General features: G+C 34.7%; 61 protein-coding genes, 2 pseudogenes and 1 riboswitch (1 of these 64 cut by a window edge). Of the genes and pseudogenes, 50 read left to right on the top strand and 13 right to left on the bottom strand.

The window, feature by feature from the left end:
• Nucleotides 1–28: 28 nt before the first annotated feature.
• Nucleotides 29–481 (bottom strand): poly-beta-hydroxybutyrate-responsive repressor, encoded by a 453-nt coding sequence (phaQ, locus tag DN408_RS15475; RefSeq protein WP_000903018.1) that lies wholly within the window; start codon nucleotides 479–481, stop codon nucleotides 29–31.
• Between the two features lie 198 nt (nucleotides 482–679).
• Between phaQ and phaR the strand changes: the two genes are divergently transcribed.
• The 5 genes from phaR (at nucleotide 680) to DN408_RS15450 (ending at nucleotide 5889) form a co-directional block, all read left to right on the top strand.
• Nucleotides 680–1162, top strand: a complete 483-nt coding sequence (gene phaR, locus DN408_RS15470; RefSeq protein WP_000566956.1) for a polyhydroxyalkanoic acid synthase subunit PhaR — start codon at nucleotides 680–682, stop codon at nucleotides 1160–1162.
• A gap of 152 nt (nucleotides 1163–1314) precedes the next feature.
• Nucleotides 1315–2058 carry an acetoacetyl-CoA reductase gene (locus DN408_RS15465; protein WP_000250406.1) on the top strand — a complete coding sequence of 248 codons (744 nt, stop codon included), beginning with the start codon at nucleotides 1315–1317 and terminating at the stop codon, nucleotides 2056–2058.
• Nucleotides 2059–2141: 83 nt separating this feature from the next.
• Complete coding sequence (gene phaC / locus DN408_RS15460; protein ID WP_002011573.1) at nucleotides 2142–3227, top strand: class III poly(R)-hydroxyalkanoic acid synthase subunit PhaC; 1086 nt, start codon at nucleotides 2142–2144, stop codon at nucleotides 3225–3227.
• 95 nt (nucleotides 3228–3322) lie between these two features.
• Nucleotides 3323–4516 carry an NAD(P)/FAD-dependent oxidoreductase gene (locus DN408_RS15455; RefSeq protein ID WP_002126152.1) on the top strand — a complete coding sequence of 398 codons (1194 nt, stop codon included), beginning with the start codon at nucleotides 3323–3325 and terminating at the stop codon, nucleotides 4514–4516.
• Nucleotides 4517–4539: 23 nt separating this feature from the next.
• A complete protein-coding gene (locus tag DN408_RS15450) occupies nucleotides 4540–5889 on the top strand; it encodes a TrkH family potassium uptake protein (protein ID WP_098632979.1) in 1350 nt (449 codons plus the stop codon).
• 38 nt (nucleotides 5890–5927) lie between these two features.
• Here the strand turns inward: DN408_RS15450 and DN408_RS15445 are convergent, their stop codons facing one another.
• A complete protein-coding gene (locus DN408_RS15445; RefSeq protein ID WP_002011568.1) occupies nucleotides 5928–6311 on the bottom strand; it encodes a DUF3905 domain-containing protein in 384 nt (127 codons plus the stop codon).
• A gap of 100 nt (nucleotides 6312–6411) precedes the next feature.
• Here DN408_RS15445 and DN408_RS31490 point away from each other — a divergent pair, with 100 nt between their 5' ends.
• The 11 genes from DN408_RS31490 (at nucleotide 6412) to cbpA (ending at nucleotide 18931) form a co-directional block, all read left to right on the top strand.
• Nucleotides 6412–6564, top strand: a complete 153-nt coding sequence (locus DN408_RS31490) for a hypothetical protein (RefSeq protein WP_000240799.1) — start codon at nucleotides 6412–6414, stop codon at nucleotides 6562–6564.
• Between the two features lie 228 nt (nucleotides 6565–6792).
• Entirely contained in the window at nucleotides 6793–7869 is a 1077-nt protein-coding gene (locus DN408_RS15435) for a putative 2-aminoethylphosphonate ABC transporter substrate-binding protein (RefSeq protein WP_002030507.1), read from the top strand.
• Nucleotides 7870–7888: 19 nt separating this feature from the next.
• Nucleotides 7889–8890, top strand: a complete 1002-nt coding sequence (locus tag DN408_RS15430) for a putative 2-aminoethylphosphonate ABC transporter ATP-binding protein (RefSeq protein ID WP_002086828.1) — start codon at nucleotides 7889–7891, stop codon at nucleotides 8888–8890.
• Complete coding sequence (locus DN408_RS15425; RefSeq protein ID WP_002126162.1) at nucleotides 8891–10648, top strand: putative 2-aminoethylphosphonate ABC transporter permease subunit; 1758 nt, start codon at nucleotides 8891–8893, stop codon at nucleotides 10646–10648. It abuts the gene before it with no gap.
• Nucleotides 10649–10669: 21 nt separating this feature from the next.
• The gene (gene phnX, locus DN408_RS15420) at nucleotides 10670–11464 is read left to right on the top strand and encodes a phosphonoacetaldehyde hydrolase (RefSeq protein ID WP_002186358.1); all 795 of its coding nucleotides are present in this window, start codon (nucleotides 10670–10672) and stop codon (nucleotides 11462–11464) included.
• Nucleotides 11465–11480: 16 nt separating this feature from the next.
• Entirely contained in the window at nucleotides 11481–12578 is a 1098-nt protein-coding gene (phnW, locus tag DN408_RS15415) for a 2-aminoethylphosphonate--pyruvate transaminase (RefSeq protein WP_050000103.1), read from the top strand.
• Nucleotides 12575–13759, top strand: coding sequence for a saccharopine dehydrogenase family protein (locus DN408_RS15410; RefSeq protein WP_002126167.1), 1185 nt, complete (start codon nucleotides 12575–12577; stop codon nucleotides 13757–13759). Before phnW ends, DN408_RS15410 begins: the two co-directional genes overlap by 4 nt.
• A gap of 40 nt (nucleotides 13760–13799) precedes the next feature.
• Nucleotides 13800–14582 (top strand): DeoR/GlpR family DNA-binding transcription regulator, encoded by a 783-nt coding sequence (locus tag DN408_RS15405; protein ID WP_002030497.1) that lies wholly within the window; start codon nucleotides 13800–13802, stop codon nucleotides 14580–14582.
• 438 nt (nucleotides 14583–15020) lie between these two features.
• Nucleotides 15021–17303 (top strand): NEAT domain-containing leucine-rich repeat protein, encoded by a 2283-nt coding sequence (locus DN408_RS15400; protein WP_078178263.1) that lies wholly within the window; start codon nucleotides 15021–15023, stop codon nucleotides 17301–17303.
• Nucleotides 17304–17552: 249 nt separating this feature from the next.
• Nucleotides 17553–18182 (top strand): class II aldolase/adducin family protein, encoded by a 630-nt coding sequence (locus DN408_RS15395; RefSeq protein WP_002011549.1) that lies wholly within the window; start codon nucleotides 17553–17555, stop codon nucleotides 18180–18182.
• A 125-nt stretch (nucleotides 18183–18307) separates the two neighbouring features.
• Complete coding sequence (gene cbpA, locus DN408_RS15390) at nucleotides 18308–18931, top strand: cyclic di-AMP binding protein CbpA (RefSeq protein WP_002126172.1); 624 nt, start codon at nucleotides 18308–18310, stop codon at nucleotides 18929–18931.
• A 67-nt stretch (nucleotides 18932–18998) separates the two neighbouring features.
• On the opposite strand, the gene DN408_RS15385 is transcribed toward cbpA, so the two are convergent.
• Entirely contained in the window at nucleotides 18999–19769 is a 771-nt protein-coding gene (locus DN408_RS15385; protein ID WP_002011545.1) for a divergent polysaccharide deacetylase family protein, read from the bottom strand.
• 489 nt (nucleotides 19770–20258) lie between these two features.
• Here DN408_RS15385 and DN408_RS15380 point away from each other — a divergent pair, with 489 nt between their 5' ends.
• Nucleotides 20259–20540, top strand: coding sequence for an aspartyl-phosphate phosphatase Spo0E family protein (locus DN408_RS15380; RefSeq protein WP_002011543.1), 282 nt, complete (start codon nucleotides 20259–20261; stop codon nucleotides 20538–20540).
• A gap of 29 nt (nucleotides 20541–20569) precedes the next feature.
• Here the strand turns inward: DN408_RS15380 and DN408_RS15375 are convergent, their stop codons facing one another.
• Nucleotides 20570–22066 (bottom strand): DUF3149 domain-containing protein, encoded by a 1497-nt coding sequence (locus DN408_RS15375; protein ID WP_002168843.1) that lies wholly within the window; start codon nucleotides 22064–22066, stop codon nucleotides 20570–20572.
• A gap of 193 nt (nucleotides 22067–22259) precedes the next feature.
• Between DN408_RS15375 and DN408_RS15370 the strand changes: the two genes are divergently transcribed.
• The 4 genes from DN408_RS15370 (at nucleotide 22260) to DN408_RS32005 (ending at nucleotide 25456) form a co-directional block, all read left to right on the top strand.
• Nucleotides 22260–22706, top strand: coding sequence for a MarR family winged helix-turn-helix transcriptional regulator (locus DN408_RS15370; protein ID WP_002011538.1), 447 nt, complete (start codon nucleotides 22260–22262; stop codon nucleotides 22704–22706).
• Nucleotides 22707–22866: 160 nt separating this feature from the next.
• Nucleotides 22867–24561, top strand: a complete 1695-nt coding sequence (locus DN408_RS15365; RefSeq protein WP_002011536.1) for a M3 family oligoendopeptidase — start codon at nucleotides 22867–22869, stop codon at nucleotides 24559–24561.
• Between the two features lie 139 nt (nucleotides 24562–24700).
• Nucleotides 24701–25234, top strand: a complete 534-nt coding sequence (locus DN408_RS15360; protein WP_002030551.1) for a DinB family protein — start codon at nucleotides 24701–24703, stop codon at nucleotides 25232–25234.
• Between the two features lie 105 nt (nucleotides 25235–25339).
• A complete protein-coding gene (locus DN408_RS32005) occupies nucleotides 25340–25456 on the top strand; it encodes a DUF6254 family protein (RefSeq protein ID WP_000038354.1) in 117 nt (38 codons plus the stop codon).
• 9 nt (nucleotides 25457–25465) lie between these two features.
• On the opposite strand, the gene DN408_RS15355 is transcribed toward DN408_RS32005, so the two are convergent.
• A complete protein-coding gene (locus DN408_RS15355) occupies nucleotides 25466–26674 on the bottom strand; it encodes an ATP-binding protein (protein ID WP_147740234.1) in 1209 nt (402 codons plus the stop codon).
• Nucleotides 26675–26882: 208 nt separating this feature from the next.
• Nucleotides 26883–26926: riboswitch (PreQ1 riboswitch) on the top strand.
• 93 nt (nucleotides 26927–27019) lie between these two features.
• On the opposite strand from DN408_RS15355, the gene queC reads away from it, so the two are divergent.
• Genes queC through queF form a run of 4 tightly spaced genes read left to right on the top strand, consistent with a single transcriptional unit; the run spans nucleotide 27020 to nucleotide 29398 of the window.
• Complete coding sequence (gene queC, locus DN408_RS15350; RefSeq protein ID WP_002168840.1) at nucleotides 27020–27682, top strand: 7-cyano-7-deazaguanine synthase QueC; 663 nt, start codon at nucleotides 27020–27022, stop codon at nucleotides 27680–27682.
• Nucleotides 27682–28173 (top strand): 6-carboxytetrahydropterin synthase QueD, encoded by a 492-nt coding sequence (queD, locus tag DN408_RS15345; protein WP_002011526.1) that lies wholly within the window; start codon nucleotides 27682–27684, stop codon nucleotides 28171–28173. The genes queC and queD overlap by 1 nt, the downstream gene beginning before the upstream one ends.
• Complete coding sequence (gene queE / locus DN408_RS15340) at nucleotides 28166–28882, top strand: 7-carboxy-7-deazaguanine synthase QueE (protein ID WP_002126181.1); 717 nt, start codon at nucleotides 28166–28168, stop codon at nucleotides 28880–28882. Before queD ends, queE begins: the two co-directional genes overlap by 8 nt.
• 18 nt (nucleotides 28883–28900) lie before the next feature.
• The gene (gene queF, locus DN408_RS15335; RefSeq protein ID WP_002086808.1) at nucleotides 28901–29398 is read left to right on the top strand and encodes a preQ(1) synthase; all 498 of its coding nucleotides are present in this window, start codon (nucleotides 28901–28903) and stop codon (nucleotides 29396–29398) included.
• Nucleotides 29399–29427: 29 nt separating this feature from the next.
• On the opposite strand, the gene DN408_RS15330 is transcribed toward queF, so the two are convergent.
• Complete coding sequence (locus DN408_RS15330) at nucleotides 29428–29613, bottom strand: YkvS family protein (protein ID WP_002064385.1); 186 nt, start codon at nucleotides 29611–29613, stop codon at nucleotides 29428–29430.
• 256 nt (nucleotides 29614–29869) lie between these two features.
• Here DN408_RS15330 and DN408_RS31485 point away from each other — a divergent pair, with 256 nt between their 5' ends.
• Together DN408_RS31485 and DN408_RS15325 are read left to right on the top strand one after the other, a co-directional pair.
• Nucleotides 29870–30025, top strand: a complete 156-nt coding sequence (locus DN408_RS31485) for a hypothetical protein (RefSeq protein ID WP_041868039.1) — start codon at nucleotides 29870–29872, stop codon at nucleotides 30023–30025.
• A gap of 81 nt (nucleotides 30026–30106) precedes the next feature.
• Entirely contained in the window at nucleotides 30107–30709 is a 603-nt protein-coding gene (locus DN408_RS15325) for a histidine phosphatase family protein (RefSeq protein ID WP_002126185.1), read from the top strand.
• A 60-nt stretch (nucleotides 30710–30769) separates the two neighbouring features.
• Here DN408_RS15325 and DN408_RS15320 read toward each other — a convergent pair whose 3' ends face one another.
• Nucleotides 30770–31348 carry a GNAT family N-acetyltransferase gene (locus tag DN408_RS15320; RefSeq protein WP_144512550.1) on the bottom strand — a complete coding sequence of 193 codons (579 nt, stop codon included), beginning with the start codon at nucleotides 31346–31348 and terminating at the stop codon, nucleotides 30770–30772.
• A gap of 261 nt (nucleotides 31349–31609) precedes the next feature.
• Between DN408_RS15320 and DN408_RS15315 the strand changes: the two genes are divergently transcribed.
• From DN408_RS15315 to DN408_RS15220, 19 genes and pseudogenes are all read left to right on the top strand, one after another.
• Nucleotides 31610–31804, top strand: coding sequence for a hypothetical protein (locus DN408_RS15315; RefSeq protein WP_002011514.1), 195 nt, complete (start codon nucleotides 31610–31612; stop codon nucleotides 31802–31804).
• 25 nt (nucleotides 31805–31829) lie between these two features.
• Nucleotides 31830–32147, top strand: a complete 318-nt coding sequence (locus tag DN408_RS15310) for a hypothetical protein (RefSeq protein ID WP_002011512.1) — start codon at nucleotides 31830–31832, stop codon at nucleotides 32145–32147.
• A gap of 477 nt (nucleotides 32148–32624) precedes the next feature.
• Nucleotides 32625–32984, top strand: coding sequence for a class Ib ribonucleoside-diphosphate reductase assembly flavoprotein NrdI (gene nrdI / locus DN408_RS15300; protein ID WP_000959445.1), 360 nt, complete (start codon nucleotides 32625–32627; stop codon nucleotides 32982–32984).
• Nucleotides 32971–33669, top strand: a pseudogene (locus DN408_RS15295) (ribonucleotide reductase N-terminal alpha domain-containing protein); the annotation flags it as partial. The gene nrdI and the pseudogene DN408_RS15295, both read left to right, overlap by 14 nt.
• Before the next feature lie 401 nt (nucleotides 33670–34070).
• Nucleotides 34071–35456: pseudogene (locus DN408_RS15290) on the top strand (ribonucleoside-diphosphate reductase subunit alpha); the annotation flags it as partial.
• Between the two features lie 94 nt (nucleotides 35457–35550).
• On the top strand, nucleotides 35551–36519 hold the full coding sequence (gene nrdF, locus DN408_RS15285; protein ID WP_144512548.1) for a class 1b ribonucleoside-diphosphate reductase subunit beta: 969 nt from the start codon (nucleotides 35551–35553) through the stop codon (nucleotides 36517–36519).
• Between the two features lie 424 nt (nucleotides 36520–36943).
• The gene (locus DN408_RS15280) at nucleotides 36944–38293 is read left to right on the top strand and encodes an APC family permease (protein ID WP_002126196.1); all 1350 of its coding nucleotides are present in this window, start codon (nucleotides 36944–36946) and stop codon (nucleotides 38291–38293) included.
• A gap of 186 nt (nucleotides 38294–38479) precedes the next feature.
• Complete coding sequence (locus tag DN408_RS15275; RefSeq protein ID WP_002126199.1) at nucleotides 38480–39760, top strand: Glu/Leu/Phe/Val family dehydrogenase; 1281 nt, start codon at nucleotides 38480–38482, stop codon at nucleotides 39758–39760.
• An 18-nt stretch (nucleotides 39761–39778) separates the two neighbouring features.
• Entirely contained in the window at nucleotides 39779–40069 is a 291-nt protein-coding gene (locus tag DN408_RS15270) for an SAV0927 family protein (RefSeq protein WP_000762559.1), read from the top strand.
• A 27-nt stretch (nucleotides 40070–40096) separates the two neighbouring features.
• Nucleotides 40097–40345: a biotin/lipoyl attachment domain-containing protein gene (locus DN408_RS15265; RefSeq protein ID WP_002011502.1), complete on the top strand. Its 249-nt coding sequence runs from the start codon at nucleotides 40097–40099 to the stop codon at nucleotides 40343–40345.
• 144 nt (nucleotides 40346–40489) lie between these two features.
• Nucleotides 40490–42619 (top strand): sigma 54-interacting transcriptional regulator, encoded by a 2130-nt coding sequence (locus DN408_RS15260; protein WP_078177954.1) that lies wholly within the window; start codon nucleotides 40490–40492, stop codon nucleotides 42617–42619.
• Between the two features lie 269 nt (nucleotides 42620–42888).
• Nucleotides 42889–44382 carry an aldehyde dehydrogenase family protein gene (locus tag DN408_RS15255; RefSeq protein WP_033730619.1) on the top strand — a complete coding sequence of 498 codons (1494 nt, stop codon included), beginning with the start codon at nucleotides 42889–42891 and terminating at the stop codon, nucleotides 44380–44382.
• Entirely contained in the window at nucleotides 44383–45756 is a 1374-nt protein-coding gene (locus DN408_RS15250) for a putrescine aminotransferase (protein ID WP_002168835.1), read from the top strand.
• Between the two features lie 193 nt (nucleotides 45757–45949).
• The gene (locus DN408_RS15245) at nucleotides 45950–46330 is read left to right on the top strand and encodes a GntR family transcriptional regulator (protein ID WP_002126211.1); all 381 of its coding nucleotides are present in this window, start codon (nucleotides 45950–45952) and stop codon (nucleotides 46328–46330) included.
• Nucleotides 46327–47025 carry an ABC transporter ATP-binding protein gene (locus DN408_RS15240; protein WP_002126214.1) on the top strand — a complete coding sequence of 233 codons (699 nt, stop codon included), beginning with the start codon at nucleotides 46327–46329 and terminating at the stop codon, nucleotides 47023–47025. The genes DN408_RS15245 and DN408_RS15240 overlap by 4 nt, the downstream gene beginning before the upstream one ends.
• Nucleotides 47022–47813 carry a hypothetical protein gene (locus tag DN408_RS15235; protein WP_002126215.1) on the top strand — a complete coding sequence of 264 codons (792 nt, stop codon included), beginning with the start codon at nucleotides 47022–47024 and terminating at the stop codon, nucleotides 47811–47813. Before DN408_RS15240 ends, DN408_RS15235 begins: the two co-directional genes overlap by 4 nt.
• A 14-nt stretch (nucleotides 47814–47827) precedes the next feature.
• Complete coding sequence (locus DN408_RS15230) at nucleotides 47828–48730, top strand: ABC transporter ATP-binding protein (RefSeq protein WP_002030591.1); 903 nt, start codon at nucleotides 47828–47830, stop codon at nucleotides 48728–48730.
• Nucleotides 48730–49506, top strand: a complete 777-nt coding sequence (locus tag DN408_RS15225) for an ABC transporter permease (RefSeq protein ID WP_002126217.1) — start codon at nucleotides 48730–48732, stop codon at nucleotides 49504–49506. Before DN408_RS15230 ends, DN408_RS15225 begins: the two co-directional genes overlap by 1 nt.
• Nucleotides 49507–49818: 312 nt before the next feature.
• A complete protein-coding gene (locus tag DN408_RS15220) occupies nucleotides 49819–50832 on the top strand; it encodes a CPBP family intramembrane glutamic endopeptidase (protein ID WP_078177950.1) in 1014 nt (337 codons plus the stop codon).
• Nucleotides 50833–50861: 29 nt separating this feature from the next.
• On the opposite strand, the gene DN408_RS15215 is transcribed toward DN408_RS15220, so the two are convergent.
• The gene (locus DN408_RS15215) at nucleotides 50862–51044 is read right to left on the bottom strand and encodes a DUF3913 family protein (protein WP_000707108.1); all 183 of its coding nucleotides are present in this window, start codon (nucleotides 51042–51044) and stop codon (nucleotides 50862–50864) included.
• Nucleotides 51045–51144: 100 nt separating this feature from the next.
• On the bottom strand, nucleotides 51145–51597 hold the full coding sequence (locus DN408_RS15210; protein WP_002030598.1) for an Lrp/AsnC family transcriptional regulator: 453 nt from the start codon (nucleotides 51595–51597) through the stop codon (nucleotides 51145–51147).
• 123 nt (nucleotides 51598–51720) lie between these two features.
• On the opposite strand from DN408_RS15210, the gene DN408_RS15205 reads away from it, so the two are divergent.
• From DN408_RS15205 to DN408_RS15195, 3 genes are all read left to right on the top strand, one after another.
• Nucleotides 51721–52134: a carboxymuconolactone decarboxylase family protein gene (locus tag DN408_RS15205; protein WP_179957898.1), complete on the top strand. Its 414-nt coding sequence runs from the start codon at nucleotides 51721–51723 to the stop codon at nucleotides 52132–52134.
• Between the two features lie 13 nt (nucleotides 52135–52147).
• On the top strand, nucleotides 52148–52702 hold the full coding sequence (locus DN408_RS15200; RefSeq protein WP_002126225.1) for a cysteine hydrolase family protein: 555 nt from the start codon (nucleotides 52148–52150) through the stop codon (nucleotides 52700–52702).
• Between the two features lie 87 nt (nucleotides 52703–52789).
• The gene (locus DN408_RS15195; RefSeq protein ID WP_002126226.1) at nucleotides 52790–53188 is read left to right on the top strand and encodes an SseB family protein; all 399 of its coding nucleotides are present in this window, start codon (nucleotides 52790–52792) and stop codon (nucleotides 53186–53188) included.
• A gap of 27 nt (nucleotides 53189–53215) precedes the next feature.
• Here the strand turns inward: DN408_RS15195 and DN408_RS15190 are convergent, their stop codons facing one another.
• Nucleotides 53216–54136 carry a S66 peptidase family protein gene (locus tag DN408_RS15190; protein ID WP_002126227.1) on the bottom strand — a complete coding sequence of 307 codons (921 nt, stop codon included), beginning with the start codon at nucleotides 54134–54136 and terminating at the stop codon, nucleotides 53216–53218.
• 73 nt (nucleotides 54137–54209) lie between these two features.
• On the opposite strand from DN408_RS15190, the gene DN408_RS15185 reads away from it, so the two are divergent.
• Entirely contained in the window at nucleotides 54210–55346 is a 1137-nt protein-coding gene (locus DN408_RS15185; RefSeq protein WP_002140949.1) for an NAD(P)H-dependent flavin oxidoreductase, read from the top strand.
• 17 nt (nucleotides 55347–55363) lie between these two features.
• On the opposite strand, the gene dltD is transcribed toward DN408_RS15185, so the two are convergent.
• The 3 genes from dltD to dltB form a co-directional block, all read right to left on the bottom strand.
• The gene (gene dltD / locus DN408_RS15180; protein WP_002126231.1) at nucleotides 55364–56539 is read right to left on the bottom strand and encodes a D-alanyl-lipoteichoic acid biosynthesis protein DltD; all 1176 of its coding nucleotides are present in this window, start codon (nucleotides 56537–56539) and stop codon (nucleotides 55364–55366) included.
• On the bottom strand, nucleotides 56536–56775 hold the full coding sequence (gene dltC / locus DN408_RS15175) for a D-alanine--poly(phosphoribitol) ligase subunit DltC (protein ID WP_002011622.1): 240 nt from the start codon (nucleotides 56773–56775) through the stop codon (nucleotides 56536–56538). The genes dltD and dltC overlap by 4 nt, the downstream gene beginning before the upstream one ends.
• A 70-nt stretch (nucleotides 56776–56845) precedes the next feature.
• Nucleotides 56846–57671: the 3' portion of a D-alanyl-lipoteichoic acid biosynthesis protein DltB gene (gene dltB / locus DN408_RS15170; protein ID WP_002186338.1), read on the bottom strand. It continues 341 nt past the right edge of the window; 826 of the gene's 1167 nt are visible here — the last part of the coding sequence; the start codon falls outside the window, past its right edge; the stop codon is at nucleotides 56846–56848.

Here is a 57671-nt window from a genome sequence, read left to right as displayed (position 1 = left end):
ATGTTTTTTTGCATATTGTGAACGCAGATTACTCTGCTGTACCACCAGGTGAAGATGAAGAATCCTTTTCATCCTTTTCTGGAGAAGTAGAAAATGGAAAGAATGCATTGGTGTATAACGTGAAAAACGTCCGCAACATATTTTGATAATGTTCAAAAGAAGTCGCACATGTTGTTAAATATTGCTCTCCATATTCTGTTAAAGAATAAATTCGTTTCGCTGGCCCACCTTCGCTTGTATCCCAAGTAGAAGAAATAAGATTTTCTTTTTCTAATTTGCGTAGTGTCCTATACACATTACCTTGGTCAACAGAAGAAAAGCCGATGTCCATTAGCATTTGAATAAGTTTGTAACCATGAAGACTCCAGTCTTTTAGACAGAGAAGTAAGAAAGGAACTAAGAAGTTTTTTGGCATGGAGTTTGGTTGTTTCGCTTGGTTTTTTTCCAAACTTTCTGGGTGTTCTGGTTCATTATGTAGCATGATTGTGCATCACCTCATGAATCAGTTAGATGGAATTTTTTGCTTATAAGTGCAATTTACACCTATCTGTTTTTAATGTCAATACATTTGTTAGAAAATAAAGAAAAATAAAATATATACTTGAAGTTTTATTCGGAATATTAGAAAATAGTGAATAGGTTGAATTGTTTCAAAAACGAAAAAGGGAGTGTAGTCGAAGTGATTGATCAAAAATTCGATCCATTGCAAGCATGGAAAAATGCTTATGAACAAACCGAAACATTTTGGGGAAAAGCGCTCAATGAAACAATTAAAACAGAAGAATATTCTGCTTGGATGGGCAGCGTTCTAGATTTGAATTTGTTTTATCAAAAAGCATTAAATGATACGACAAAAAATTATTTAGAACAGGTGAATGTGCCGACGAGAGAGGATATCGCTAGAGTAGCTACGCTTGTTATTAACTTAGAAAATAAAGTTGATAACATCGAGGAAATTCTAGAAGAGAAAGTGGATTCATTAGGACAAGCTCCTACATTAAAGCGTGATGTTACGAAAGTAAAACAAGATATGCGCACGTTAGAAACGAAAGTTGATCAAATTTTAGAATTGCTAGAAAAGCAAAATGCAGTACTAGCTAAACTACAAGTACCTGTAAAAGAAGAAGTAAAGCCTGTAAATAAGCCAGAAAATAAAAAATGATAATCGCGTTTGTTTATAACTTGTAAAAGAGAGAGGGAGAATCTCTTTTCATGTATAAACAACGAAACATAATTAATATATGGACTCAATTAGTATGAGTACCAAAATGATTCATAACAATCGTTCACAAATTCATTTAAGGGGGAAAAGAAATGGTTCAATTAAATGGCAAAGTAGCAATCGTAACAGGTGGGGCAAAAGGAATTGGAAAAGCAATTACAGTAGCATTAGCAGAAGAGGGAGCAAAAGTAGTTATTAACTATAACAGCAGTAAAGAAGCAGCTGAAAACTTAGTAAATGAATTAGGAAAAGAAGGACATGACGTTTATGCAGTTCAAGCGGATGTTTCTAAAGTAGAAGATGCAAACAGACTTGTAGAAGAAGCTGTGAATCATTTTGGTAAAGTTGATATTCTTGTTAATAATGCTGGTATTACAAGAGATCGTACATTCAAGAAGTTAAATCGTGAAGATTGGGAGCGCGTAATTGACGTGAACTTAAGCAGTGTATTTAATACGACAAGTGCGGTACTTCCATACATATCGGAAGCAGAAGAAGGAAGAATCATTAGTATTTCTTCTATTATTGGCCAAGCTGGTGGATTTGGACAAACAAACTACTCAGCAGCAAAAGCAGGTATGCTAGGATTTACAAAATCATTAGCGTTAGAACTTGCAAGAACAAATGTAACTGTAAACGCAATTTGCCCAGGATTTATTGATACTGAAATGGTAGCAGAAGTACCAGAAGAAGTGCGTCAAAAAATCGTTGCGAAAATCCCGAAAAAACGTTTTGGTCAAGCTGATGAAATTGCAAAAGGTGTAGTATATCTATGCCGTGACGGTGCGTATATCACAGGTCAGCAATTAAACATTAACGGCGGATTATACATGTAATGAAGTAAGAAAAAAGTGCATATCCATAGCAGGAATGCACTTCTTTTTTTAGAAAGAAATTGACCAAAAAGGAGATAGGAAAAATGACTACATTCGTAACGGAATGGGAAAAGCAATTGGAGTTGTACCCAGAAGAATATCGTAAAGCATATCGCCGTGTGAAAAGAGCGAGCGAAGTTTTATTACGCGAACCAGAACCACAAGTTGGTTTAACACCGAAAGAGGTTATTTGGACGAAGAATAAAACGAAGCTGTATCGTTACATTCCAAAACAAGAAAAAACACAGAGAGTTCCAATCTTATTAATATACGCTCTTATTAATAAACCGTATATTATGGATTTAACTCCAGGAAATAGTTTAGTGGAATATTTAGTAGATCGTGGTTTTGATGTGTATATGCTTGATTGGGGCACATTCGGTTTAGAAGATAGTCATTTGAAGTTTGATGATTTCGTGTTCGATTATATTGCAAAAGCAGTGAAAAAAGTAATGAGAACTGCAAAATCGGACGAGATTTCTTTACTTGGTTATTGCATGGGTGGAACGTTAACATCTATTTATGCAGCGCTTCATCCAGACATGCCAATTCGTAACTTGATTTTTATGACAAGTCCTTTTGATTTCTCTGAAACAGGATTATACGGTCCTTTATTAGATGAGAAATATTTCAATTTAGATAAAGCGGTTGATACATTCGGAAATATTCCGCCAGAAATGATTGATTTCGGAAATAAGATGTTAAAACCAATTACAAACTTTGTCGGTCCATATGTTGCTTTAGTCGATCGTTCAGAAAATGAGCGCTTCGTCGAAAGTTGGAAATTAGTTCAAAAGTGGGTAGGCGATGGTATTCCGTTCCCAGGTGAATCGTATAGACAATGGATTCGTGATTTTTATCAAAATAATAAATTAGTGAAGGGTGAACTCGTTATTCGCGGACAAAAGGTAGACCTTGCAAATATTAAGGCGAATGTCTTAAATATTTCTGCGAAGCGTGATCATATCGCTCTGCCATGTCAAGTAGAAGCTTTACTTGATCATATTTCTAGCACAGATAAAGAGTATGTATGTTTACCGACAGGACATATGTCTATTGTGTATGGTGGAACGGCTGTAAAGCAAACATATCCGACGGTTGGAAATTGGCTTGAAGAGCGTTCTAATTAAAGAGAAGAAATCCAACTAGCGTATGTTAGTTGGATTTTTTTATGGAAAATGACGAAACATAGAAAGGAGAAAATTACATGGTAGGAGTATAATATATGAAGCTTATGACTGGTAAGTTGTTTTGGAGTGCTGGAGTTTCTGTACCTTGTTATCCAACGTTAGAAAATGATATGATATGTGATGTACTAGTAATTGGAAGTGGAGAAGCAGGTGCTCATATAGCGTATTCGTTAGCTAAAATTGGAATGCGTGTTATGCTCATTGAAAAAAGAGCAATTGCATGTGGTAGCACAGCTGCAAATACAGGATTATTACAATTTGTTCATGATAAATCGTTAACCTCTCTTATTCATACATTTGGTGAAGAGAAAGGGGTACGAGCATATAGACTTTGTTATGAAGCGCTGCAAACAATGGAGAAGGTTGTGCCAACTCTCGATATTGATCCCCATTTTATTCCGCGAAATAGTTTGTATTATGCAAGTAGAGATGAGGATGTTTCATTTTTACAAGAAGAATATAATACGTTACGCCATTATGGATTTCCGGTTGAATATTTTACAGAGTCTGATATTAAGAAACGTTATTCATTTGCAAAACAAGCAGCGTTATATACAAGCGGTGATGCAGAAGTGAATCCGTATTTATTAGCGCATAGTCTTTTGCATAAAGCGAAACAAATGGGCGCTACTATATACAAACATACAGAGGCATTACATATTAAACAAATCCAAAATGATTTAATTTGTTACACGAAAACAGGAAATAAAATTGTAGCAAAGAATATTATTATGGCGACAGGTTATGAAGCAATTTTTGGAAAGAAAGAAAAAAATACAACAGTAGAAACGTCTTATGCCGTTGTGACAAATAAGATAGATTATTTTGAAGGCTGGCATGAGCAATCGTTAATTTGGGAAACAGCACGTCCGTATTTGTATAGTCGAACGTATCAAAATCGCATTGTTATAGGCGGATTAGATGAGGCGCTGAAAATTCAAAAAATCGGCGATACGAAATTATTGCATAAGCGTGATCTTCTTATTAACATTGTAAAAGAAATGTTCCCGCAGTATAAAAATATACGGGCAGAGTACTATTGGGCAGCAGCATTTGGTGGCAGTCATGACGGTCTTCCTATTTTAAAAGAAGATAAAAAAATACATAATTTATATTACGCACTGCCGTATGGGGGAAATGGAACTGTATACGGAATGGTATTTGCGAAACTATTTCAGCAGTTATTTACAAATGAAGAAAGTGATGATTTTTCTTTATTTAATCGATAGAAAAAAGGTAGCGAAGTGATGGAATGAGAGATATAAAAAAGTTTTTACAAAAGTTACGTCCCGTACAACTTATCGTTGTATTTTATTTACTAGCAGTAGTCGTATCGGTAATTTTGCTTAGTTTACCATTTGTTACGAAGCCTGAAGTGAAATGGACATTTATCGATGCACTATTTACATCTGTTAGTGCGGTAAGTGTTACAGGACTGTCTGTTGTTACGATTTCAGATACGTTTACAACGGCAGGAATTATTGTTTTAGCCCTTATTTTACAATTAGGCGGATTAGGAATTATGGCGCTTGGTACATTCGTCTGGATTATAACGGGGAAAAAGATTGGTTTGCAAAGAAGAAGATTAATTATGGCAGACCATAACCAAGGGAATTTATCGGGCCTTGTAGAATTGATGCGTTCTATTTTAATTGTAATTATTTCGATAGAACTCATTGGAGCAATACTGTTAGGTACAAGGTTCTTACTATATTTCCCGACTTGGCAAGAAGCTTATTTTCACGGTTTCTTTGCCGCTGTGAGCGCAACAACGAACGGAGGATTTGATTTAACAGGACAATCACTTATTCCGTACAAAAAAGATTATATTGTTCAAATGATTCATATGTTGCTTATTATTTTAGGAGCTATCGGTTTCCCAGTGTTAATGGAAGTAAAACAATTCCTTAGTAAAAGGCGACAACAACTATTTCGCTTTTCGTTATTTACAAAATTGACGACAACGACATTTTTTGTACTCGTTATTGTTGGAACAATTATGATTTTTCTATTAGAACGAAATCATTTTTTAGTAGGAAAGTCATGGCATGAAACTGTATTTTATACATTATTCCAATCTGTGACGACGCGAAGTGGAGGACTCGCTACAATGGACATACGTGAATTATCACAACCAACGCTTTTATTTATGAGTATATTAATGTTCATTGGGGCATCTCCAAGTTCAGTTGGGGGCGGAATACGTACAACAACATTTGCAGTTAGTATATTATCGTTATATACATTTGCAAGAGGCGGGAGAACAGTCCGAGTTTTCAAACGTCAGCTACATGAAGAGGACGTGTTGAAAGCATCTGTCGTTATGACGATGGGGATTTTATTATGTGCCTCAGCGCTATTCATTTTATCTATTACGGAAAATGTACCGCTTATGAGCTTAATCGTTGAAGTTTGTTCTGCTTTCGGAACGACGGGACTATCAACAGGTGTTACTCCTGATTTAACAACTTTTGGTAAACTTGTACTCATTGTACTTATGTTTATCGGACGCGTCGGTATTTTAACATTTATATTAGCTAGTGGCGGAAGAGAGCAACCGCCTCGCTATAAATATCCGAAAGAGAGAATTATTATTGGATAGTATGAAACCATTCTACCTATGTTAGGTAGAATGGTTTTTTAGTCGTTAATTCCGAATTGGGGATGCATAAAAGCATCATTTTTATTATCAACTTCGTTTTTAAGTAATTCTTGATTTTCTTCTGCAATCCATCCGATATCATTTGTAGGATGGATCCATTCTTCCCCAGCCATAATGGCAGGATCTACCTCATCACTCCAATTATTAAGAGGACTGTTAGTGGAATCGTATTTACTGTCTCCAATTACAACATCATATTGATTTATAAAAGGTTGTTGCATCTTTTTGCCTGTGCCTTTAAAAGAAGGAAAGTTCATTTGATGAGGGAGCGTCTCGTCTAAAATTGGCGATTGTATCGTTTCTTTTTCTTTCAAAGTAATCGCTCCTTTTTGTAATGGCTTGTTCGTATGTAGTATTTCCATCTATAAGCTCTTATGTACTTGTTAACACTTCCCAGTAATAATTACTGTAAGTTGTTTCAAACTAGAATAGAAAGTTATTTCGTGAGAGCAGGTGAATATGTTGGTAAAAAGAAAAGTAAAACAAAATGCAGCAATTAATAATAATAAAACTCCGAAAGAAAGCTTACCAGATGCAGAATTTGCATTAGAGTATGAAGGAGAAAATAGTGCGAAGTATGCAAATCGTAATTCAAAAAAAGGTAAACAAAAGTGAGGCGTTTTTTACAAACGCCTCATTTTTTTGTGGGATTATAAAGGTTTTTTTAATTATTTGTAAATTTCACGTTTGATATTAGCAGAAAAATGCGAAAAAACATAGAAGTAGCAACGTATTACACAAAAACAAACAACAAACAAAAGATTAATGTTGGTTTAATACTGCTTTTACACTAGTTGTTTATATTAGAGTTGTACATAAGATTTGTAAAAGGAGAGAGAGACAGTGAAAAAAACAATCTTTAAAGCTGTAGCAACTGGAATGGTATTTTCGTTATTAATGGGGTGTGGTGCAAAGAAAGAAGAAAGTGCTGGAGCAAAAGTAAAAGATGATAAATTATCTGGATCATTAACTGTTTACACAGCGATTGAAGAAGAGCTTGTACCGATTTATCTTGATTCTTTTAAACAGAAGTACCCAGACGTGAAGTTGAACATTGTTCGTGATTCAACAGGAGTTATTACAGCGAAATTGCTAGCTGAAGGAAAAAATACACAAGCAGATGTTGTATGGGGAACTGCAGCGTCTAGTCTATTAGCTTTAGAGAAAAAAGATATGTTAAAAGGATACTCTCCAAAAGGAGCAGATCGTGTCCTTTCGCAATTTAAAGACGATAAGAAACCAGAAAAATGGGTAGGAAATACTGCATTTATGACGGGGATTGCTGTAAATAAAGAAGAATTGAAGAAGAAAAATTTACCGATGCCAGAATCATATGAAGATTTAACGAAACCAGAATATAAAGGAACGCTAGTTATGCCGCATCCGGCTTCTTCTGGAACAGGATTTTTAACAGTTTCTGCATGGCTACAAATTATGGGAGAAGATAAGGGCTGGGATTACATGAAGAAACTTCATGATAATATGGCAACTTATACTCATTCAGGTTCAAAACCAGCGAAATTAGCAGGTGCAGGTGAATATCCAGTTGGTGTATCAATGGTTTATAGTGCTTTGAAAGAGAAACAAAAAGGTGCACCAGTTGAAGTTGTACTACCGAAAGAAGGATTAGGCTGGGAAGTAGAAGCGAACGCACTTATTAAAAAAGATAATGCTAAAAATGATAAATTAGCGCAAGCATTTTTAGATTGGGCAATTACAGATGATGTAATGAAGTTATACTTCGAGAAAAATGGATTTGCGACAATTAAAAATGATTATAAACTTCCAGATGGATTCCCTAAAGATGTGACAGAAAAGTTATATAAAAAGAATGACTTTAAATGGGCAGCAGAAAATCGTGACAAAATTTTAGAAAAATGGGAAAAAGAGTTTGGCCAAAAAGCAGAACCGAAAAAGTAAGTGAGTGGGAGAGAGAAAAATGAGCGAATATTTATCAATTCAACACATCCAAAAACAGTTTGATGCATTTACAGCGTTAAAGGATATTTCTTTTACTGTGAAAAAAAATGAGTTTGTTTGTTTATTAGGCCCAAGTGGTTGTGGGAAAACGACATTGCTCCGAATTTTAGCGGGGCTAGAAGAGGCAACAACAGGTAGTATTGCTGTGAATGGAAAAGATATTACAGCATTACCACCTGGAAAGAGGAACTTCGGAATGGTTTTTCAATCGTATGCATTATTTCCGAATTTAACTGCACTTGAAAACATTGAATACGGCTTAAAAACAAAAAAATATGGAAAAGCAGAAGTAAAAGAAAAAGCGCTATCGGCGTTAGAACTTGTGGATTTGCTGAATGTAAAAGATAAATATCCTGCTCAAATGTCTGGTGGACAACAGCAGCGAGTAGCACTTGCACGTGCGCTCGCTCTGTCTCCCGATATTTTGTTACTTGATGAGCCGTTATCTGCTTTAGATGCAAAAGTGCGTGAAAAGTTGCGTAGAGAAATGCGTGATTTGCAAGAAAAAGTGGGAGTAACAACTATTATGGTAACGCATGATCAAGAAGAGGCATTAACGATGGCTGATAAAATTGTTGTAATGAATCATGCGGAAATTATGCAGATTGGAACACCAGAGGAGATTTATCAAAGACCAGCCAATCCGTTTGTGGCAGATTTTATTGGTTCTATTAATTTCTTTTCGAAAAATAACGAAGAACATGCGATTCGTCCTGAACATGTAACAGTTGTACAAAATAATGGTATTAAAACAGTTGTAGAAAGCATGGAATTTCGCGGTTCTGTATACCGGACGGAAGTGCGGGTCATAGAAGAGAAAACACACCTTTATAATGAGAAAATTGTAGTGGATATATTGGCATCAGAAGTAGAGGAAACTGCTATTAGAAAAGGAAAGCCAATTCAAATCTCTTTCTCAGAAAATCATATGTTGTCATATGGAAAGAAGGTCATTGTATAGATGGAGATGTTAGAAAACTTTAAGGCAGAAAGTACAAAAAAAAAGATTAAGAGACGTATCGGTAAAGAAGAGTGGATACAAAGACTATTAATTATTGGTATGCTTCTTTCATTTTTTATCATGCTTGTATTGCCTTTATTACAACTGTTTACACAAGCCTTTTATGATAAAGATGGAGCTTTTGTTGGTGTTGCGAATTTCAGTAAATATTTCACAACACCAACGCTAGTTCAATCACTACAAAATACGATATGGATTTCGGGCGCTACAACAATTATTTCGGTTACACTTGCTTTCGCTTACGCATATGCGATCGCTCGTACAAATGTTTTTGGAAAGCGCGTATTTCAATACATAGCATTATTACCATTATTCGCACCAACGATGATGCACGGTATTGCGCTTACATATTTATTTGGTAATCAAGGGTTAATAACAAAAGGAATGTTTGGTTTATTTGAAGGAATACAAATACCGTTATACGGACCAGTAGGAATTGTAATGGCTGAAGTTATGTATACATTTCCGCAAGCATTCCTTATTTTATTAATTGCTCTCCAAGGTTCTGATTATCGTTTATATGAAGCTTCTAATATGTTGGGTGCAAGTAAAGTGAAACAGTTTTTTACGGTTACTTTACCTAGTGTGAAATACGGATTAATTAGTGCGATGTTCGTTGTATTTACACTTAGTTTCACTGATTTTGGGGCACCTAAAATTGTTGGAGGACAATATAACGTACTTGCTACTGACGTATATAAGCAAGTAATTGGACAGCAAAATATGTCCATGGGCGCAACTGTCGGAATGATTTTATTGATCCCAGCTATTTTCGCATTTGCAGTTGATCGTATTACGCAAAGAAAACAGGCGAATCTCTTATCTTCAAAAGCAGTACCTTACAGAATAATAAATAATAAGAAAAGAGATGTTATTTCATTCGTATATTGTAGCATAGTCACGTTTATGATCATTCTTTTATTTGTGGCAGTTGGTATTGCTGCAAGTGTGAAAGTATGGCCATATAATATGAGTTTTACACTTGAGCATTTTAATTTTTCAAGTTTGACAGGAGACGGAATTGAAGCATTTAAAAATAGTGTAATTGTCTCAGCTATTACGGCAGTTATCGGGGCGATTTTAACATTTGTGTTCGCTTATGCGATTGAAAAAATAGAACAGCTACAGTTTTTCAGAAAAGTAGGCTACTTTTTCTCTATTGTACCGTTAGCGATTCCTGGATTAGTACTTGGATTAGGATATGTCTTTTTCTTTAGTCAACCAACAATTCAAATTCTAGGACTTTCAGTAACAAATCCGTTTCATTCCTTATATGGCACAATTGCTGTTTTAGTATTAGTAAATATCATTCATTTTTACTCTGTAACGTTTGTTACCGCAACGACTGCTTTAAAGAAACTAGACCGAGAGTTTGAACTTGTTTCACAGTCGATGAGCGTACCGTTTTATAAAACTTTCTTTCGAGTAACAGTACCGATGTGTTTACCAGCTATTTTAGAAATGGTTATGTACTATTTCGTAAATTCAATGGTGACTGTATCGGCAGTAGTGTTCTTATATGCGGCTGATTTTAAACTAGCTGCTGTATCAATTGTAAATATGGACGATGCAGGAAATGTAGCACCAGCAGCTGCAATGAGTGTACTTATTGTTGTTACAAATATTGTAGTGAGGGTTGTATATGAATGGGGAACGAAAGCACTTCGTAACCGAACGTCACAATGGCAAAAAAGATAAGTAAGAAGGGTGATGGATAGAATGAAAATTGAAGCAGTTATTTTTGATTGGGCAGGTACGACAGTTGATTACGGATGTTTTGCACCATTAGAAGTATTCATGAAGATTTTTCATAAACGCGGTGTTGAAATTACAGCAGAAGAAGCTCGCAAACCAATGGGGTTATTGAAGATTGATCATGTTAGGGTATTAACGGAAATGCCCCGTATTTCGAATGAGTGGAAGCATGTCTTCGGACAATTACCAACAGAAGAAGATATTCATGAGATGTATGAAGAGTTTGAAGAAATTCTCTTTGCTATTTTACCGTACTATGCCACGCCAATTGATGGGGTAAAAGAAGTGGTTTCTTCACTACGTGAAAGAGGTATTAAAATTGGATCAACAACTGGTTATACGAGAGAAATGATGGACATTGTTGCAAAAGAAGCAGAAATACAAGGGTATAAACCTGATTTTCTTGTGACGCCAAATGATGTTCCAGCAGGTCGTCCATATCCGTGGATGTGTTATAAAAATGCGATGGAACTCTGTGTATACCCAATGAATCATATGATAAAAGTTGGAGACACCGTGTCAGATATGAAAGAGGGCAGAAATGCTGGAATGTGGACAGTTGGTGTAATCCTCGGTAGTAGTGAGCTCGGTTTAACGGAAGAGGAAGTTGAGAATATGGATCCGTTAGATCTTCGTGAAAAAATAGAAGTAGTTCGTAATCGTTTCGTTGAAAATGGGGCTCATTTTACAATTGAAACGATGCAGGAGCTCGAAAACGTAATTGAACATATCGAGAAACAAGAACTTATTATTTCATAAAGGGGGGCACACGATCATGAATGAAAATCACTATTTATTATTAACACCAGGACCATTAACGACAACAAAAACTGTAAAAGAAGTTATGTTATACGATTGGTGTACGTGGGATGTTGAATATAACACTATGGTGCAAGATGTAAGAAATAGGCTTGTATCGTTAGCGACAAAGGAAGAAGAAAAGTACACAACAGTTTTAATGCAGGGAAGCGGTACGTTTACGGTTGAAGCAGTAATTGGTTCTGTTATTCCTAGAAACGGAAAGCTGCTAGTTTGTGCAAATGGTGCGTATGGTAAGCGGATTGTACAAATGGCAGAGATGTTACATATAGATGTGGTGGTCAGTCAAACAGAAGAGTGGGAGCCTACTAATATTGCAGAAGTAGAACAGTTATTACAACAAGATAAAGAGATTACGCATATTGTAGTTGTTCATTGTGAAACAACTACAGGTATTATTAATCCAATTGTAGACGTATGTAAATTGGGAAAACAATACGGAAAAGTTACACTGGTTGACGCAATGAGTAGTTTCGGTGGTATTGAAATAGATATCGCTGAGTTGCAAATTGACTTTCTAATTAGTAGTGCGAATAAATGTATTCAAGGTGTTCCCGGATTCGGTTTTGTCATCGCAAATCGTGATGAACTATTGAAATGTAAAGGGCAAGCTCGTTCTTTATCATTAGATTTATATGATCAGTGGGAAACGATGGAAGAGCAAAATGGGAAATGGCGCTTTACTTCACCTACACATGTTGTACATGCTTTTTATCAGGCATTACTTGAATTAGAAGAAGAAGGCGGGATAAGAGCCCGTTACAATCGATATTATAGCAATCAAAAACTACTAGTGCACAAAATGAAAGAAATGGGCTTTAAGCCATTAGTAGATGAAAAATATCAATCTCCTATTATTACATCTTTCATTTATCCAGAAGCAGGATTTGAATTTTTGCAGCTATATAATGAATTAAAGCGATATGGATTTGTTATTTATCCAGGTAAAATTTCGAAAGTAGATACGTTCCGCATTGGAAATATCGGTGATGTACATGAAGACGATATTAATCGCTTAGTTGATAGTATTGCTAAAGGGGTTGTTATAGGGTGAAAGTATTTTGCTTAGGTGGAGCAGGTAAAATTTGTCGTGAAGCAATTTTAGATTTAGTTCAATTTTCATCTTTTGAGACGATTACGGTAGCCGATTTTAATGAAGAGGAAGGCCGAAAAGTAGTAGAGTGGTTAAATGATCCTCGTGTTGATTTTGTGAAAGTCGATGTGACAAATCATGAGGATACGGTCGCAAAAATGAAGGGCTATAACATTGTAATGGATGGTACGACGATAAAGTTAAATGGATTGTCTACTCGCTGTATCGCAGATGCCGGTTGTCACGGTGTGAACTTAAATGGATTTGGTGAAGAAAATGAATCCCACTCCAAATTTGTTCAACATGGAACAACATGTTTACCTGGGTTTGGTATGACACCAGGTGTAACGCAAATGATGGCCATGTATGCAGCAAATCAGTTAGATACTGTAGAGTCAGTTCGAGTAAGTCATGGCTCGTATCGTCCAATTGCTTTTTCTGCATCAATTACAGAGACAACGACATATGAATATGATCCACATTTGCCGACGCGTACAGTGTATGAGGAAGGTGAATTTAAGCAAGTACCTCCGTTTGCGCGCCCGAGAGAAATTGAATTACCAGCACCTTACGGAAAAACAATGCAGTATATAATCCCGCATTCAGAAACGATTACGTTAGCGAAGGCACTGGAAGATAAAGGTGTACAGCTTATTGAAACAAGAGGAACTTGGCCAGAGCAAAATATGCAGCTCGTTCGTGCTTTATATGATTATGGTATATTGCGTAATGATCAAATTGAAATAAACGGTAAAGAAATTGGTATTATGGATTGTATTTCGAAGTATCTATTAAAATCGAAAGAAGGACAAGCAACAGAGCTTTATGGTTATGCACTTCATGTAGAAGTAGTAGGTATGAAAAATAATCAAGAACAAAGGCATGTGTTATACCATACGCATCCGCTATCTGACGGTTCTGTAGTAGGTTGGGAGAAATTAAGGGCCTATACAAGAAATGTTGGTATCCCATTTGGAATCGCTACAGAGTTAATTGCAAAAGGAGTAGTTAATAAAGTCGGTGTTATTACTCCTGAAGAAGCTTTCGAAAATCCACAAATTATTTTTGACGAACTAGAAAAGCGCGGTATTTATATTCATGAAGAAATTTTCACTGAAAAAGAAAATTATAACTTTGTATAAGTAAGACAGTTTATGAGGTAGATATAAATGGGGTGAGGCTATGTCTGTAGTAGGTGAAGAGAGAAAGAGGACAATTCTTGAGAAGGTAGAGTTTAAAGGAAAAGTAAAAGTTTCAGAATTAGCGAGAGAGTTCGCAGTATCAACAGAGACGATTCGTCGGTATTTAGAAGAATTAGATCGTGAAAAAAAATTGAAGAAAGTGTACGGTGGAGCCGTTCAACTTCCGGGAGCTGGGATAGAGGCACCGATGTTAGAACGAGAGATGCTGCATATAGAAGAGAAGAAAAGAATTGGGTATAAAGCAGCAACGTTTGTGGAAGATGGAGATGTTATTGCGATTGATGATGGAAGTACACCACTTCAAATGGTGCCATATCTTGTTCATCGTAAAAATTTAACGATTGTAACAAGTTCATTTCCAGTAGCAACACAATTAATTTCTTCTATTAATAAAAAGATGTTTCACGGTGAAGTTTTATTTATAGGCGGGAAAGTATCTCCAAAACATTCACGTGTGTCGGGGTCTATTTCACAGCAAGTAATTCATCAATTTCATTTTCATAAAGCATTCGTTTCGATTGATGGGTTGTTGCAAGGTTTTGGGGTTTCTAGCTTTGAATTAGAAAAGGCGAAACTGTCAGAAGCGATGATGAAATTAGCTGAGAAAACGTATATTTTATGCGATCATACAAAGGTAGGCGTCAAAGGGAACTACCGAATAGCAGGATTTTCTCGTATTCAACATATTATTTGTGATAAGAAAATGCCCTATAGTTTTGAAGAAGAAGTCAAAAAGCATAATATTCAATGGACAGTTTGCTAAATGAATTGAATACGTTTAGACTCCCACCTAATTTTTAGGTGGGAGTTTTACTATCAGCAAGTAAAAAAATAAAAGCTTTGTATTTATGCAAAAAGTGGACACATTTTCTCATCTCGTTCATATAATTTACCAATACAAAAAAAGTTGGTCGAAGGAAAGAAGGGAAAGTATGTCGGAACGGATATATAATAAACTTGTATTGTATGCAAACATTTTGCAAAAAATTGGTGTTATTAATGAAAAAGAAAAAAGTGAAATCCTTCATACGATAGGCAAAAAAGCCCTTTGAGTAAAGGGTTTTTTATTTTTTATCTATGGAAATATAAACGTAATGTAATATTCTTATTGACAATGATAATGAGATTCATTATCATTTATTATGTTAGCGATTGATAGTAATTATCAATTGAAATATATATAAGATAAGGGGATATTATTTTGAAAAAAAGTTATATTAAAGCTCTAGTAGTAGCAACAACATTAGCTATTCCATTTGCTGCGTATTCTACTACAGCGTTAGCAGCAATAAAAATTGAAGCAAACCAGTCGGTAGCAGCAGCCAGTGATCGCACGTATGATACTGAGATTAAAATATATAAGGATCAAAAAGATGAGCCATCTATGGTTTCTCAGTACATAAAAAATCCTAAAGTAGCAATTGAAGATGGGAAAAAAATCGTTACTGTAACAATACAAGATAGCGATTATTTTCAATATCTTAGAATAGAAGATAGAAATCAACCTGGTGTATTTCATGATGTGAAAGTTCTGTCAGAAGATAAAAGAAAAAATGGAACGAAAGTAGTCCAATTTGAAATTGGCGAATTTGAGCAGAAGCACAATATGCAAATGCATATATTTATTCCGGCTATTGGATATGATCACAAATATCAAGTTCAATTTGAAATTAAAGATCCAACTGTAGGTGAAAAAGAAACAGAGAAACCAGATGATAACTCTAATTCAGGCAATACGGAAACAGATAATCCAGTTGATAATCAAAATATGATAACAGATAACAAATTAAGAGAACTTGTTAATAAAAAAGTATTTAATAGAAAAGATTTAAATACACCAATTACGAAAGAAGAGTTATTACAAGTAAAGGACTTGTTTTTAAACACGAATGAGATTCTGGATTATAGTGCATTAAAATATATGCCAAATTTAAAATCTTTAACAGTTGCGAATGCGAAGATAACAGATCCGTCGTTCTTTGCGAATTTAAAGCAATTAAATCATTTAGCTTTGCGTGGTAATGAATTTTCAGATGTAACACCACTTGTTAAGATGGAAAATTTAGAATCTCTTGATTTGAGTAATAATAAAATTACAAACGTTGCACCACTAATTGAAATGAAAAATGTAAAAAGTTTATATCTATCAGGCAACCAAATAGAAGATGTAACAGCATTAGCGAAAATGGAACAACTAGATTACTTGAATTTAGCAAATAATAAAATTACGGATGTTGCTCCATTAAGCGCATTGAAAAATGTAACATACTTAACTTTAGCAGGTAATCAAATTGAAGATATTAAACCGTTATATTCATTACCTTTAAAGGACTTAGTATTAACGCGTAATCAGGTTAAAGATTTATCGGGTATTGATCAAATGAATCAATTAAATAAATTATTTATCGGTAAAAATCAAATTGAAGATGTAACACCACTTGCTAAAATGACTCAGCTTACAGAATTAGATTTACCTAATAATGAGTTAAAGGATATTACTCCATTATCAAATCTAGTAAACTTACAAAAACTTGATTTAGAAGCAAATTATATTTCAGACTTATCGCCAGTTAGTAAGTTGAATAAGTTAGTATATTTAAGTTTTGTTGCAAATGAAATCCGTGATGTTAGACCAGTAATAGAACTAAGTAAGAAAGCTTATATTAATGTCCAAAACCAAAAAGTCTTTTTAGAGGATACAGAAGTAAATAAAGAAGTAAAAGTACCTATATACGAAAAAGACGGCGAGGTATCTACAAAAATCCGTCTGAAGAGTGATGGTGGTACGTATAGTAATGGTGTAGTGAAATGGAGTACACCAGGTGAGAAAGTATATGAATTTGGAGTGAAAGATCCATTTGCGGATACAGGAATCTTCTTTACAGGATCTGTAATTCAAAATGTAGTAGAAAGTAAAGGGGACAACAATTCTAAAGAAGATGAGAAAGTAGAGGTAGTAGAATTTAAAGATGTACCAAAAGGACATTGGTCAGAAGAAGCAATTCATTATTTAGCGAAAGAAAATATTTTCAAGGGATATGGAAATGGACAATTTGGATTTGGGGATAATATTACTCGTGGACAAGTTGCATCTTTAGTACAAAGGTACTTGAAATTAGAAAGTAAAGTAGAGCAGAAAGAGATGTTTACTGATACGAAAGGGCATATGTTTGAGCAAGATATTGCTACAGTTGCACAAGCTGGAATTATGCAAGGAGATGGTACAGGTAAGTTTCGTCCAGAAGGAGTATTAACTAGGTACGAGATGTCAGTAGTATTACAAAAAGTATTTCAGTTAAATGAAACTGAAAATAATTTGGAGAACTTTACAGACGTACCAACAGGTCATTGGGCAGAAGGATATGTGAAAGCATTAGTGGATAATAATATATCAAAAGGTGACGGGAATGGGAACTTTTTAGGGGATGATTTCGTAACACGTGAGCAATATGCGCAATTTCTGTATAAAGCAATAAAAAAATAATAAATGAGAAAAATACGTTATTCTTTAATAAGAAGAATAACGTATTTTTTATATGTACAAAATCAAGTGCTAAATAGATAGGAGTGTTTACATGTGATAGGCCTATTTTTCCGATAGGTGCTGAAACCATATTGACAAAAAGGCATTCTCGTGTGATAATTCAATTAAATTTTTAGAATAATCAAAAAACATTCCTTTTATATAGAAAGGATTTGAATATTATATTAATATTACGCCGGGGGTGACGAAATGTTATTTTTTCTGAAAAAATGGAACGAATTAAAAGATGTGAAAGCAGAATTGGCACTTCGCGATTGGTTTTATGGTACGAAAATTAGTTTATCGATGTGTACGTCAAAAGAGCCATTAACATTTTTAGTGAATGTAGAGGGAAGAGATAAAGGGGTATTTTCTGAAGAAGATTTTATTGTCGTAAATTGCATGTGTGAGCCAGTATTTGAAAACGAAGAAAAACCAGCTATAGAGTCATTTATGCATGCGGATATTTATAAAAAAAGTAGTGCAGAATGCATTTTACAAGTCCAGACTGTAGATAGTCATTTAATGTCAGAGCTATATGGGAAAGAAGGAGAAGTAACATTCGAAAAACGTAGTGTGGAACGTGTTTTTGGAAAAGACGGTATTACAGAAATGACAATTCCAATTGTAGAAGATGAAAAGAAATTCGCTAATTTATTAGAAAATAATGTTCCGAATTTTATTGAAGGTGGAGGAGTAGTCCTTGTTCATAATTACGGAATGATCGTGTGGGGGAAAACTCCAGAAGAAGCGAAAAAATGGTTGGAAGGTATAGAGTATTTAATGAACTATCACGTAAAGCTTTTAATGATAAAAGGGGCAAAAAGTTCTGTTATATAAAGATGTATTCACAGAGATTACCATCCCTTAAAAATGAAAGCGTTTTAAAAAGAGATTTTACTCATAAAATATAGGTCTCCTTATTATATATAGATTACATGTTGACATGTAAGGAGGAACATATTTTGCGAGTTAAATATCATTTTCTGCCAAAACAGCAGGTGACATTTTGCAAAACGAATGATTCTGGTGAAAAGGCGTTACAAATTATGAATGAAACGGGATTTCGCGCAATTCCTGTATTAGCAGAAAATGAGAAGGAATTCACGGGGATTATTTATAAAGTAGATCTTTTAGAAAAGAAGTGTAATAGCAGATTAGAGGATGTAAGTATAGAAGATGTACTGGAAAGTCCAAATTCGTTTATTTTTGAAAAGGATTCTTTTTTTAGAGCTTTTTACGTTATTCGTCGTCTCCCGTTTTTAGCGGTTTTAAATGAGTATAATGAATTTGTCGGCATTTTAACACATTCTAATGTATTTGATGTCATTGAGGATTCGTTCGGTATGCGGACGGGTGGTTATATATTAACAATTGCAACACAAGATTGTAAGGGAACAATTAAAGAGCTTGGGACATTATTAAAAGCATATAATATCGGTGGACTGTTTACGCTTGATAACGGTGATCAATATATTCGCCGTGTTATCGTAAATATATCGGATGAGTTAAATGAAAAAAAATTAAAGCAATTAATTGAAAAGATAGAGAAAAAGGGATTCAGGGTGAGTCATGTAGATTATATTTAAGTTGAAAAGGAAAGGTACCTATCTGCTATGTGTAGATAGGTATCTTTTTTAGTGCGAGAAATGAATTTTATTTTGAAACAGAAGGTGGAGATAATGCTAAATCAGATAAAAAAATAAAGTCTGCATGCTCACGAATTTTAGGAATAGAAGTTTCGATAATACGTGATGTAATTTCACCTGGAGCCCCAACGTGTCCTATAGCTACCATAATGGGTTTGTCTTGGATTTTTTTTATGAGTAATTGTGCTTGTTTTGAAATGTGACTTACCGTATATACATCATCAAAAAATAATTGGTTTTCAATAATAGGAACGCCTAATTCTTTACCGATTTTTGGGACAACACTATTAGGGTTTGTTTTACTATCTAAATAAAATAAACCGTGTTTTTTACAGGCAGAAAGTATAAGACGTACAATCCTTTCATCAGCGGTTACTTTTGATCCCATATGATTGTTCATTCCTATTGCATGAGGTATTTCTTGAATTGCTTGTTCGAGTCGGTTGTTTATTTCTTCATCGCTTAAATCTGTTGTAATCGCTTTTGGTCCAAGCCACTCTTTTTTTCCTCTAATTGGTTCCATTGGCATATGTATAATAACTTCATGCCCTTTTTTATGGGCAGCTATTGCATCTTGTTTAGTAGAAGGAAGAAATGGCATAACAGCAACAGTGAGTGGAATAGGAAGTGATAACATCTTATCTGTGCCTTTCATATTATTGCCGAAATCATCGATGACAATAGCAACTTTATTCGTATGAGCGTTTGCTTGAATAGGAAAGAGGAAGAATGGTATGAACAGGGTGAAGATAAGAACTGTAATAGTATATTTGCGCATATAAATATTTCCTTTCTATTTTATCCCGCTATTTGCGGGCAGTAAGACTCCCACCTCAAAATTTGGCTGGAGTAAAGAAGTTAGGTGGAAAATCCACTGCCCATAAACGCCCGATTGGTGAAGGCTAATAATTAGTGGAGGATGGACAAAACCCCCACTGATTAAAGTTCACTTTATCAATCATCATTATGTTTTGCGTTTTTACATAAATTAAACAAAAAATGTCGAAGAAAAGTACATTGAAAATAGAGAATCCACTGTTTACTGAGTATTTACAAAAAAGAAGATGAAAAAAATGTCTATTATTGCGAATGTATTTACAAAGATAGAATAATTTGTAATAATTCTCAAAGTGAGGGTAAGGATTTGTAAATTACAGGGGAAAAATGTTAAATTTTCTGATTCTTCAATTTTAAATAGAATTAAGTGTTTAAAGGGCTAAAGTAGAAGAGGCGTTGAGAGTATGGAAGAAAAATAAGGGGGATATGGATGTTTACTGTAAAAAGGAAGTACACATTAGAAAAGCTTTCGCATGATATTCATATGAAACGTGAAGAAATGATTCATTTAGGATTAACAAGTGGGTTAAATAGTATGGAGACAATTCAAGTTAGTCAAGAATTGGACAAGCTTATCGTACAGTATCAGCGTTACAAAGAAAAACAAACACCGAAATGGTTTTCAATTATAAAGGTTCCTATTTTTCAAATTGGGTATGAAGGGAAATCAAACAATTTTTGGAGAATGTTTGTAGCTGGTTTTATGAAATAAGTATAATTACCCTTTTAGGATAAGGATAATTATACTATGTGTAATGGAATCTCTATATGAACTGTCGTTCCTTTGTTTTCTTTACTATCAATAAATATATGCCCATTGTACATCTCTACAATTCGTTTACATATAACAAGCCCAAGACCTGTTCCAGTATCTTTATTAGTAAAGAACGGATGAAAGAGGTGTTTTTGAATATGTTTAGGAATCCCTTTTCCAGTATCAATAATTTGCAAGTGTGCGTGTTTTTCGTTGTTTGTTACTACAATGGTTAATGTATCACCAGAAGCCATAGCTTCAATTGCATTTTTTGTAATGTTTAAAACCACTTGTTTCATATGGTCTTTTGAGCAACGTATATGAACAGGGTGGTCTGGCAAATGTAAATGAAATACAATGTTATGTAGATTCGCTTCAGATTGGATAATTAATGCGACCTCATTAAGAATCGTTCTTACATCATATGTTTGTTCAATGATGGCAGTTGGTTTTCCAAGAATAAGAAATTCGCTTACAATTTCATTAATCCGCTCTATTTCTTGTTCGATTACGGAAAAGTACAACTGATCCTGTTCATCTTTATATTTCTCTTTTAACAGAGCAACGAGTCCTTTAATTCCAGTAAGAGGGTTACGGATTTCATGAGCTGTACTAGCTGCAAAAGTTCCAACCAATTCAATTTTTTGTAGTTCATTTTGTTGTCTTTCTAGTTTTGTTTGACGTTTTAATAACATATATTGAGCAAGTAAAAATAAAATAGACATTAAAAATAAAGTAGCTATACACTCTATTGAAACTAACTGGTATAAAGTTTGTTGATGAATAGGTAACGGAGAAACAGAGACTTTCCAATTTAATCTTTGGAGTGGGGTAGTAAGCATGTTAGAATGCCCATCGCTTGTTTCGTTATTATCATCGGTTAGAAAAACTACATCATGTTTATCAGTCACTTCGAAATGATATTGTGGTTTAATAGCATTTAAAGAGGCTGAAATGTAGTCAAAGCGTAAACTTGCTAATAAGAATCCTGAGAGTTCCTTTTGTCTATTAAATATTGGAGACGCAATCATAATAGCTTGATGTCCAAGAACGCGATCTGTAATAACTGATGATACAGTTGTTTTCTTAGATTGCAATGCATCTTGGATGTATTGGCGGTCAGAAACGTCAATAGGCGGCGAATCGCCTTGGGATGCGAGTGTAATCATCCCATCTGTCGTAGCGTAATATAGACCGGAAAAACGTTGATCATTTCCATCGGTATCATGTACAATCTGTTTAATCCCATTGATGTTGCCAGTTTCGGTCCCTACGACTTTTGCGAGCATTTCTAAGGCAGATATAGCTTCACCAAGGTGATGGTCTAAATAGTCTCTATATAAAAAGAGAACAGTGTGAGCAGATAGTTTGTTTGCCTGTTTCATTTGATAAGTGTGATATGAAAAAAATGTGGCACCAATCCCTATCGTTGGCAGTATAACAAGCAGTATGTAAAAAACTATGCTTTGTAATTTGACTTTCAAATTTGGTACTCCTTCTTTTTTATTATCATTATATATAAACTATGTTAAAATTGTCATGTTTTTATTCAAGAATCATTTGCATTACATTAGGGAAAGGAAAAGGAATGAGTGAATATTCATTCGGAAGTTGTAATGAGGTGCTACGTTGCTTTTCTTTTTGTTGCGGAGAATTTAAGTGAAGGGTTGAAATGGTATGACATCAAATAATGAGCGAGAAGACATTTCTCAATCTTTAAAAGTATTTATTGCATTATCCCGTGTACATCGTTCTGTTATGGATACTACAAATAAATCCATACAAAGTAACGGATTAAATCCAACTGAGTTTGCTGTATTAGAATTACTATATCATAAAGGAGGCCAACCACTTCAGCAAATCGGTGAGCGTATTTTAATAGCTAGTGGCAGCATTACATACGTTGTAGATAAGCTAGAGAAAAAAGGGCTTGTAAAACGAATTCCATGTCCAAATGACAGGCGTGTTATTTATGCACAATTAACGGAGTCTGGAGAGAGTTTTATTGCTTCTATTTTTCCAGGTCATGAGCAAGTTATATATCAGTCTTTTGAAATGTTAACGAAGGATGAGAAGGATGAATTACTCGAGCTATTGAAAAAAATTGGAAAGTATGAAAAATGATGATATGTTCCAAAGGAGCTTTGGATAAAGAAATCCAAGGCTTTTTTGTGTGCATGTATTTATGACATCATCTACCGCATTTTGCTGAAGAATAAGAGGAGATTTGTAAGTAAGAATTGAATTATAATAATGATGCATATAATGGAGAGGGGGCTCGTTCATGTCATTTAAAGACTATGAATATAAACGGCCAAATATTGAAGAATTAAAAGGGAAATTTACTGTTGCTTTAGAGAAGTTTGATAACGCAAAAACTGTAGAAGAACAAAAACAAGTTATCAATTCAATTAATGAAATTCGTAATGACTTTGGTACAATGGGTAACCTTTGTTACATTCGTCATTCTGTTGATACGACAGATGCCTTTTATAAGGATGAGCAGGATTTCTTTGATGAATTCTCTCCAGTTGTACAAGGGTATGGTACAAAGTATTATAATGCGTTAATTCATTCTCCATTCCGCGAAGAATTAGAGGCGTATTATGGAAAGCAATTATTTGCTCTAGCTGAATGTGATTTAAAAACATATTCAGATGAAGTAGTGAAAGATTTACAATTAGAGAATAAATTGTCTTCACAATATACGCAGTTATTAGCATCTGCAAAAATTGACTTTGCAGGAGAAGAAAGAACGTTATCGCAACTTATTCCGTTTATGCAAGGAAAAGAAAGAAGTGAACGTAAAGCAGCAAGTGAAGCATACTACGGATTTTTAGCTGAGAACGAGGAAGAGTTAGATCGTATTTATGATGAGCTTGTTAAAGTGAGAACGAAAATCGCAAAAACACTTGGTTTTAAAAACTTTGTTGAATTAGGATATGCAAGAATGTATCGTACAGATTATAATGCTGAAATGGTAGCGAACTATCGTCAGCAAGTATTAGATTATATCGTTCCAGTTGCAACCGAGTTAAGAAATAGACAAAAAGCACGCATTGGTGTAGAAAAGCTCGCTTATTATGATGAAAACTTTGAGTTTGCTACAGGTAATCCAACTCCAAAAGGCGATGCCGATTGGATTATTAATCACGGGAAAACGATGTATAAAGAATTATCAGCTGAAACAGATGAGTTTTTTAATTTCATGCTCGATAATGATTTATTAGATTTAGTTGCGAAAAAAGGAAAAGCTGGTGGTGGATATTGTACATATATCGAGAATTATAAAGCGCCATTCATCTTCTCAAACTTTAATGGAACGTCTGGGGACATTGATGTATTAACACATGAAGCTGGTCATGCTTTCCAAGTATATGAAAGTCGTAAGTATGAAATTCCAGAATATAATTGGCCAACATATGAAGCATGTGAAATCCATTCAATGAGTATGGAATTCTTTACATGGCCATGGATGAAGTTATTCTTTGAAGAAGATGCGGATAAATATTATTTCTCACACTTAAGTTCAGCACTTCTATTTTTACCGTACGGTGTATCTGTAGATGAATATCAACATTATGTATATGAAAATCCAGAAGCATCGCCAGCAGAGCGTAAGTCAGCATGGCGTAACATAGAGAAGAAGTATTTACCACATCGTGATTATGAAGATAATGATTATTTAGAGCGTGGTGGTTTCTGGCAACGTCAAGGTCATATTTATAGCTCACCTTTCTATTATATTGACTACACGTTAGCTCAAATTTGTGCACTGCAATTTTGGAAACGTGCAAGAGATAATAGACAAGAGGCTTGGGAAGATTATGTGAATCTTTGTCAACAAGGTGGAAGTAAATCATTCTTAGAATTAGTAGAAGTTGCAAATTTAACATCACCATTCGCTGAAGGGTGTGTAAAAAGTGTAATTACAGAAATTGAAGCGTGGTTACGTGCTGTTGACGACACAAAATTGTAAAAAAACATGCACTTTTTTCCTATGTTTAACATCGACATAATAGAAAAATGATGAGATAATAAAAGAAAATTCAGAATTATTTTAGGGGTGTTTCTAATGGGGAGCGCCCCTTTTCACCAACAAAAGGGGGGAAAGCACTATGCTTCAATCTAATATGGATGTTAGTTTAGAAACTTTAGTCCACTCATTACAGTCTACACGAAGCACGCTGTTATCAGAAATTGAAATGTTAAATGATACGGAGGTGAATGTAAAGCCACGCCGTGATAAATGGAGTATTATTCAAATTTTGCATCATTTGCATTTAGTTGAACAGTCTGTCACATCTGCCCTTGTATATGCTTTGCAAAAAAAAGAAAGAAAACTTGCTCCATTTAAAGACCTCCAACTTACGCTTGATCGCACACATAAAAGGGAAGCTCCTCAACAAATGAAACCAACAGAAACATTAATGAAAAAACTGCAAGGAATTCAATTACTAGAACATTCACGACAAGAATTATTACATGCCCTTCATAGTGTAATAGATGAAAAAGAATTATTTGAAAATGGATTAAAACATCCTATTTTTAATGATTTGAATTTATATCAATGGGTTCAATTTCTAGATTTACACGAACAAAGACATCTTACACAGCTAAAAGAAGCGAAACATGCAATTTTACAGCGTTAAAATGAAAGAAGTGGGGAACCGCTTCTTTTCTTTTTTACTCATGCATAGTTTTCTTTCTCATTTTGGAATACTACATGGAGAAAAGAAAAGAAGGAGTTGAAAAGCATGTCAAAGAAAAAGAGAGAAGAAGAGCGCGCCTGGAAAGCTCGGAAAGAAAATCAAAAGCCACATGGGAAAGTGAAAGCTTTTGCAGAATTAGTTGAAGGAACAGAAAAAACGTGATGAAGTTCATCACGTTTTTTGTATGAGTGGGAAAGTTAATAAGAAGGTTGTACCTGTCCCTTTTTCGCTTATAATATCAATCTTTCCATCCATTGCTTGAATGACGCTGAAGACGACCATCATTCCGAGTCCGGTCCCTTTTTCTTTCGTTGAGTAGAAAGGTGATCCAAGGCGTTTTATTTGTTCTTGATCCATACCAACTCCTGTATCTTTTATATATAATTGTATATGTTTATGGTCTGGAACTAATGTAAGAATAAGGTCGCCACCTGTAGGCATAGCCTCAATACAATTTTTAAAAATATTTAATAAACATTGGTTCAGTTTTTGCTTTTCGCCAGCGATAAAGAAAGATGTACTTTGTTTTATATAATTTATACGAACATTTGCTAAATTGGCGAGAGGTGTGATCAAAGACAACGCATGAAGTAATTCTTCCTCTACTTGTAATTGTTGTTCTTTTTCAATACTCGGTTTTGCAAAAGTTAAGTAGTCTGTAAGAACGTGATTTGCTTGCTCGATACCATTAATGGCTATGTCGATATATAATTTTCGTTCTTTCTCAGAACATGTATCTGACTGTAAAAGTTGTAAAAAACCTTTCGTTGCAGTTAAAGGATTACGAATTTCATGAGAGATAGAAGCTGCCATTTCGCCGATTAAATGAAATTTCTCAGCGTTCATAAGTTCATTTTGGAGACGAACTTGCATTTGCAATATGTGTAGTAAATATAAAATAAGGATCGTGCCAATCATCGTACATAGTTCGTACACAATGATATGTGGTATATAATCTGCCTCATTTGTAACACTTGCAAGGAAAAATGGTATCCAACCAAATCCATAAGTAAGACTGTAAAAAATAGCAAGTGTTATTTTTATATGATTAGAACTTCGATTAAAAAATTTGTATGTTAATAGTAGAACAATAAATAGGAGAATAGAAGCGATAAAGGATGGAAACGCACCTATTCCTCCCAATAAAAAGTGATAAATGTTTAATACAGCTAAAATAGAACCACCAGCAATAGGCCCTCCCGTTAACGTGCCGACAATTAATACGATATGTCGCATGTCGAACTGAAAACCATTATTTGTTTTTGCTGCGAAAGTGATACATAGTATGGTAGCGAGGCAACACAATACAATAAATATGGCTGAATTTAATTTAGGAGATCGTTTCCCTTTCTGATTCCAAAATAAATGATATACGAGCATTGTAACGAGAATAGATAATATATTTAAAAAGAGGTAAATAATAAAGAGTTCCAGTGGGATGCCTCCTCTCTTCTAACATTAAATTAATCATACTATAAAATGAAATAAATGAAATGCGAAATAGTGGAAAAAATCAGAAATTTTTTCTGGTAGTATACAATATGTTACAATAATCTTTGTCAATGAAAGAAGAAATTCCGTGCACTGCACGGGAGAGGTTCGCGAACTCCCTCTATAAAAAACTATGGAAACAACAATATCATTAGGTATTGTTTTGTTTTTTTATTGTGACAGTTCAAGAACGTTCTTTCTTCTTATTCGTAGTAGAGAAGGAGAATGAGTGAAATGAAAAAAGAAAAAGCAGTTGTTGTTTTTAGTGGTGGACAAGATAGTACAACATGTTTATTTTGGGCGATACAGCAGTTTGAAGAAGTGGAAGCTGTAACATTTAACTACAATCAACGTCATAAATTAGAAATTGATTGTGCAGTGGAAATTGCGAAAGAGCTAGGAATTAAACATACGATACTAGATATGAGCCTATTAAATCAACTTGCTCCAAATGCGTTAACGAGAACGGATATGGAGATTACACATGAAGAAGGTGAATTGCCATCAACATTTGTAGATGGACGAAATTTACTATTTTTATCATTTGCGGCTGTATTAGCAAAACAAGTTGGAGCACGTCATATTGTAACGGGTGTATGTGAAACTGATTTCAGTGGTTATCCAGATTGTCGTGACGTGTTTGTGAAATCATTAAACGTTACATTAAATTTATCTATGGATTATCCGTTTGTTATTCATACACCACTTATGTGGATTGATAAAGCAGAGACATGGAAATTATCTGATGAACTTGGAGCATTTGAGTTTGTTAGAGAAAAAACATTAACATGTTATAACGGAATCATTGGTGATGGTTGCGGTGAATGTCCAGCATGTCAACTTCGTAAAGCGGGATTAGATACGTATCTACAAGAACGCGAAGGAGCGAGCAACTAATGGATAACTTTTTTGGATTTCGCATCGTAGAAAATTTGCAAAAAATGGACAAGGATATTCAGCGTGAACAACTCAAATATCATAATAAAAGAGTAATGGTCAGCAAGGAATTTACATTTGACGCAGCGCACCATTTACACTGCTATGAAGGGAAATGTAAAAATTTACATGGACACACATATAAAGTCGTATTTGGAATTAGCGGATATGTAAATGAAATAGGCCTTGCAATTGACTTTGGAGATATAAAAGAGATTTGGAAAAATGAAATAGAAATTTATTTAGATCATCGTTATTTAAACGAAACATTGCCAGAAATGAATACGACTGCTGAAAATATGGTCGTTTGGATTTATGAAAAGATGGCAGAAGCATTAACGAAAGATAATCGTGCGAACGAATATAAGGGAGCTCGTGTTGAATTTGTTCGTCTTTTTGAGACGCCGACTAGTTATGCGGAAGTAAGACGGGAGTGGATGCTCGATGAGTAAAATCCCCGTCTTAGAAATATTTGGTCCAACCATTCAAGGAGAAGGGATGGTTGTAGGACAAAAGACAATGTTTATCCGTACAGCGGGCTGTGATTATAGCTGTGCTTGGTGTGATTCTGCTTTTACATGGGATGGATCGGCCAAAGATCAAATTAAACAAATGACACCGGAAGACATTTGGAATGAGCTTGTAGAAATTGGTGGAGAAAATTTTTCTCATGTTACGATTTCGGGTGGAAATCCTGTTTTGCTGAAAAATATGCAATTTCTTCTTTCTATATTAAAGGAGAATGGAATGCGAACAGCGGTAGAAACGCAAGGGAGTAAATGGCAAGATTGGTTGCTTCAAATTGATGAGGTAACGATTTCTCCAAAACCACCAAGTTCAACTATGAAAACAGATTTTCATATGTTAGATTCTGTTATTCATAAACTAGCAGGGAAAGATTTTAGTTTAAAAGTAGTAGTATTCGATGATCAAGATTTTGAATATGCAGTTAAGATGCACGAGCGTTATCCGAATGTACCATTTTTCTTACAAGTAGGGAATGATGATACGAAAACAGTGGATGATGCGGTGCTTATAAAAAAACTATTAGAAAAATATGAGTGGCTTATTGAAAAAGCTGTGAATTGTAAAGAAATGAATGATGCGAAAGTACTGCCTCAGCTTCATGCGTTAGTATGGGGAAATAAACGAGGGGTATGATGAGAAGGGATGTTTAAAATGGCAGGAAGATTAGATGAAGATTTAAAAGATGTAACATTATTAGGAAATCAAAATACAAAATATTTATTTGAATATAGCCCGGAAATTTTAGAGGTATTTGATAATAACCATCCAAACCGTGATTACTTTGTAAAATTCAATTGTCCTGAATTTACAAGTTTATGTCCGAAAACAGGACAACCAGATTTTGCAACAATTTATATTAGCTACATTCCAGAACAAAGAATGGTAGAGAGTAAATCTTTAAAGCTATATTTATTTAGCTTCCGAAATCATGGTGACTTCCACGAAGATTGCATGAACGTTATTATGAATGATTTAATTAAATTAATGGATCCACGCTATATTGAGGTATGGGGGAAATTTACACCACGTGGTGGTATTTCAATCGATCCTTACTGTAACTACGGCCGCCCAGGAACTAAGTATGAGAAAATGGCAGACTACCGCATGATGAATCACGATTTATATCCAGAAAAGATCGATAATCGTTAATATAGAAAGAAAGGATCTGTATGTATATATTATGCATGTTGATTAATGACAGTATAGTTTTTATGGCTTACAACTGTAAGAGGTTCCATATCTAGTTCTCTAAAATTCTCCATAATTGTTATATCAACAATAACGGAGTTTTGATTTACCTTTTGAACACGGCCTTGCATTCCACCTTTAAATTCAATGATATCTCCAGTTTCTGCGATCTGCATAAGCAACTCTCCTTGTTCCAGTTTTCCCAAAAAAAGAATAATTTGGGCTTTTTTATTTCTTCTTATTTTGAACTATATTTACTACTTTGTAAATGTTTCCAAAGTAAAAATTCGAAAAATATTCACTTTTTGTAAGAAAATATGTAAAAAATATTGTTTAGGAGAAGAATGATGAAAATGCATACATCTTTATACGGGAGTATAATAAAAGATACAATGACCTACTAAAGTGGGAGAAATTAGGGGCTGGAAAATGATGTTTGAAATTGTGGGGAGCTTTATAGCAATTTTATTATTTTTATTTTCATATATACAGTTGAAGAAAGTGCGTCATCATGAAACAACTACATATTTTGATGGACTGGATGGTGTGCACAACTCGATAACACATGATAGTGGTGGGGATATATAACTTTCTTTTTATGCATGGTATGATGGCAAGAAGAAATAGTACGTAATATAGTTCGTAAGTGATGAATGGGGAGTGGAAAGAATGCGAATTTCTTTTATTCGTCATGGTCGTTTGGACAGTACTATAGAGCCAATGACAATTATTTTATTTCGTGAATGGATGAAGCAATATGATTTAGGGACTACAGTAAAAGAAACTCCTATACCAATTGAAACAATTGAGGCGATTGAATCAGCGAAACTGGTTGTAACGAGTGATCAAAGGCGCGCTGTACAGTCAGCGGCTGAGTTATTGGATTCCCTATCTTTTGTGCAAAATCCTCTTTTTAGGGAAGCGGAAGTTCCAACGAGTTTTTATGCTCCAAAATGGTTGAAATGTAAACCGAATGTATGGATGTTTATTGGACGTACACGATGGATAGTTGGTTATAGTAAAGAGGTTGAGTCTTATAAGGAAGTACGAGAAAGAGCAAGGCAAGCCGCTAATATGTTGCACCGCTATGCGCTCGTACATGGACATATTGCCCTTGTAGGTCATAGTTATTTTAATGCGATGATTGGGACTGAACTGAGGGCAATGGGGTGGTCTGGTTCGCCTATTTTTCATAGGAAGCCATGGGGATGTACAACGTATACATTTCATGAGGCGATGGATGGAAATGTATTAAATACAAAATTAATTTAAAAGAGGCTGTCCCTTTGGCAGCCTCTTTCTCTACATAACAAGTAAAAAAGAATTGTCCTTTTAAGATATAGAAACCAATGACCGTAATGGTTTTATTAGATGGGCATACGATTCACCGACGAGCATAACGGTTTTATCTTCTTTGTAACCAATTTTTTCATATAGTGAAAAAGCGCGTTTGTTTTCTAAATTAACAAGTAAGGCGATTTTTTCATGCCCTTTTTCAGTTGCATGAAGTTCAGCTGCATCGATTAATTTAGAGCCAATACCACGTCCACTGTACATACTTGAAACTGACAACGTGTCAATATAATACTCATCAAGTTCAGCTTCTTTTTCTAACGTAATGGATTCGTCTTCATGTAGTTCTCTTAAGTAGTGTATGATTGGTGCATCAAGTTGTTCAGCGTCACTACCGTGATAAACGACAATAACCCCAACTACCTTTCCACCTTGTTCAGCCACTAAACAGTTTTCATAGCTCAATCGATTATTTTCTTTTACGAACCATGTTTCAAGTCCTAGTATTACTTTTGCTTCAACTGTGCTACCTGTGATTTTTTCAGCAATTTCGTGCAGAGCGTTATACAATAAAGGTGCTACTTCTACCGCATCTGTCTTTTTTGCTTTCCGAATCATAGTATCCCTCCTAGTTCTAAATGTATATTGTAGCATAAAATAAAATATCAAACAGTGATTTGGAACTTTGTTATACAGGGTATCAAAAAGTTTGATATAGAGAAGTAGCTATGTTAGTATATGATATTTAGTGCGAATATAATAAAGTGATATAGATATAAAAATAATGAAAGTGAATTACATAATAGTAACGGGATAATTTTACCGTTGTCGACCTATAGAAGATGCGATAGAATAAAATATTGCAGAGAGGTGAAATACATGGATAAACAATTAGCAAATACAATTTTGGATCAGCTGAAAAATGATGAAATAAAGGAGTATGTTGCGACGAAAGATGTATTTTATACGTTCAGAGAAGTTGTTGTAAATCGAGAAGATTTTAAACATATTATCGGGAACGCACAGCGCGGTGGACAGGTAATTTATACATATTCAGAAACACCACGTTCATAAATAGAAGATAAAGGAGAGGGGAATTATGGGGGATTTTAAACAAGGCATATTGCCACATTGGGATTATATGTGGAAAGATAGAGCTGGGAATAGGTTTATGGGAATGGTTATGTATCCAGAGAAACGAAAATGTTCAGCAAAAATGCTTCAGAAAATAAAAAGGGCGTATGAACAAGCAGTAGAAATTAAAGTAACGGTACAAGTTCAACATACATATCAGTACGTAGAAGGAATGATCGTATACTTTGATGAAGAAGCTCCTGTATGTACAATGCTCGATAAAGATGAGAATCCACATCATATATTTGTAAGAGATATTTTGCGTATTGAGCACCCTGAATAATTTTTTTCATAAATAAATTGAAGTTCCATAATAATAATCTTTTTCTATAATAGTTATCTTTTAGTATGTAACGAGGAACGAAAGAATATGTATAATATTTAATAAAGTAAAATTGATAAATGTAATCGTTTGTTAGAACAGATTATCGTTTAATATCTGTTCTTTTTTGCGTGATGCTGGAGAAATATATTACTCCAGCATTTACTGTTTTATGACAAAAAATATTGGTAACTTTTTTAAAAATAAGGTTAAATTCGTTGACAACTTTTTTGAAAAGCACTTTATTGACATGAGTTTTAGAATGTTGTTTCATAGTCTTTGTATTGAAAAAAATCGACGGTCATGTCGAAAAGTAAAAGTTAAAAAAAGAAAGAATTTATACATATATCTTGTGTCTTATTTTGAAACGTAATACAATATATAGAGAAATCAAGAAACGACATACAGAGAATATAGATTGGAGAGGGAGGGTCGGAAATGTTAGTTGCATATGATTCTATGACAGGAAACGTGAAGCGTTTCATTCACAAATTAAATATGCCGGCCGTTCAAATTGATGAAGCTCTAGTATTAGATGAAGACTTTATTCTTATTACGTATACAACAGGTTTTGGAAATGTACCGGAACGTGTTTTAGACTTTTTAGAACGCAATAATGAAAAATTAAAAGGCGTATCTGCAAGTGGCAATCGTAATTGGGGAGACATGTTTGGTGCAAGTGCTGACAAAATCTCTACTAAATATGAAGTGCCTATTGTATCAAAATTTGAGTTATCTGGAACAAATAATGATGTAGAATATTTTAAAGAAAGGGTGCGGGAGATTGCGACACATTGAACTGAATAATGAAATCACGCAAATGCAGGACGGTTTTTATCAGCTTCATAAAGATAAAGAGGCGTTAGAAGTCTTTATGGAAGAAGCTAGAGAGAATACCGTTCATTTTAATAGCGTGGCAGAGCGAATGGAGTATATGAAAGAACATGATTACTATTACAACGTTCTGGACGAGTATAGGTTGGAGGAAGTAGAAGGAGTTTATAACATCGCTTATGGTGAAAACTTCGAGTTCCAATCTTATATGGCAGCATCTAAGTTCTATAAAGATTATGCGTTAAAAACGAATGATCAAAAACAATACTTAGAAAGCTATGAAGATCGTGTAGCAATTGTGTCATTATACTTAGGACGCGGTGATGTTGCGAAGGCAAAACACTTCGCAAGCATGATTGTAAAACAAAACTACCAACCAGCGACACCAACCTTTTTAAATGCGGGAAGAAGCAGAAGAGGAGAAATGGTGTCTTGTTTCTTGTTAGAGATGGATGATAGCTTAAATTCAATCGGCTTTAACATTAATACTGCAATGCAATTATCGAAAATCGGTGGTGGAGTAGCTTTAAACTTATCTAAGCTACGCGCACGTGGTGAGCAAATTAAAGGTATTGATAACGCCGCAAGTGGTGTAGTACCTGTTATGAAATTACTTGAAGATTCGTTTTCGTATGCGAATCAGTTGGGTTAACTTTATGGCTCAACTATAAAACCAGGTCAATTGCTGGAACGCCTGAGTATATCAAGGTAGGATACTACGAAGAAATTACGTAGCGAACCCTGAAAATCCAAGATTGCAGGAAATCAGCAGCCGAGCTCCTAAATTTATTAGATAAGGAGAAGGTTCAACGACCAAGTGGCTATGTAGGTGACTAAGTAGCTCGAACCTGGCTTCTCAAAACAACCAAATTCAAAGGGTGTATACAGTTATTATAGTTTATGCCATATTCATGTGCATCAAACATATGATAAATGGTTAAATGAAGAATTTGGCGAGAAGAAGATATGGTCTGAACTCTATAGCGATATAGAGAGGATAGCAGAAATGACTATCCCCCATACGTTTTGACGATATGGAGTAACAATATGCAACGAAAAGGTGCAGGTGCAGTATACTTAAACATTTTCCATTGGGATATTATTGAATTCCTTGATACCAAAAAAATAAATGCCGATGAGAAGAGCCGTATTCAGTCTCTATCAATCGGAATTATCGTTCCAAGTAAGTTCTTTGAGCTTGCTGAGAAAAACGAACCTTTCCATGTTTTCGCGCCTTATACAGTATTTAAAGAGTACGGAAAACATTTAGATGATATAGATATCGACGAAATGTACGATGAATTAATGAGCAATCCGAAAGTGAAGAAGAAGCCATTAGATATTAGTGCGCGTGATATGCTGATTAAAATTGCTATGATTCAGCTTGAGTCTGGTTACCCATACTTAATGTTTAAATCAAATGCAAATAACCAGCATCCACTGAAGGATATTGGAACTGTGAAGATGTCGAACTTATGTACAGAAATCTTCCAGCTACAAGAAACTTCTGAAATAAATGATTACGGTACAGAAGACATTATCCGCCGTGATATTAACTGTAACTTAGGATCGTTAAATATCGTAAACGTAATGGAAAATAAAGAAATTCGTGAAGCAGTTCATGCGGGAATGGAAGCTTTAACAGCTGTTTCTGATATGACGATCATTCCGAATGCCCCAACTGTGAAAAAAGCAAATGATGAGCTTCATTCAGTTGGACTTGGAGCAATGAACTTACATGGATATTTAGCAAAAAATAAAATCGCTTATGAAAGTGCTGAAGCGAAAGAATTCGCTCGTACATTCTTTATGATGTTAAATTACTACTCGATTGAGAAAAGTATGGAGATCGCTAAAGAAAAAGGCGAAACATTTAAAGACTTCGATAAGTCTGATTATGCAAACGGCACATACTTTGAAAAGTATGAAACGACAGATTACAGCCCAGTAACTGAAAAAATTCAGCAATTATTTGAAGGAATTCATATTCCAACAAAAGAAGATTGGACAAGTTTAAAAGAGCAAGTACAGAAGAATGGTTTATACAACTCATATCGTCTTGCAATCGCTCCGACACAATCGATCAGTTACGTTCAAAATGCAACTTCAAGCGTAATGCCAATCGTAAGTCAAATTGAATCAAGAACGTATGCGAATGCGACAACATATTATCCAATGCCGTATTTATCAAAAGATACGTTTTGGTACTATAAATCTTCTTATGATATGAATCAGTTTAAATTAATTGATTTAATCGCAGAAGTTCAAGAACATATTGACCAAGGAATTAGTACAATTCTTTATGTTAATAGTGATATTTCAACACGTGAGTTAGCACGTTACTACATTTATGCACATAAAAAAGGCTTGAAGAGTCTTTATTATACGAGAACACGTAAATTAAGCGTGGAAGAGTGCGTGGCTTGTACCGTTTAATATAAAAAGTGAGACATTATGAGCAGGGTTTTTCTGAACCCTGCTCATGCTTAGTTATCAATTTTTTATGTTTATTTAGAGAAGGGGCGATTTAATGCGTGCGGTAAACTGGAACAAAAAAGAAGATGATTTTAGTTTAATGTTTTGGAAGCAAAACATCGCTCAGTTTTGGACAGAAGAAGAAATCGCAGTATCTTCTGACAAAAATACTTGGGCACAATTATCAAAAGAAGAGCAAATTGCTTATAAGCGTGTATTAGGTGGTTTAACACTTTTAGATACGAAACAAGGTGGCGAAGGGATGCCTCTTGTACTTGTTCATCTTGAAAATTTACAAGCGAAAAGTGTATTAGCTTTCATGGGCGCTATGGAAGAAGTACATGCGAAGAGTTACAGTCATATTTTCACAACATTAGCTACTGAAGAAGAAATTGATGATATTTTTGAATGGGTAGATAACCATCCATTACTTGAGAAAAAAGCTGGTATTGTTACTAGTTACTATCGTCGCTTATTAAAGCCTGAAGTAACGAAAAAAGAGTTATACATGGCAATGGTAGCAAGTGTGTTCTTAGAAAGTTACTTATTCTATAGTGGATTCTTCTATCCACTTTACTTAGCGGGTCAAGGTAAATTGACGGCAAGTGGTGAGATTATTAACCTAATAATTCGTGACGAGTCAATTCACGGCGTATTCGTTGGTATTTTAGCACAACAAATCTTCACAGAACTTTCTGCAGAAGAGCAACAAGAAGTACAAACGGAAACGCAAGAGTTATTAATGGGACTGTATGAAATTGAATTGGCATATACAGAAGAAATTTACACTTCTATCGGTCTTGTAGAGGATGTAAATCGTTTCGTTCGTTACAATGCGAATAAAGGACTTATGAACTTAGGACTTGAGCCGAAGTTTGAGGAAGAAGAAATTAACCCAATCGTTTTAAATGGTTTACGTACAGATACGAAAAACCATGACTTCTTCTCTGTAAAAGGAAATGGTTACGTAAAAGCAACGAATGTTGAAAAGTTAGCAGACGATGACTTCGTATTCAATTTTTAATATAGTGTTATAGAAAAAGCTGTCTTTATAGAAAAGACAGCTTTTTTGCTATGAATAGTTTACATAATGTTATTATTTCATGGAAATATTTTAATCTTGTAAAAGCCCAATTTTTGAGGAAGTCGGAATCAAGAAAAAACACGGATTAAGGTTTTATTTTCATATTTAGTCGTATGAGAGATTGAATAATTTATGTCAAAATGAATAAAAAATGAGAAGAAATGAGGTCTAATTCCACCTATACGTTCTTTTTAATATTGAATTTTTAAACTCTAGAAATTTTGGCTTGAAAATTGCATGAATATTTAAAAAGCAACAAAAAGGGAGGTAGTACTCGGTGTGATATATGGTTATTTGAAAACGCTTCCTTTTGATTGTCGATTTTTAAATGGAAATTAGATAGAGAAAGTAGGAGGAATGATAGGTGGGGAAAGTAGTTGGTTTAAAACGTTCATTAGGGCTTTGGTCAATTGTTATGCTAGGGGTCGGGTATATGACACCGATGGTTGGGTTTGACACATTTGGAATCGTTTCTGAAAAAACGGGTGGTCATGTTCCAGGAGCTTATCTTATTGCATTAGCGGGGATGTTGTTTACCGCTGCAAGCTACGGAAAAATGGTAAAGGCTTTTCCTACCGCAGGATCTGCTTATACGTATACACAGAAGACAATTAGTGCAAGGCTTGGGTTTCTTGTTGGATGGTCCGCGTTATTGGATTATTTGTTTCTACCAATGGTGAACGCACTATTAACGAGAATTTATATGTCAGCATTTTTCCCAAGTGTTCCTAGTTGGGTATGGGTCATTGGCTTTGTTCTCCTGGTTACATTAATAAATATGATTAGCGTAAATGTTACTGCTAATTTCAATACGTTCTTAGTAATATTTCAAGTGTTAGTAATGGCCGTATTTGTTTTTCTAGTTATAAAAGGCTTATTAGCGGGAGAGGGAACAGGAGAAGTTTTTTCCATTCAGCCGTTTTTTCAATCAGATATACAAATATCACCGTTAGTTGCAGGTGCAACAATTCTTTGTTTCTCATTTTTAGGTTTTGATGCAGTAACTACATTTTCAGAAGAGACACCAAACGCCAAAAAAACAATTCCTCGAGCTATTTTTCTTACTGCTTTAATCGGCGGAGTTTTATTCATTACTACAACGTATTTTACACAATCTATTTTTCCAGATACATCTGTATTTAAAAATCAAGAATCAGCATCCCCAGAAATTGCGCTATATGTTGGCGGGAAATTATTTCAAGCTTTCTTTTTAGTAGGAACCCTTATGGGGACACTTGCGTCTGGTTTAGCTTCTCATACAAGTGTATCCAGGTTATTATACGTAATGGGGCGAGATAATGTAATTCCGAAGAAAATATTCGGATACATTCATCCTCGCTGGAGAACCCCAGTATATAATATTATTTTTGTAGGAATTATTTCGCTCTTCGCTATATTCATTGATTTAGAAACAGCAGCATCTCTTATTAACTTTGGAGCGCTTATTGCATTTACATTTGTTAATTTGTCTGTAATTTCTTACTATATAATCAAGAAAAAAAGATATAAGACGATAAAAGATTTCTTAAATTACTTAGTTATGCCTATTTTGGGTGCTGCTACTGTAGCCGTACTATGGTTTAATCTCAATATCCATTCACTTATTTTGGGACTTTGCTGGGCTGCTATTGGAATTGGGTACCTTCTATATGTTACAAATATGTTCCGTTCAGCTCCTCCGCAAATGCATTTTGAAGAAGCACAGGAAATATAAAAAGAAAAAGGCATCGGATAAGTTCCGATGTCTTTTTCTTTTTATATTTGATAATCATGCAGCATTGCATAAGTCACTCAAAGATTCATAAGTAAAGGGGATGACACGATATGATTAACGTAGTATTTTCACTTGGCACGATTATTGCTTTGTACAATTAGTAAAAGTATAAAGAGGGGTGTTATCGTGCCGATTCAATCAGAAAAACATACAAATACAGTTGAAGTTGAAAATCCTTTAGAGGAATTTCAAGCTATATTAAAAGAGGCGCTTCATTTTTTAAGTTATCCAGACGAAGTATTCGAATTTCTGAAAAAACCAATGCGTTTTTTAGAAGTAAGCATTCCTGTTCGAATGGATGATGGAACAACAAAGGTATTTCAAGGGTATCGCGCTCAGCATAACGACGCAGCAGGGCCAACAAAAGGTGGTATTAGATTTCATCCAGATGTTACGGCAGAAGAAGTAAAAGCACTTGCTGGCTGGATGAGCTTGAAATGTGGAGTGACAGGACTGCCATATGGAGGCGCAAAGGGCGGGATTATTTGTAATCCACAGGAGTTGAGTTTTAGAGAACTAGAGTTACTGAGTCGTGGGTATGTAAGAGCAGTAAGTCAAATTGTGGGGCCGACGAAAGATATTCCAGCACCTGATATGTATACAAATGCGCAAATTATGGCTTGGATGCTAGATGAATATGACCATATCAGGGAGTTTGACTCTCCAGGCTTTATAACCGGGAAGCCATTAATGCTAGGAGGATCACAAGGGCGGGAAACAGCAACGTCTAAAGGTGTATTGTATACACTTCAGTTAGTAAGTGAGTTAAAACAAATTCCGCTACAAAATATGCGAGTTATTATTCAAGGGTTTGGGAATGTTGGAGGTTATTTGGCAAAATATTTATATGATATTGGTGTGAAAGTAGTCGGGGTATCAGATGCTATAGGAGGAATTTATAATCCAGACGGTCTAGATGTTCCTTATTTACTAGAAAACAGAGATTCTTTCGGTGTAGTATCGAATCTCTTTAGTAAAACAATTTCTAATCAGGAGTTGTTAGAAAAAGAATGTGATGTACTCATTCCGGCGGCAATTGGAGGAGTCATTACAAAACATAATGCAGGAAAGCTTGGATGTAAGATTATCATTGAGGCTGCAAATGGACCAACAACAAAAGAGGCGATAACCATGTTAGAAGAAAAGGGAATTTTGGTTGTTCCAGATATTTTAGCAAACTCTGGTGGCGTGATTGTTTCATATTTTGAATGGTGTCAAAATAACCAAGGATATTACTGGACGGAGCAATATGTTGATCAATGTTTAAAGGAGAAAATTACATCTAGTTTTTCTAACGTACTTGATACTTCTAAACGCTTTGGAGTAAATATGAAAATTGCTGCCTATATGGAAGGGGTTCGCAAGATTGTAGAAGCATCGCGCCTAAGAGGTTGGTTGCATTTTTAACCTAAAGGGAGGGCTAAAATGAAACTGGATATTTTATTAGAAGAAGTGGAGAGACAACAAATCGGTTATTACTGTATTGTGTCGAATAGTCATCGTTACGATATAGCTGTTACGTATTCGCAACAGTTTCTTGGAAAAGCAATGGTTACCTCAATTCAAAATGGGAGAATGGTTTTATTAAGCCAAGAAGATATTGGAGAGGAACAATATTGGGCAACAAGGCTAGGCATTGAGGTAGAGGACATAGAAGAGTTTCAAAGCTTTTTCTATATGATTCTTCAGTCACAAAGGTTAGAAGAACAATATTAATAGAATAAAAGAAAGGGATGATTGATTATGTATTATGATATTATTACGAGTCCGTGTTATGGAATAATTGAAAAAGTGTCTATCGATAAGGATTCTCGAATTTATGAATGGGAGCCATTATTCGCTATTAAAGATATGAATGGTAAACTGGAAGTAATTAAGATGGGATGTAGTGGAGAAGTTCAATCTTTAGAAGTAGAAGCGGGAGATAAAGTAATTCCAGGTATGGTATTAGCTTATATTCAAGAAGATCTTTTCGTTAGTGGTAGTGATTAATGATAGAACTATGAGGAAGATGGAGGCACTCATCTTCCTTTTTTTATTAAATAAAGAAAGAAATGTTTTATTTTCAGATTAATTAAAAAAATCTATATTTAATGATACAATACAAATTAAATAGTTCAAAGGAGGAATAGCAGAATGTTTTCCATCGCTCATACAAAAATTAGACCCATAGTTTCTCTACCTATCGATCAATCTGAAAAGGAATGGAATATAGATGTTAAAAATATAAAAGAATCGTTTCTATTTTTAAAAAGAGGAGAGAAATTATTTGCATACGTTCATGTGAAGGATCTGCTATCAAATAGTAAGGAATTAACTTCTAAGCTATTACTTTCAAATGCTGTTTCACTAGATACAATATGTCATCTTAGTAAAGATATTTCTTTAACAGCTCTTTTTCAAATTATTGGAGCGCCGATTGCCATAGTAAAAAATGAAGTGGATGAGCTAACAGGATATATAAGAAGAGAGGATGTTTTTGCAGAACTATTTAAACAAGAAAATCAGAGTGTTGATATATTGAAAATTATTTTAACGTCTATTCCAATGGGGATTTTTGTAGTAGATCGAGAAAAGAAAATTGTAAATTGTAATGAATCTGGTTTGAAGATGATTAAATCGACTCCTGAAAAAGTTATGAATGTACCAGCAGAACTGATTTTTAATGGAGAACACATTAATAACGTATTTACAAAGGGAAAAACGATTTTGAATCAATTACAAATCACAAATGAGATGGGTGTATTAGTTGACTATAGTCCGATTCCAAACTTTGATCAAAGTATTGAAGGAATGGTTATTATTGTGCAAGATTTGCCGATGGTCGAGGACATGGCGATGGAAATTGAATATATAAAGGATTTAAATAAAGATTTACATGCAATTTTGTCTAGCATTTATGATGAAATATTAGTTGTTAATCATAAAGGGGAATTAATTCGTTATAGTGAAACTGTTATCAATGATTTTTGGGGGAGTAATTTGAAGGACTTGTTAGGAAAAAATCTTTTAGACCTAGAAAAGAAAGGATTATTTAGTCCATCGGTTACGCGATTAGTGTTGGAAAAACAAAAAAAGGTATCAGTTGTACAAGAAACAAAAAGCGGAAGAAAAATATTAGCAGTTGGAAACCCTGTATTTAATGAAAACGGAGAGCTTCATCGTATTATTATTGCCTCAAGGGATATTACCGAAGCAACGAGATTGAAGACGGAATTACATGAAATAAAGAAGATATCAGAGCAATATAAGAAGGAGTTAGATGACTTTAAAAATAAAGATCGTTTTCTTAAGAAGCTTATTTACTGTAGTCCGAAAATGGAGCAAATTATTAACCAAGCTAAAAAAATAGCAGATTTTTCTTCCAATGTTCTTATTTCTGGAGAATCTGGCGTCGGAAAAGAAGTAATTGCTCAGGCAATTCATCAACTTGGAAACCGATCTTCAAAGCCATTTTTAAAATTAAATTGTGGTGCAATTCCAGAAACTTTGTTAGAAAGTGAACTATTTGGTTATACGAAAGGTGCTTTTACAGGAGCCGATAAAAATGGAAAAGAAGGATATTTTAAGCGGGCGGATCAAGGTATTTTATTTTTAGATGAAATTGGAGAAATGCCTTTACATTTGCAAGTGAAATTGCTTAGAGTCCTACAGGAACAAGAAGTAATTCCTATTGGAAGTACAATCCCTACGAAAATAAATGTACAAATTATTGCTGCTACAAATAAGAGTCTTGAAAAGATGGTGGAATCTGGAACATTCCGTGAAGATTTGTTTTATCGGCTAAATGTAATTCCGTTGCGAGTGCCTCCTCTACGAGAGCGAATGGAAGATGTTACGGTACTTGCCTTTCATTTCTTGCAACAGTTAAATGAAAAATATAATAAAAATTATCATTTAACTCCAGATGCGCTTAGCTTACTAGAGTTTTACTCATGGCCAGGAAATGTACGTGAATTACAAAATATGATTGAACGTTTAGTAGTATCAGCAGACGATCCAGTAATTGAAGCAGAGTTTGTTAGTAAGTTTTTAACAACTGGTTATGACTTTAAAAAATCAAAACCAGTTATTACAAGAGTATTACCATTACAAGAAGCGCTACATTCTGTAGAAGAACAATTGATTTTACTTGCAATGAAGCAGTATAAAACAACGACTAAGGCTGCAAAAGCTCTTGGAATCAGCCAATCTTCAGTGAGTCGTAAATATCAAAAAATTGTTAGTGAAAAAGGGATAGCGGCTGATATCATCTCTTATTCCTAAAAAAGGAGAAGGTCACATAGACTTCTCCTTTTTGTGTGCGCTCAGCATGTGCATATTCTCTAGGAGTCAAGTCCCGAGTGGTGAAGGCGGTAGCAGAAATGATTAACATTCCGTTTTATGCAAAATGGAATAGTGTATGCGAGAGTGCATAAATTGTTTATTGTTTTTAAGAAAATAGTCAGTTTATGTATGATTCCTTTGGATTTTAAAGATTGGCATGAAAATTGCTTATAAATATATAAACGATCGATGAAGGGGGATTCAATATAGTGCTAGATTTAAAAATGTATGTAAACGGTGAATGGAGAGAGTCTAGTAATCAAGAGAAAAGAACGATTATTAACCCTGCGAATGGCAAGGGTATAGCATATGCACCTGAGGGAACGATTGAGGATGCAAAATACGCGATAGAAGTGGCAAGAACGGCTTTCGATAGCGGAATTTGGTCAGCAACATCCACTGCTGAAAGGGCATCATATTTATTTAAAATAGCAGATGAAATTGATAAAAATATGGAAGAATTAGTGTACCTTGAAACAATGGATAATGGAAAAATGTACCGTGAGGCAGAAGGAGATATTGGAGATGCAGCGGCTTGTTTTCGCTATTATGCCGGATTGATTACAAAGCCAGATGGTCAAACATATCATGTAGCCGATCCGATGCAAGCGATGGTTGTAAGAGAGCCAGTTGGTGTTTGTGGATTAATTGTTCCATGGAATTATCCGCTATTGATGAGTGTATGGAAAATTGCACCTGCTTTAGCAGCTGGAAATACAATTGTGTTTAAACCTTCTGAAGTGACACCAATCACTGCAACAAAGCTATTCGAAATCCTTGAAAAAGTAGGGCTACCAAAAGGTGTTGCCAATATGGTAATGGGGGCTGGTCCAATAGTAGGAAATGAAATTGCAGCGAGTAATAAAGTGGATATGATTTCCTTTACAGGTGGAACAAAAACAGGTAAGCACATTATGAGAACAGCGGCTGATAATATGAAAAAGATTTCGTTAGAACTTGGAGGGAAATCTCCAAATATTATTTTTGCAGATGCAGATTTTGAGACCGCTATTGATTATGCTCTATTCGGTATTTATGCAGGTAGCGGACAAGTATGTTCAGCAGGATCAAGAATCCTTGTAGAAGAAAAGATTTATGATAAATTTGTTAATAGTTTTGTAGAGCGAGCACAGCAAATTAACGTTGGGCCTGGTGATAATCCAGAATCAGAAATGGGGCCACTTGTAAGTCAAGAACATATGGAAAAAGTATTACGTTATATTGAAATTGGGAAAGACGAAGGTGCAAACGTTGCTTGCGGAGGTAGACGAATAATGGAGGATGGAAAAGGTGATGGTTTCTTTATTGAACCAACAGTCTTTGTCAATGTAAAACCTGATATGCGTATTGTCCAGGAAGAAATCTTCGGTCCTGTTGTAGTAATTCAAAAGTTTAAAGACGAACAGGAAGCAATTGAGTTGGCAAACGGTACAGACTATGGTTTGGCTGGAGGAGTATTTACAGTCGATGGTGCAAAAGCAATGCGTGTGATTCGCAAACTTCGCGCAGGAATTACGTGGATTAATAGCTATCACCCAACATACAATGAGGCGCCTTGGGGCGGATATAAGCAGAGTGGTATAGGTCGTAGTCTAGGAACGTTTGGTTTAGAAGAATTTCAAGAAATTAAGCAGATTAATATAAATCTAGAAGTAGAACCTATTGGTTGGTTTGCAAATAAAAAAAATGTAGAGGTGAATTAGATGGAAACGAACGTGAAAAATAAATTGAATGAGAAAGAATCAAATGTAAATGAGTATATTACGAAAGTACTACAGTTAATTGAAAAAGAAAAGGTTACTGAAGAAGAGGCAAACTGGATTCAAAAAGAAACAGTAGATGGATTTAGAGAGCATGTAAACCCTGGTTTTCTTGCTTATAGAAAAACAGTAACAAAAGATGGACAATTTGCAGCAGTAGAATGGTCAGATGAAGGATCTTGTTTCATGGATATTAACGGTAAAAGATATATTGATTGTTTAGGTGGATTTGGAATTTATAATGTTGGTCACCGTAATCCGAAAGTGGTAAAAGCTGTGACAGATCAATTAAAACGTCAAGCATTGCACAGTCAGGATTTACTGGATCCACTTCGAGCAATGCTTGCAAAGATTTTAGCGGATATTACACCTGGTGATTTGAAATACGCCTTCTTTACAAACAGTGGTACAGAAAGTGTGGAGGCAGCACTAAAACTAGCAAAAATGTATAGTGAACGAACAACGTTCATTGCTACAACGCGTGCTTTCCATGGTAAGAGCCTTGGTGCTTTATCTGGGACGGCAAAAGGAATGTTCCGTAAGCCATTTTTACCATTAATTCCGGGTTTCCGTCATGTTCCGTTTGGCGATATTGATATGATGAGAAAAACATTTGAGACATGTGCATTAGTGGGAGAAGATGTTGCAGCAGTTATTTTAGAACCAATTCAAGGAGAGGGCGGTATTATTTTACCTCCAGAAAATTATTTGAAACAAGTACGAGAGCTTTGTGATGAGTTTGGATCACTCCTTATCTTTGATGAAGTACAAACTGGAATGGGACGTACAGGAAAAATGTTTGCTGCAGAATTATATGATGTCGTGCCGGATATTATTTGTCTTGCGAAGGCGTTTGGTGGAGGTGTAATGCCAGCGGGAGCTATTGTTGCGAAAGAAACAGTATTCAAAAGTTGGTTTGAAAATCCATTTATGCACACAACAACATTTGGAGGAAATCCACTTGCATGTGCTGCTGCAATTGCAACAATCCATGTTTTATTGGAAGAGAAATTACCGGAACGAGCTATGGAAGTTGGGGAGTATTTCTTAAATGGATTGAAACAAGCTGCAGAAGGACACGAAGATAAAATCTTTGAAATTCGTGGTCAAGGTTTAATGATTGGGATTGAATTCCATAAAGACGAGATTGGTTATGAAGTGTCAAAGGCGATGTTTGATCAAGGAATTCTTGTTGCGGGAACATTAATTAACTCAAAAACAATTCGTATTGAACCATCCCTTACAATTAGTTATGAAGAAGTAGATACAGTTATTAATACGTTTAAATCTGTGCTAAATCAAGTAAAAGTAAAATAAATTTTGTATAAGGTTATATGTGAATTCAAACGATTGAAACTAAAATTAGAATAGATTTACCTGTATGTTATTACAGGAAGGCAGTGTAACGAAAAGTTACACTGCCTTTTTATTACATTTTTTGTTGTAAGTATTTACATATAATTCGTCTTAGTGTACTATTTAACTAACACACTAAGACAGGAGGGGAGAAATGAAAATCGAGTTTTCTCCAAACACACCAATTTACATTCAAGTAATGGAATACATAAAAAAGGAAATTGTAACAGGACATTTATTGCCTGGTGATAAAATTCCCTCCGTACGTGAATTAGCGAGTGATTTACAAGTAAATCCAAATACGATTCAACGCACATTTCAAGAACTAGAACGGGATGGAGTTGTTGTAACACGTAGAGGAATGGGGCGATATGTAACGAATGAAGGGGAGAAAATTATGGAGCTGCGAAAAGATATGGCGAAAGAATTACTTCATTCTTTCATAAATGGAATGGACAATTTAGGTTTTTCAGAAGAAGAAATTCTTACAATCCTTCGTTCTTCATTACATGAGAAAAGGGAGGAGAGCGAATGACAGAGTTATTAAAAATAGAAAATCTATGGAAGCGGTACGGATTAAAAGCAGTGATCCGTGAGTTAAACATAGAGATTACAGAAGGGAAAATCGTTGGGCTTGTTGGAGATAACGGGAGCGGGAAAACGACGTTATTGAAAATGATTGCAGGCTTGCAGCACCCTTCTGAAGGTAGTATTACAATAGATGGTAAAAAGGTAGGATTAGAGACGAAAGAAATCGTTTCATTTATGTCTGATAAGCCAGTCTTTGATGATTGGATGACGGTAAAAGATTCTTTATTTTTCTATCGAGATTTTTATAAAGACTTCGATATTCAAAAAGCGGTAGATACGATTACGGAATTTAAAATACCGTTAGAAGAAAAAATTAAAGCATTGTCAAAAGGGATGATTGAGAAGCTGCAAATCATTTTAACATTTTCTCGAAAAGCGAAGTTATACGTACTGGATGAACCGCTTGGCGGGATTGATCTCGTTTCTAGGGAGCATGTACTTGAGCTAATCCTTAAATTTTATCGTGAAGATTGTACGCTGCTTATATCAACTCATTTAATAAGAGAAATCGAAAATATATTTGATGAAGTAATCTTTTTGAAAGATGGAGAAATAATATTGCATGAAAATGTGGAAGAACTAAGATTTCAAAAGGGGAAAGCAGTACATGAGCTGTTTAAGGAGGCCTATGAGAAATGAGTCAGCTTTTTCTTTATCTGTATAATTGTAATAAGAGAAAAATAGCCATTATTTACTTCGGATTTATTACAGTTTCATTAATTCTTTTATTTAATATGAAAGGAGTTTCAGGAGCTAGAATTTCAGGTAGGCAAGATATAATCATTATTATATTTTTTATCGTACTAGGTATAAATGGATTCGCAATTCTTCTAACAGGTATATCGTCTTTTCGAAAAATGCTAAAAAACTCTATGCTACGTTGTACTTCTATTTCAGCACAAAAGTATATATGTGCAAATGTTTTATTTTGTGTACTACTCTTTATGATTTTGCTAGGAATAGGAATCATTTTTCTATACTATTTTTCTTTAAATATTTACAATGGAAAAACAGATTTAGGTGTTCAGCAAGCAATCCACAGTTTATATGATTATGGAATATTACATCATATGTTATCTATTTTCTTATGGGGACTAGATTTTGTTAATATGCTAGTTTCTATTTATTTAATTATAGTAATTACGAAGCTATTCAATGTGAAATCATCGATGAGTAAGATTGTTTGCGTAATCTTATTCGTTGTTTTTATCGCATTTAATGGGGGAATAACATATATCTTTCAGCAAATAGAAAAGTATGTGTTTGCCATAAATAATATTGGATTTATAGATCAAAACGGCTTTTTAAATACATCATTTTATTCTGGTACAGATATTACAGTTTTAAATCTATGTTTTAACTGTTTATTAACAATTATATTATTAGTAGTTACAGGGCGCATCATCGACAAAAAACTAGAAGTTTAAAGGAGGAATCATCATTGGGAAATGTAGTAGTGAAATTAGAAAATGTCCGAAAAAAAATCGGTAGAACAGAAATTATCCGCGGTTTATCATTTGAAGTTCGTGAAGGGGAAGTGTACGGGTTTCTTGGACCGAACGGTAGCGGTAAGACGACGACAATTCGTATGATGACAGGTCTTATTTCTATGACAGAAGGCGATATTACAATTTGTGGTCATAGTATTCGCACAGAGCGTGAAAAGGCGCTAGAGCAAATTGGAGCGATTGTAGAAAATCCCGAGCTATATGATTATATGACTGGAATGCAAAATTTAAAGCATTTTGCGAACATGGCGATTACCCCAATTAGTAAAGAGCGCATCGCTGAAATTGTAAAGCTTGTTGAATTAGAGCATGCGATTCATAAAAAGGTGAAAACATACTCACTTGGTATGAAACAGCGTTTAGGAATTGCGCAGGCGTTACTTCATCAGCCGAAAATCTTAATTTTAGATGAACCGACAAATGGATTAGATCCAGCTGGTATTCGCCAAATTCGTGATTATTTACAACGATTAGCGAAAGAAGAAAATATTGCAGTCATTGTATCAAGTCATTTATTAAGTGAAATTGAATTGATGTGTGATCGCGTAGTTATTATAAAGCAAGGTGAGTTTGTACAAGAGTATAACTTACATGAACAAGCGAAGCATGATGAAACAGTTGTAGTTGCATTTGAAGTAGATCAAGTTCAAAAAGCGAACGAAATTATTAAAGGTAAAGTACAAGGAAATGTAGCTGTGGCATCTGTAATGAAAGAAGAGATTCCGCAAATTGTAAAACAGTTAGTGAATGCTGATGTACTCGTATACGGTGTTACTGTTCAAAATAAAACGTTAGAGGATGAGTTCTTAGCGATTACAGGGGGAGTGAAAGCGTAATGTTTAAATTAATTCAAAATGAATTTTTAAAGTTACATGCGAAAAAAGGTATGTACATTTTAATAGGTGTAATTGCAGCATTGGAGATTTTGGGAGTTTTAGCGATGCTGAAATGGGGAGGAGGAAATGAGTTTAAAGGATCATATTTAGATTTTGTAAGTTCAGAGATTGGTTTAATTACCTTATTTGCAACAATTTTTGGAATTACGATTGCGTCTCGTACAATTACTGATGAGTTCCAAAAAGGTACAATTAAGCAGCTATTAATCCGTCCGAGAAAACGAATTACAGTTTTGTTCTCTAAATATATTACAGTGTTACTTACTATATTATTTATCATATTTGCTAGCACGTTAATCGCAATGATTATTGGCGGGATTGTAATGGATGGTAGTAAAACAGGAGTAACGTTAGGAATCGTAATGAAGTCCATTTTATATCAAGTACTTTCACCGTTCTTCTTTGCAACTCTTTCATTTTGCTTAGCTAATGTATTTAGAAATTCTGTATTACCATTAATTATTTCGTTGTTCTTATTCTTCTTACAAAGTGCAATTACAATGGTGCTTATGATGTTTGCAAAAGGTGTAGCGAAATTTGTGGTGTTTTTCCATTTAAATTTAAGTGTTTACGACAGTAATAAATTAGTAAGCGGTGGAATGGAACCACCATTTACAGAATTTACGTTTACAACTTCATTATTACTTGTAGTTGCATATTTTGCTGTATTACTTGTAGCATCAAGTGTATTATTCCAAAAACGTGACGTATTATAGTAGAAAAATCCCCGTGTTAACGGGGATTTTTATTAACCAGCTTTTTTGATTTATGTAGCTTTTAAGTGTGGCAGATACATATTTACTTAGGAACATAATTGTAACTAAGTTGAAGAACATTGATATGGTATATCAAATAGGATTGTTATTATGTAATTTAATACGTATATTATTCGGAATAAAGTGAGAAAAATAGGAAGATTTTCAACTATATTCATATTATAATTTAGTTATCCGGCCATTTGTGGAGAAGGGCTACCCATAAAATACTGATTAAAGTTTCACTTTATATCATCTCTGGAGGTGTTCCATATGCAACATGCATTTTCACGTATAAGGCTACGTAGTTTTTTTGGATGGATGATTATAGGGATGTTCCTGACTATGATTCCATTAAATTTATCAGGTGCTTCTGACAATACGATAGAGTTGCTGTCACAAATATCAATATTTTTTGCATTTCCACTATTGTGGCTATATTTAAAAACAAGTAAAAATAATGTTGTTTTTAAAAGTTTTTTTGATAAGCCTGGACGTTTACATTGGGGGTTAATTGTATTAGCAACGATCATGGGAATGATTTTTGCAGTCGGTATATCCCAAATTCAATTTTATATTTTAGCACATACTTTACCTAATTTCTTAGTTACCATGTTAGAAGATGGAAATGTAATTAATACGAGTAACATATACATGACGATATTTACTTTCATTTCAGCATGTGTATTAGCCCCAATAATGGAAGAGGTTATTTTTAGAGGGTTTTTCTTACAGCGAATGGCTTACAAATGGGGGATTAAACGAGCGGTTATTATATCCTCTCTTATTTTTGGACTAGGACATTTTGATGTTATCGGTGCTTTCATGTTCGGTGTTATTATGTGCCTTCTATACATAAAGACAAAAAATATATGGACGAATATTGCTGTGCATGCTCTAAATAATTTGATTGCAACGAGTATGCAATTTGTAGGTGGAGATGGAAGTGACGCAATCTCGATTACTGAATTACAAGCACAAAGTAATTTATGGATCGGCATTGGTCTTGTGATTATCGGTTTATTATGGTTCATTCCTTTTACTTGGAACCAATGGCGTACAGTAAAAGAAGTTGGTGTGCCACCGATTCGTTTCATAAATGAAGAAAAAGTAGTGAATACATCAGAAGAAAATGAAATATATAGCCAAGTGATAGTAACAGATAGATTGATGGCTGTAGAACTACCTGATGAAGCTGTAAATAAGCTTCGGTTAGAAGAAAATGATTATGTAACAGTTTCTGTAGAAGAAGATAAAATTGTTATAAAGAAAGCGCATAATAGATAATTAAAAAGTAGCTCCTAAAGAGCTACTTTTTAATTTGTAATAATCTCTACACGAAAATTATTACCGTTCTTTACATATTTAATATCTGTAACGATCCGAACGGTTTTTAGAAGTTCAACTTTTTCACCAATTCGAGGGATGGTCGGAACATTGTCCCAAATACCAAGCAAGTCATCTAATTGTGCCGTTTTTTCATAAAACCAGATTTTCAATGTAAAGCCCCTTTCTCGAACTTTATGTATTTTAATACATGATATATCATTTTTATTCTTAATGTAAGGGGTTTTTACTCTTTTTGTGAATAAAGATGAATTAAACTTCTGGGAATATATGTTCAATGTCCGGAGTAAGAGCTACTTCTGATAATACGATATGAGAAACTGTCGTTGCATATGAAGAAACATCATTGATAAATTCTTCAAGTTCAACGAGTGAAGGAACAGAGATTTTTACAATGTAGCATAAGCTTCCTGTTACTCGGTAACAAAAACTTGCAGATGGATAAGACTGAATAAACTGTTGCATACGTGTTGTATCACCATTTTTTAAAGTGATTTCTAAAATACAATCTAAAACAAGTCCTGCTTTTTTATAATTGATATCGATTGTGTATTTTTGAATAATCCCCTCACTTTCAAGTTTACGTACACGTTCTGTAGTAGACGGAGCCGATAAGTTTACTCGTTTTGCTAATTCACGCATCGAAAGGCGGCTATCATTATATAATTCATTTAAAATTTTTCGATCAACACGGTCTAATTGCATTTGTAAATATACCTCCAGTAAAATGATAATTTTTGTAAAGAAAAATTTAAAATTAAGATTCATATGAAATGTAAAGTGAACTTTATTTATTTTACAATAAAAAAGAAGGAAATAGGAGGGGAAATGATGGAGAGAATTACATTATCAAATGTAGGAAATACAAAGTTTCAAAAATTATTAGGTCATAATCCAGATATATTAAATTCGTGGAGTACGTTAGAGAATACACTGTATAGTACAGGGGCCCTTTCCGTAGAGTTAAAGGAGCAAGTAAGAAGAACATTAGCGTTTGGGAATGAATGTCCGTACTGTATGGCAAAGGGGAAGCCGGATGATATACAAAAAATAGAAGAAATTAGCGTAGCCGTTACTTTTGCGCATGCATTTGTTCATGACCAAAAGGCGATAGATGATAATATGTTTCATATATTAAAACAATATTGGACTGAAAAAGAAATTGTAGAGCTTTGTGCCTATATTTGTTTTATTACTGCTTCGCAGCAACTTGGTTTTCTGTTTCAATTACAGCCCAATTAATTAGGAGGATATTATGCTTAATCAAGCAGCACTTATAATCATTGATGTACAGGAAGCATTCAACTTACCATACTGGGGCGTGAGGAATAACCTTTTGGCGGAAGAAAATATGAAAAGTTTGTTAGAAGAATGGAGAAAAAGAAAACTACCAGTTTTTCATATTCAACATGTAAATAAAGAAAATGTTCAATCGATGTTTTATCAACATGCGGAAACGGTAAACTTTAAAGAAGAAGTGCAACCAATGCCAGATGAAATAATTATCCAGAAATCCGTTAATAGCGCGTTCATTGGGACAAATTTGGAAGAACAATTAAGAGAACAAAATTGTAATACGGTAGTGATTGTAGGATTAACAACAAATCATTGTGTGGAGACTACAACACGGATGGCAGGTAATTTAGGGCTTACAACGTATTTAGTGAGCGATGCGACGGCTACATTCAATCGTAAAGGTCTGGACGGGACAGAGTATAGTGCAGAGGACATTCACAATATGACACTTGTAAACTTACATGATGAATTTGCCAAAATCGTTACGACTGAAGGTGTTTTAAAATTATTTTAAGAAAATAATTGTGGAATTATGTAGAAAAAAATAAGAATATTTCGTATAATCTAAGTATAATCATTTTGAAAATAGGGGTGGCATCATATGGAGCAAATTCCAGTAAAGAAAATAGAAGAAGTACTCGTTTTAGCAGGAGATGATAAACAAAAGCAAAAGGAATTTTATGAATTGCTCTTATCAACGGAGTTTTATGTTGCTGGTTCACTTGAAGCAGAAGACGGGGCAACGGAAGGAACACTTCGTTTGCGTCATTTCCAAGGAGAGGGTAGATGGATCGTTCCGTTCTTTACACAATTGAAATTTGTAAAAGATGTGTTGCCAGAAGGTACACCCCTTATTACGATACGTGGAAAAGAATTATTGGGTAGCATCGAGAAAGATGCGACAGCTGTATTAAATGTTGGAACAGATATGAGTAAAACATTTATTCCAGAAGAAATTGCAGAGATAGCATCAGGACGAATCTTTAATTATTATAAGTAAAAGGAAAAGCTTAGCAGCTTTTCCTTTTTAATTTGAACATGGAGTGGCTATACCAGAAGAAATAGAAACAGTTTTGTTAGTTGTATTTATTGTTGCTGTAGCTCCGAGGGGAATACCGATATTTGGACTTATATGTCCAATCGGTAAACCGAATAACACAGGTATATTATATGGCTTGAAATATTCATATAATATTGTTTGCAATGATTGAGATGGCTTAGATGGGTTGCAGTCGTGACAACTTGTAAAAATAACGCCGCTGCATTCATTAAACTGTCCAGATAAAAGTAGTTGATTTAACATCCGGTCAATGCGGTACGGTTCTTCACCAATATCTTCAAGCAATAAAAGTTTATTTGACGTATTTATCTCATAGGGCGAGCCAATTATACTTGTTAACACAGTTAAATTCCCTCCAACTAATGTGCCTGTAACTGTACATGGAGAGGTAGGTACGATACATTCTGATGCATATAAGATAGATGAATACGGATGGAATAGTTGATTGAAAGAAGATAAAGAGAGAGAATCTATACCTTTTCCTAATTCTTCAATCATTGGACCATGAAAAGTAACCAGCTCCGCATAACGTGAAAAGGCAGTATGTAAAGCCGTAATATCACTATATCCCCAAAAAATCTTTGGATTCCGTTGAATGATTTCATATTGAATGTAAGGGAGGAGACGAGCGCTGCCGTAACCACCTCGTGCACAAAAGACTGCTTTGACCTCAGTATTTGTAAATGCTTCATGTATATCATCAAGACGAACTTGATCACTTCCAGCTAAATATCCATATTTTTCATAAACACTCTTTCCAATTATTACGGATAATCCCATCTCTTGTAATACGTTCACACCTTTTAATATATTCTCAAGTGTTGGTGGGCCAGACGGTGCAATAATCATTACTGTATCACCTTTTTGCAAAGCATTTGGATAAATCATTGTTCTCAGCCTCCTTCTCTTTCAATATATTCGCTTGAGCGAAAGTTCAATCCTTGTAAAAGAAGGGGAAAGCATGTCATATAAAGAAGGTATAGGGAAAGTAGGAGGGAAAATGATGTTTACAAGTCGAGTAATAGATATATTACAAATTAAGTATCCGATCATTCAAGCAGGTATGGCAGGAGCGATTACAACGTCAGAACTTGTTGCAGCTGTGAGTAATAGCGGAGGATTAGGTACGCTTGGAGCAGGGTATATGAGCCCAGAACAAATCCGTGAAGCGATTTATAAAATAAGGGAACTAACAAATAAGCCTTTCGGTGTTAATTTACTTTTAACGAAAGAGATACAGATAGAAGAAGAGAAGGTAAACGAGGCGAAAGTATTACTTAGTGGAGTGAATAGAGAATTAGGTATAGAGGAAGAAAAGACTTTAAAACTTCCAAAAAGCTATAAAGAACAATTACAAGTATTATTAGAGGAAAAGGTACCAGTCGTTAGTTTTGCATTTCAAACGTTAGAAAAAGAAGAAATAGATGATTTGAAAAAGGAAGGGATAAAAGTTATCGGAACAGCTACCCATGTAGCGGAAGCGAAAGCACTTGCTAAGTTAGGGGTAGATATTATTGTCGGGCAAGGTAGCGAGGCAGGAGGGCATAGAGGAACGTTTATTGGGAAAGAACAAGATGCGATGATTGGTACATTTGCATTAATCCCGCAATTAGTAGCGGAAGTACCTCATATCCCGATTGTTGCAGCAGGTGGTGTAATGAATGGGCAAGGGCTTGTTGCGGCATTTGCGTTAGGGGCAGAAGCTGTTCAAATGGGATCAGCCTTTTTAACGAGTGAAGAAAGTATTACGCATGACGTGTATAAAGAGGCGATTTTACATAGTACAGATACGAGTACAACGGTAACCCGTGCGTTTTCCGGGAAATATGCACGGGGTATTCGTAATGAATTTATAGAGAAACATGAAGGAAGAGAAGAGAATTTACCGATGTATCCAGTGCAAAACGTATTAACTTCAAAAATACGTCAAGAAGCAGCGAAGCAAAATAAGGAAGAGTATATGTCGCTTTGGGCGGGACAAGCATCATCATTAGCACGAACGGAATCAGCTCAGCACGTAGTGAAACGTGTCATGAAAGAAGCAGAGAACGTAATTGAACAATTACAAGATGTATATAAAAAAAGACCACTTGAATAATTCAAGCGGTCTTTTCGTTAGTTTGCTTTATAAAATTGTTGGATAGCTTCGTCGATGTAAACCCAGCCTTTCCAACCTAAGTGCATATGATCTTTTAAGAAGTACTTATCATATTCATGATTTGAGAAATCAGCAATTGGATAGCCAGCTTGCTTAATTTGCTCATGAACTTTATTGTAGTATAATTCGCGTTTTTCTTTCGGGAAGCCAGCGTAATCATACCAAGGACCTTTTACAGGAACAGAAATGAAGAGCGGTTTTGCGCCAGATTGTTTTAATAAATCAAGTACAATTTGTAAATCTTCATATTCTGGTGATTGGTCATAAGCATCATTTTTTAAGTAACCTTCACGTTGTTTTAATTTCTTCTTAATTTTGCTATTGAAGTAATCATCTTCGATACCATATTCGTTAGAGCTTGATTCTACTGCACCTGTTTGATCAGCATGCTTACGAGCTTCTTCCCAGTTCATTTGTTTCAATGATGGATCAAGCTGTTCTTTATGCGGCTTAATATTAAACATAACTGTAAATAAATCTTTACGATCTAGAATGTTACGATAAATATAAGCGAAAGGTTTAGCAGCAAGTGCTTTTACTTTATACTTTGTATCATCGTAGGCGATACCTTCAAGCGAAATTTTTAATAAAGTTTCTTTTTTTACAATCTCAAAGTTTAATAAGCGTTTTGCAATTTGTTTTTTCATTTCAGGTTTTAAATCATCGTTGAAAATGAAGTGGTAACCTTGTTGTTTTGAAAAGTTAGGTGCAAAGTGTGTCTCATCAATACCTTGTGGTACAAACCATTGCGGAGAAAGAACGAATATCATTTTCTTATCTTTCAATTGATCCATTGTAGATGTGAAGTTTAATACATGTACAAGGTCTTGTGTTCCACCGCGCCCAAGTAGGAATGGTGTGAATCCTTCAGGCTTTACTTTGAAATAATTCGATGGATGGAAAGCATCCATACGTGCGAATTCCGATGAACCGTACATCGGAAGATATTTCGGGTCTGCTAACATCTTTTGCTGTAAAATCATACTTTGAATCTTTTCTTCTTTTAAAGAAGTCGCAGCTTGTTCTACTTTCTCATCACTTAAAAGTGGGAGTAGGAAGCGCGTAGGAATAAGTAAGAATACAGCAAAAAGGGCCAATGCTAAAAGCATCGGACCAAATTTCACTTTGTTCATCGGATTTCTTCTAACTTTTTAATAACCATATTTGGTGTAGCCCACTCATCGCGGTCAAAATCAGAAATAGAAACTTCAATCTCTAAACGCTCTTGGAATTCTACTAATAAAGATACTACAGCGAAAGAATCAAGAATACCTTCTTCAAATAATTGAACATCTAAGTTTTCTTTCACAATATCGTTTTCACATACTTCTTCTAAAATATCTAATACTTGCTCTTTGAATTCTGCCATTTTTAAAATCTCCTTTATATCCGAAATATATTATATATGTGCAACTTCTTAATAGTATAAGAAGGGTGCATTAAAAGTATCTGTTAAGGTGTCCAGAGAAGATCAGGAAACCGAAACATACAACGTGGAACGTAATTACAATCGCAAGGACGTGTGTAAATTTATTGTTTGGCCAAAACTTATGCTTCTTGTTTTTTCGCTCGAAAATATCGAATAAGATAAACAAGGCAGCGTGATAAAGACCATAAATAATGTATTGATACACATGCTCACCAGTAATATGCCATATTCCCATGATGAAAAAGTTTAAAAATGCACCGATATACGAAATTGTGTAACGGTTTTTAATTAACTTTTTCTTCGTTGCGAAAAAGACGAAACGCATGTAAATAAAGTCACGGAACCAGAATGATAAACTCATATGCCAGCGGTTCCAGAAGTCTTTAATGTTACGACTAATGAATGGTTTATTAAAGTTTTCTGGAGTTTTAATTCCCATCATATAACTTACACCAATTACAAATGAGCTATAACCAGCAAAGTCAAAGAATAAATATAAGCTATAGCTATACATGTAAATCATATTTGATAGGATTGTATCTTGCTGAGCGAATGCCGGATCCATAAAATATTGCTTTATTAAGTAAGCAATAATAAATTTATACAAGAAACCTTGGAAAATACGGTTTAGCCCTGTATATAGTAAATTTTGATATTCTTCTGCACTAGGTGGCTTTTGAATATCTTTTTGGAATCTGCGGTAACGATCGATAGGTCCCGTTGAGATAGCTGGGAAGAATAAAACGAATTCCCAGAAATTAAAGAAGGAAAGTTCTTTAATTAAGTTATCACGAACTTCAAAGACCATTTGTACTGCTCTAAATGTTACATAGGAC

Source organism: Bacillus sp. AR13-1, from assembly GCF_008042285.1.
GTDB classification, from domain to species: Bacteria; Bacillota; Bacilli; order Bacillales; family Bacillaceae_G; genus Bacillus_A; species Bacillus_A mycoides.
This window is presented reverse-complemented; position numbering and strand designations above follow the sequence as displayed.

Bases quoted from the DNA above. Each gene is read 5' to 3' on its own strand.
- DN408_RS15205 (WP_179957898.1), top strand. From the start codon at position 51,721: ATGATGGAGAGAATTACATTATCAAATGTAGGAAATACAAAGTTTCAA.
- DN408_RS15245 (WP_002126211.1), top strand. From the start codon at position 45,950: ATGAAAATCGAGTTTTCTCCAAACACACCAATTTACATTCAAGTAATG.
- DN408_RS15395 (WP_002011549.1), top strand. From the start codon at position 17,553: ATGTTATTTTTTCTGAAAAAATGGAACGAATTAAAAGATGTGAAAGCA.
- phnW (WP_050000103.1), top strand. From the start codon at position 11,481: ATGAATGAAAATCACTATTTATTATTAACACCAGGACCATTAACGACA.
- DN408_RS15465 (WP_000250406.1), top strand. From the start codon at position 1,315: ATGGTTCAATTAAATGGCAAAGTAGCAATCGTAACAGGTGGGGCAAAA.
- DN408_RS15265 (WP_002011502.1), top strand. From the start codon at position 40,097: ATGTATTATGATATTATTACGAGTCCGTGTTATGGAATAATTGAAAAA.
- DN408_RS15260 (WP_078177954.1), top strand. From the start codon at position 40,490: ATGTTTTCCATCGCTCATACAAAAATTAGACCCATAGTTTCTCTACCT.
- DN408_RS15270 (WP_000762559.1), top strand. From the start codon at position 39,779: ATGAAACTGGATATTTTATTAGAAGAAGTGGAGAGACAACAAATCGGT.
- DN408_RS15210 (WP_002030598.1), bottom strand. From the start codon at position 51,597: ATGCAATTAGACCGTGTTGATCGAAAAATTTTAAATGAATTATATAAT.
- queC (WP_002168840.1), top strand. From the start codon at position 27,020: ATGAAAAAAGAAAAAGCAGTTGTTGTTTTTAGTGGTGGACAAGATAGT.
- DN408_RS15310 (WP_002011512.1), top strand. From the start codon at position 31,830: ATGGGGGATTTTAAACAAGGCATATTGCCACATTGGGATTATATGTGG.
- DN408_RS15425 (WP_002126162.1), top strand. From the start codon at position 8,891: ATGGAGATGTTAGAAAACTTTAAGGCAGAAAGTACAAAAAAAAAGATT.
- DN408_RS15380 (WP_002011543.1), top strand. From the start codon at position 20,259: ATGTTTACTGTAAAAAGGAAGTACACATTAGAAAAGCTTTCGCATGAT.
- DN408_RS15200 (WP_002126225.1), top strand. From the start codon at position 52,148: ATGCTTAATCAAGCAGCACTTATAATCATTGATGTACAGGAAGCATTC.
- DN408_RS32005 (WP_000038354.1), top strand. From the start codon at position 25,340: ATGTCAAAGAAAAAGAGAGAAGAAGAGCGCGCCTGGAAAGCTCGGAAA.
- DN408_RS15315 (WP_002011514.1), top strand. From the start codon at position 31,610: ATGGATAAACAATTAGCAAATACAATTTTGGATCAGCTGAAAAATGAT.
- DN408_RS15405 (WP_002030497.1), top strand. From the start codon at position 13,800: ATGTCTGTAGTAGGTGAAGAGAGAAAGAGGACAATTCTTGAGAAGGTA.
- queF (WP_002086808.1), top strand. From the start codon at position 28,901: ATGGCAGGAAGATTAGATGAAGATTTAAAAGATGTAACATTATTAGGA.
- DN408_RS31485 (WP_041868039.1), top strand. From the start codon at position 29,870: ATGTTTGAAATTGTGGGGAGCTTTATAGCAATTTTATTATTTTTATTT.
- DN408_RS15185 (WP_002140949.1), top strand. From the start codon at position 54,210: ATGTCATATAAAGAAGGTATAGGGAAAGTAGGAGGGAAAATGATGTTT.
- DN408_RS15240 (WP_002126214.1), top strand. From the start codon at position 46,327: ATGACAGAGTTATTAAAAATAGAAAATCTATGGAAGCGGTACGGATTA.
- phnX (WP_002186358.1), top strand. From the start codon at position 10,670: ATGAAAATTGAAGCAGTTATTTTTGATTGGGCAGGTACGACAGTTGAT.
- DN408_RS15320 (WP_144512550.1), bottom strand. From the start codon at position 31,348: ATGATTCGGAAAGCAAAAAAGACAGATGCGGTAGAAGTAGCACCTTTA.
- nrdI (WP_000959445.1), top strand. From the start codon at position 32,625: ATGTTAGTTGCATATGATTCTATGACAGGAAACGTGAAGCGTTTCATT.
- DN408_RS15450 (WP_098632979.1), top strand. From the start codon at position 4,540: ATGAGAGATATAAAAAAGTTTTTACAAAAGTTACGTCCCGTACAACTT.
- DN408_RS15220 (WP_078177950.1), top strand. From the start codon at position 49,819: ATGCAACATGCATTTTCACGTATAAGGCTACGTAGTTTTTTTGGATGG.
- DN408_RS15355 (WP_147740234.1), bottom strand. From the start codon at position 26,674: ATGCTCGTATATCATTTATTTTGGAATCAGAAAGGGAAACGATCTCCT.
- phaQ (WP_000903018.1), bottom strand. From the start codon at position 481: ATGCTACATAATGAACCAGAACACCCAGAAAGTTTGGAAAAAAACCAA.
- DN408_RS15430 (WP_002086828.1), top strand. From the start codon at position 7,889: ATGAGCGAATATTTATCAATTCAACACATCCAAAAACAGTTTGATGCA.
- dltD (WP_002126231.1), bottom strand. From the start codon at position 56,539: ATGAACAAAGTGAAATTTGGTCCGATGCTTTTAGCATTGGCCCTTTTT.
- queD (WP_002011526.1), top strand. From the start codon at position 27,682: ATGGATAACTTTTTTGGATTTCGCATCGTAGAAAATTTGCAAAAAATG.
- DN408_RS15455 (WP_002126152.1), top strand. From the start codon at position 3,323: ATGAAGCTTATGACTGGTAAGTTGTTTTGGAGTGCTGGAGTTTCTGTA.
- dltC (WP_002011622.1), bottom strand. From the start codon at position 56,775: ATGGCAGAATTCAAAGAGCAAGTATTAGATATTTTAGAAGAAGTATGT.
- phaC (WP_002011573.1), top strand. From the start codon at position 2,142: ATGACTACATTCGTAACGGAATGGGAAAAGCAATTGGAGTTGTACCCA.
- DN408_RS15330 (WP_002064385.1), bottom strand. From the start codon at position 29,613: ATGCAGATCGCAGAAACTGGAGATATCATTGAATTTAAAGGTGGAATG.
- DN408_RS15195 (WP_002126226.1), top strand. From the start codon at position 52,790: ATGGAGCAAATTCCAGTAAAGAAAATAGAAGAAGTACTCGTTTTAGCA.
- queE (WP_002126181.1), top strand. From the start codon at position 28,166: ATGAGTAAAATCCCCGTCTTAGAAATATTTGGTCCAACCATTCAAGGA.
- DN408_RS15235 (WP_002126215.1), top strand. From the start codon at position 47,022: ATGAGTCAGCTTTTTCTTTATCTGTATAATTGTAATAAGAGAAAAATA.
- nrdF (WP_144512548.1), top strand. From the start codon at position 35,551: ATGCGTGCGGTAAACTGGAACAAAAAAGAAGATGATTTTAGTTTAATG.
- DN408_RS15250 (WP_002168835.1), top strand. From the start codon at position 44,383: ATGGAAACGAACGTGAAAAATAAATTGAATGAGAAAGAATCAAATGTA.
- DN408_RS15325 (WP_002126185.1), top strand. From the start codon at position 30,107: ATGCGAATTTCTTTTATTCGTCATGGTCGTTTGGACAGTACTATAGAG.
- DN408_RS15225 (WP_002126217.1), top strand. From the start codon at position 48,730: ATGTTTAAATTAATTCAAAATGAATTTTTAAAGTTACATGCGAAAAAA.
- DN408_RS15385 (WP_002011545.1), bottom strand. From the start codon at position 19,769: ATGCGCAAATATACTATTACAGTTCTTATCTTCACCCTGTTCATACCA.
- DN408_RS15365 (WP_002011536.1), top strand. From the start codon at position 22,867: ATGTCATTTAAAGACTATGAATATAAACGGCCAAATATTGAAGAATTA.
- DN408_RS15370 (WP_002011538.1), top strand. From the start codon at position 22,260: ATGACATCAAATAATGAGCGAGAAGACATTTCTCAATCTTTAAAAGTA.
- DN408_RS15445 (WP_002011568.1), bottom strand. From the start codon at position 6,311: ATGGAAATACTACATACGAACAAGCCATTACAAAAAGGAGCGATTACT.
- DN408_RS15190 (WP_002126227.1), bottom strand. From the start codon at position 54,136: ATGATTTATCCAAATGCTTTGCAAAAAGGTGATACAGTAATGATTATT.
- DN408_RS15360 (WP_002030551.1), top strand. From the start codon at position 24,701: ATGCTTCAATCTAATATGGATGTTAGTTTAGAAACTTTAGTCCACTCA.